Below are 57,246 nucleotides of genomic sequence, written 5' to 3'. Positions count from 1 at the left end.
CGATTTTCGACTACCATTGCCACTTACCGCCGCAACAGGTTGCCGAAAATTACCGTTTTAAGAATCTGTATGACATCTGGCTGAAAGGCGATCATTACAAATGGCGCGCAATGCGTACCAACGGCGTGCCGGAGCGGTTGTGTACCGGCGATGCGTCCGATCGTGAGAAATTCAACGCCTGGGCCGCTACCGTTCCGCATACCATTGGCAACCCGTTATACCACTGGACGCATCTGGAGCTACGCCGTCCGTTTGGCATCACTGGTACATTGCTGTCTCCGGCTACTGCGGATGAGATCTGGGAGCAGTGTAACGCGCTGTTGGCGCAGGAGGCTTTCTCCGCGCGCGGTATCATGCGGCAGATGAATGTGAAAATGGCAGGTACGACCGACGATCCTGTCGATTCGCTGGAACACCACGCCGCGATCGCGAAAGATGACACTTTTGACATTAAAGTGTTGCCGAGCTGGCGTCCGGATAAGGCGTTCAACATTGAACTGGCAACCTTTAGTGATTACATGACCAAACTGGGCGAGGCGGCGGATACCGACATTTGTCGCTTTAGCGATCTGCAAACCGCGCTGACTAAACGTCTGGATTACTTTGCTGCGCATGGCTGTAAAGTCTCTGATCATGCGCTGGACGTGGTGCTGTTCGCTGAAGCCAGCGAGGCTGAACTGGACGGTATTCTGGCGCGTCGTCTGGCGGGAGAAACCCTTAGCGAGCACGACGTGGCGCAGTTTAAAACGGCAGTGCTGGTGTTCCTTGGCGCTGAATATGCGCGTCGCGGCTGGGTTCAGCAGTACCACATTGGCGCGCTGCGTAATAACAACCTGCGTCAGTTCACATTGCTGGGGCCGGACGTGGGCTTTGACTCCATTAATGACCGTCCGATAGCGGAAGCGTTATCTAAATTGCTCAGCAAGCAGAACGAACAGAATCTGCTGCCGAAAACTATTCTCTACTGCCTGAACCCGCGCGACAACGAAGTGATCGGCACCATGATCGGCAATTTCCAGGGCGAAGGGATGCCCGGCAAAATGCAGTTTGGTTCCGGCTGGTGGTTCAACGATCAGAAAGATGGCATGGAGCGTCAGATGACACAACTGGCGCAACTGGGCTTGCTGAGCCGCTTCGTCGGTATGCTGACCGATAGCCGCAGCTTCCTGTCTTACACCCGTCATGAGTATTTCCGCCGCATCCTCTGCCAGATGATTGGTCGCTGGGTCGCCGCGGGCGAAGCGCCGGCTGATATCCAGTTACTGGGTGAGATGGTGAAAAATATTTGCTTTAACAATGCGCGTGATTATTTCGCCATTGAACTGAACTAAGGTCTGGGGTTGATATGCAATACATCAGGATCCACTCGCTGGATAACGTCGCGGTAGCGCTGGTCGATTTAGCGCAAGGTACGCCAGTAAGCGTCGATAGCCAAACTGTGACATTACGCCAGGATGTTGCGCGTGGACATAAATTTTCTTTACGTGACATAGCGATGGGTGAAAATGTCATTAAATATGGTCTGCCGATCGGCCATACGCTGGCGGATGTCGCAGTGGGAGAACATATTCATGCGCACAATACCCGCACCAATCTAAGCGATGTGGATGCGTACCGCTATCAACCTGATTTCCAGACGTCTCCGTCACAGCCTGCGGATCGGGAGGTTCAGATCTATCGTCGCGCCAGCGGTGACGTTGGCGTGCGTAATGAGCTGTGGATTTTGCCAACCGTAGGCTGCGTAAACGGTATTGCGCGCCAGATCCAGAAGCGCTTTTTACAAGAGAGTGACAACGCAGAAGGCACTGACGGCGTATTTCTTTTTAGCCACACTTACGGCTGCTCTCAGTTGGGCGATGACCACATTAATACCCGCACCATGCTGCAAAATATGGTTCGCCATCCGAATGCGGGCGCGGTGTTAGTGATTGGCCTGGGCTGTGAGAATAATCAGGTTGATGTGTTCCGCGACACGTTAGGCGAGTTTGACTCTGAGCGCGTGCATTTTATGGTTTGCCAGCATCAGGATGATGAAGTCGAGGCGGGCGTTGAACATCTTCATCAGCTTTATAGCGTAATGCGCCACGATAGACGCGTACCTGGCAAACTGAGCGAGCTGAAATTTGGCCTCGAGTGTGGCGGATCGGATGGGCTGTCAGGGATCACCGCCAACCCAATGCTGGGACGATTTTCCGATTATGTGATTGCCAACGGCGGCACCACAGTACTGACGGAAGTGCCGGAGATGTTCGGCGCAGAACGGTTGCTGATGAGCCACTGCCGTGATGAAGAGACATTTAGCAAATTGGTGACGATGGTGAATGACTTTAAGCGATACTTCATCGCCCATAACCAACCAATCTATGAAAACCCGTCGCCGGGCAACAAAGCAGGCGGTATTACCACGCTGGAAGATAAGTCGTTGGGCTGCACTCAAAAAGCGGGCTCCAGCCCGGTGGTGGATGTGCTGCGTTACGGAGAACGTCTGAAAAAAGCGGGTCTGAATCTGTTAAGCGCGCCGGGTAACGACGCCGTGGCAACCAGCGCGCTGGCAGGAGCGGGATGCCATATGGTGCTATTCAGTACCGGGCGAGGAACACCCTACGGCGGATTTGTCCCCACGGTAAAAATCGCCACCAACAGCGAACTGGCGAGCAGAAAAAAACACTGGATTGATTTTAACGCCGGACAACTCATCCAGGGCAAAGCGATGCCGCAGCTCTTAAATGAGTTTGTCGATACCATCGTTAAGATTGCTAACGGCAAGCAGACCTGCAACGAGCGTAATGACTTCCGTGAGCTGGCGATCTTTAAGAGTGGTGTCACCTTATAAAAAGCGCCGGATGGCGACGCTAACGCGTCTTATCTGCGAACGTAGGCCGGGCAAGCGGATCTGCCGGATAGCACGCGCTATCCGGCATCAATAATAACTTAGCTGCGCAAGGCGTTATTCGCCAGACGTTCGTCCTCTGCCTGGCAGGCTGCCGCAGTGAACAGAACATCGGTAGACGAGTTCAGCGCCGTTTCACACGAATCCTGCAATACGCCGATAATAAAGCCGACCGCAACCACCTGCATCGCGATATCGTTCGGGATACCAAACATGTTGCACGCCAGCGGAATCAGTAACAATGAACCGCCTGCCACGCCGGAGGCGCCGCAAGCACACAGCGAGGCCACTACGCTCAACAGCAGCGCTGTGGGCAGATCCACCGGTACGCCTAACGTATGGACTGCCGCCAACGTCAGAACCGTAATGGTAATTGCCGCGCCGGCCATATTGATGGTGGCGCCCAGCGGAATGGAAACGGAGTAAGTATCCCTGTCCAGATTCAGTTTTTCGCACAACGCCATGTTCACCGGAATATTGGCGGCAGAGCTGCGGGTAAAGAAGGCATAAACGCCGCTTTCACGCAGGCATGCGAACACCAGCGGATAAGGGTTACGACGAATTTTCCAGAATACTAACAGCGGGTTGACCACCAACGCGACCAGAATCATACAGCCAATCAAGACGACCAGCAGGTGCGCATAGCCCCACAGCGTGGAGAAACCGGTGGTTGCAAGCGTTGATGAAACCAGGCCAAAGATACCGACTGGCGCGAAACGGATCACCAGTTTCACCATAAAGGTCACGGCGTTGGACATATCGTTCACGAGGTTTTTGGTGGTCTCATTACCATGACGCAGGGCAAATCCCAGACCGACGGCCCACACCAGAATCCCAATATAGTTGGCGTTCAGCAGCGCGTCGATGGGGTTCGACACCATACTCAGCAGCAGGCCACGCAGGACTTCTACAATGCCGGATGGCGGCACGATATCCTGAGCGCTGCTGGACAGATGCAGCGTTGAAGGGAAGGCGAAGCTGAACACGACGGCCGCCAGCGCGGCTGAAAAGGTGCCTAGCAGATAAAGAAAGAGAATAGGGCGAATATTGGTTTTTTGACCGTGCTGGTGGTTGGCGATCGAGGCCATTACCAGCATCAGCACCAGAATGGGGGCGACCGCTTTTAAGGCGCCGACGAACAGGGTGCCAAGCAAGCCAACCGCTTCCGCCGCAGGCTTAGAAACCCATGCCAGTAAAATTCCCAGTACCAGACCCACTAAAATTTGTTTAACCAGACTGCCTTGCGCTAAACGCTGTAGTAGCCCTGATGCACGTTGCGTAGCCATTTCATGTTCCTTGTATTGTGTTGCTGTTCATCCCCTGCACGCTCTTACGGCGCATCTTTCAGGATGTAACAAAGTGTTTGCCTGGTTGAGTATAAGGAAAGTTGAAGGTTCGGGAAGCGAAATATCCTGGATTTTTTGCTGTGATCATGTTTTATAACTTTATATTAACAGTATTGTGACATGTTAAACAAAAACGCCCGGCAAGTGTGCGCCGCCGGGCGTTTTTGATGGGGCAGGTTACCCCGATAATAGCTTATTGCGCTCGCAGTTTCTTATCGCGCTGATGGTTAACCCAGGCGTTAATCACCAGCGTAACGGTCAGAATGCCAAACACTACGCCCAGCGAAATTGCGATAGGAATATGATAGAAGTCGACGATCAGCATCTTAATGCCGATAAATACCAGAATGACCGCCAGACCATATTTCAGCATCGAGAAACGTTCCGCCACGCCGGATAGCAGGAAGTACATCGCGCGCAGGCCCAGGATAGCAAACAGGTTAGAGGTCAACACGATGAACGGGTCGGTGGTGACCGCAAAGATCGCCGGAATACTGTCAACGGCGAAGATTACATCGCTGAACTCAACCATAATCAGCACCAGCAGCAGCGGCGTAGCATACAGCAGGCCGTTTTTGCGTACGAAAAAGTGCTCGTTCTCGATCGTATCAGTCATGCGCAGATGCCCACGCAGCCAACGCACCATCGGTTTTTCGCCAATGCCGGATTCGTCTTCTTTCGCCAGCGCCATTTTTACGCCGGTAAACAGCAGGAAGGCGCCAAACACATACAGCAGCCATTCGAACTGGGTGATAAGCCAGGTACCGGCAAAAATCATGATAGTACGCAACACAATCGCGCCAAGAACCCCATACACCAGCACCCGGCGTTGCAGGGCCGGAGGGACGGAGAAATAGCTAAACAGCATCAGCCAGACAAAGACGTTATCCACGGCCAGCGACTTCTCAATCAGATAGCCGGTAAGGAACGCCAATGCCTGCGGGTCAGCAACTTCGCGCCCTTGCGTTTCAGCCAGATACCACCAGAAAGCGGCGTTAAACAGTAACGAGAGCGTTACCCACAGGATTGACCATCCCGCCGCTTGTTTCATCGACATAGCATGTGCGCCGCGGCGCCCCTGCAATAACAGGTCGATGGATAGCATTATCACCACAACAACCGCGAATCCACCCCATAATAATGGCGTACCGACAGTATTCATTATTTCTCCCCATGCAAAAAAAACGGCTAACGCCGAATAGCATTAGCCGCTGCTTTTATGCATAGACCTTGCCATTCGGCAAGGTCTCACTTACAACAATAAAGGAATACGCTGACGCATTCCTTTATGGCTGCCCGGTGACCGGATGTGGTGTTGCACACATCGTAATGACGATCGACCGACAATGAAGTTACTCCCCTTTGCGCGTAACAAAGTATGACAGGCCATGCGTAGAGTCAATGGCCTGTAACATAGGATTTACTTAATTTTACGCGGAAAGGGGATGGGTCAGACCGTCCGCCGGGAAGATAACCCCGGTTTGACGGCGTATTTCTGTCAGCCATTTTGCCGTGGCGCGACTTAGCGACAACCCCGAATGTTCCACGGCGTGGTTCTCAATAAGATGGGCAAACGCCTCGGCCTCATACAGCATAGTATTAATATGCTGAGGCTGGGTCAGATCCTGCATCAGCGCGCCGCGCGGCGCAAAACACACTTTCTGGCATTCCGACAGCTTTTCAATCACCAGCGATCCCGCCTCGCCCTGAATTTCACTGGCCAGTACCGAGTCGCTGACTTTGGAATGCTGTAGCGTGACGCTAAAATCGCCGTAATCCATGACCACGACACCGTGCGCATCTACCCCGCTTTCCAATAAACTCGCCGACGCCTGAACGCTGCGCGGCTCGCCCCATAGCGCGATCGCCGACGCCAGACAGTAATACCCGATATCCATAATCGAACCATTGGCGAAGGCCGGATTAAACGTATTCGGATTTTCACCGTTCAGATAGCGCTGATAACGTGAAGAGTACTGGCAGTAATTTAGGAATGCTTTATGCATTCTGCCGATTTTCGGCAACGATTCCCGCAGCAGCAGGAAATTGGGCAGGCAGGCGGTTTTAAAGGCTTCAAACAGTACCCGCTGGTTATCGCGCGCGCAGGCGATAGCGGCATCAACCTCCGCCAGGTTAGAGGCCAGCGGCTTTTCGCACATGACATGTTTTTTATGCTGCAAAAAGCGCTGCGTCTGGGAGAAATGCAGGGAATTCGGGCTGGCGATATAAACTGCCTCTATCGCGTCGCTTTGCGCCATCGCTTCCAGCGAGGTAAACAGATGCTCGACGGGATAATCATTTGCGAAAGACTGCGCCTGTTCAAGACTACGGGAGTAAACGGCGGCGAGCCTGAATTTGCCGGTTTCATGGGCGGCGTCGACAAACTGACGCGTGATCCAGTTAGTACCAATTACAGCGAAACGTATCATAAACGTCAGCGGACTCCAGAAAGGGATTTTCGTCAATGTAGCACGCCTTTCCGCCCTTGCCAGTGCGCTGCGACGCACTCTGGCATTTTACTGGCGAGAAGGGCACCCGTGTGCGCTATCGGCCCCAATAGTTACGCCAGCGCCTGATGCGTCAGCCACAGGCGAGTATCAAACTCCAGTTGATGGTACTGCGGTTCCATATGGCAGCAGAGCTGATAAAACGCTTTGCTATGCTCTTTCTCTTTCAGGTGCGCCAGTTCGTGAATCACAATCATCCGTAAGAATGGCTCCGGGGCGTTGCGAAACACGGTGGCGATGCGGATCTCCGCCTTTGCCTTGAGCTTGCCGCCCTGAACGCGCGAGACGGCGGTATGCAGCCCCAGCGCATTTTTCAGCACATGGATCTTGCTGTCATACATCACTTTATTGATGGGCGGCGCGTTGCGCAGAAACTGACTTTTCAGCTCCTGAGTATAGTGATATAGCGCTTTGTCAGTGGCGTAATCATGTGCGCCGGGATAACGTTTTTCCAGCACCGCTCCCAGGCGCTGCTCGGCGATTAAGGTGCGCACCTGGGCAAGGAGATGTTCCGGATACCCCTGAAGGTAAGTTAGTGAGGTCATCAAAGCTCCATGTTGCTGATAAAAAGTGTATACTCACGCACCCTTTTCAGGGATAACGCCGCAATTTTACCATTCAGGAGGCCCAATGAGCCACGTAGACGACGGTTTCCGTTCACTGACGCTGAAACGTTTTCCGCAAACGGATGATGTTAACCCGCTTCTGGCGTGGGAGGCGGCCGATGAATATCTGCTGCAACAACTGGATGAGACGGAAATTCGCGGCCCGGTGCTGATCCTGAATGATACGTTTGGCGCGCTAAGCTGCGCGCTGGCGGAGCATTCGCCATACAGTATTGGCGATTCGTATTTAAGCGAACTGGGTACGCGAGAGAATTTACGCCATAACGGCATCGCGGAGTCCAGCGTAACGTTTCTCGATAGTACCGCTGACTACCCGCAGGCGCCAGGCGTTGTATTGATTAAGGTACCGAAAACACTGGCGTTGCTGGAACAGCAGTTACGCGCTTTGCGTAAGGTGGTTACGGCGCACACGCGTATTATCGCTGGCGCGAAAGCGCGTGATATTCATACCTCTACGCTGGAACTGTTTGAAAAAGTGCTGGGTCCAACCACAACGACGCTGGCGTGGAAGAAAGCGCGTCTGATTAACTGTACCTTCAGCAATCCGCAACTGGCCGCTGCGCCGCAAACGCTAAGCTGGAAACTGGAAGATACTGGCTGGACGATTCACAACCACGCGAATGTATTTTCTCGTACCGGATTGGATATCGGCGCACGCTTCTTTATGCAGCATCTGCCGGAAAACCTCGACGGGGAGATTGTCGATCTCGGCTGCGGCAACGGGGTGATTGGCCTGAGCTTACTGGCGAAAAATCCGCAGGCGAACGTGGTATTTGTCGATGAATCGCCGATGGCGGTAGATTCCAGCCGTTTGAATGTAGAAACGAACCTGCCGGAAGCGTTCGAACGCTGCGAATTTATGATCAACAACGCGCTCTCCGGCGTGGAGCCGTTCCGTTTTAACGCCGTTTTCTGTAACCCGCCGTTCCACCAGAAACATGCGCTGACCGATAATATCGCCTGGGAGATGTTCCATCATGCCCGCCGCTGCCTGAAAATCAACGGCGAACTGTATATTGTGGCGAACCGCCATCTGGACTATTTCCACAAGTTGAAGAAGATTTTCGGTAATTGCGCGACGATAGCAACCAACAATAAATTTGTCATTCTGAAAGCGGTGAAGCAGGGACGCCGTCGATAAGGCGCTCAAGCGTCTTATCCGGTCTACAACCGGTATGACGGCGTAGGCCCGGTAAGCGTATGCGCCATCGGGCAAAAGTCGTTAAATCTCCAGCGCCAGTCGGGTGCCCTGGGCAATCGCCCGCCGGGCATCCAGCTCCATCGCTACATCGCATCCGCCAATAAGATGTACCGTTTTACCTGCGGCGCGTAACGGTTCCGCCAGCTCGCGGCGGGGTTCCTGTCCGGCGCAGATCACCACATGATCCACTTCCAGCAACTGCGGTTCGCCGCCGATCAAGAGATGTAATCCGTCGTCGTCGATCTTCTGGTAACTGACCGCCGGGATCATTTTCACGCCGCGCGCCAGTAACGTCGCGCGATGGAGCCAGCCGGTCGTTTTGCCTAATCCTTCTCCGGGCTTACCGGCTTTGCGTTGCAGCATGACGATTTGCCGTGGACTACGTGTCAGGCGCGGGCCTTCCGGGCGCAGACCGCCGGCCTGTAGCAGGCTGGTATCAATTCCCCATTCAGTACAAAATTCAGCAATATTTTGGCTGGTGGATTCGCCGTGCTGGCTCAGATACATGGCCGTGTCAAAACCGATCCCGCCGCAGCCGATGATCGCCACTCGCTTACCAACCGGCGCTTTATCGCGCAATACCTCCAGGTAGGTCAATGTCTTCGGATGATCGATACCGTCTATCGGCGGGCGACGCGGTACTATTCCGCAGGCGAGGATCGCTTCGTCAAACGGCTGAAGATCTTCTGCGTTCACCCGTTGGTTCAGTTTCAGCGTAACGCCAGTAACATCGATCATTCGACGGTAGTAGCGCAGCGTTTCGTAAAACTCCTCTTTACCGGGGATCTGCCTGGCGATAGTAAACTGACCGCCAATTTCACTATGGGCGTCAAATAGCGTGACATGATGACCGCGCGACGCGGCGTTAATCGCGAAAGCCAGCCCCGCCGGGCCTGCGCCGACAACGGCCAGGTTCTTTTTGCGTATGACCGGCGTTATCGGCATTTGGGTTTCGTGACAGGCGCGCGGGTTAACCAGACAGGAGGTCACTTTGCCGATGAAGATCCGATCCAGACAGGCCTGATTACAGCCGATACAGGTGTTTATCTCATCTGCGCGTCCGGATTGCGCTTTAGCCAGGAATTCGGCATCGGCAAGGAAGGGACGCGCCATCGACACCATATCGGCGTCACCGCGCGCCAGAATCGCCTCGGCGACCTGCGGATCGTTAATGCGATTGGTCGCGATCAGCGGAACCGACACATGACCTTTGAGTTTACGCGTCACCCAGCTAAAAGCGCCGCGCGGTACTGGCGTGGCGATGGTCGGAATTCGCGCCTCATGCCAGCCGATGCCGGTATTAATAAGGGTTGCGCCTGCGGCTTCAATGGCTTGCGCCAGTTGTACCGTTTCGTCGAACGTGCCGCCATTTTCCACCAGATCGAGCATCGACAGGCGATAGATAATAATAAAGTCGTTCCCTACTCGCTGGCGTACCGCGCGTACTACCTCAACCGCGAAGCGCATACGGTTGGCATACTCACCGCCCCATTCGTCATCGCGATGGTTAGTCCGCCGCGTGAGAAATTCATTAATCAGATAGCCCTCTGATCCCATCACCTCTACGCCGTCGTAGCCCGCTTCCCGCGCCAGTTGCGCGCAATGCGTGAAGTCGTCGATTAACTGCAATATTTCATCATGCGTCAGTTCATGCGGCGTAAAGCGGTTGATTGGCGCCTGAATTGCCGACGGCGCGACCAGGTGTGGCTGATAGCTGTAACGCCCGGTATGTAAAATTTGTAGTGCGATTTTACCACCTTGCGCATGTACGGCATCGGTCACTACGCGATGATGCGCTAATTGACTGCCATCGTTCAGCATCGCGCCGCCGGTCATGACTACCCCGGAGGGGACGGGCGCAATACCGCCGGTGACGATTAACGCTACGCCGTGTCGCGTGCGCTCGGCATAAAATGCCGCCAGGCGCTCTGCGCCATCAGGATGTTCTTCCAGACCCGTGTGCATCGATCCCATCAGCACGCGGTTTCTGAGAGTAGTAAAGCCCAGATCGAGCGGGGCGAACAGCGATGGGTAGCTCATAAGCATATCCAGTATGTAAAATTATTGTTATGTGGTCGGATGAGTTACTACTGTAGCCGTCACGAGGTAAAAGGGAAAAGGGGAATGTGGTGATTGTGATGGGATTCAAAAAAGAGGCCGCGACCCGGGGAAAACAGGCCGGATAAGCACAGTGTTATCCGGCATCGGTTTTAAACCTCTTCAACGCTCACCTGCATCGCCGCCAGCGCATTACGCGCTGATTTCAATACCTGTTCGCACAGTTCAATAGTTAGCGTGAGCGGTGGTTCGATACGAATTGTTTTCGCATTATTCAGCGTACCGGCGACCAGCACGCGTTGACGGAACATCTCACTGGCAAAACGGTAGCCCGTTTCGTTATCGACAAATTCAATGGCCATCAACATGCCTTTGCCGCGCGCATCATGCACCAGATTGGGATACTCACGCGCAAGTTGTCGAAAACCATCCAGGAGCGTATCGCCTTTTTGTTCCGCCTGGGCCGGGAGGCTTTGCTCCAGCAGGACGTTAATGGTCGCCAGCGCGGCAGCACAAGCCAGCGGATTACCACCAAAGGTGGTGGTATGCAGGAAAGGGTTGTCAAACAGAACCGAAAACACTTCTTCAGTAGCGATGGTAGCACCAATCGGCATCACGCCGCCGCCCAGGGCTTTAGCCAGACACAGAATATCAGGCTGCACATTTTCGTGCTCGCAGGCAAACATCTTGCCGGTACGCCCCATGCCGGTTTGTACTTCATCCAGAATCATCAGCGCGCCGAATTCATCGCAGAGTTTACGTACTTCTGTCAGGTATCCCTGCGGCGGCAGGATCACGCCGCCTTCACCCTGAATAGGCTCCAGAATCACGGCTGCTATCTCGTCACCTGTTTTTTTGCCTTCGCTAAATGCCATGCGCATAGCGTCGATATTGCCAAACGGCACATGGCGGAAGCCCGGCAATAAAGGCATAAAGGGTCTGCGGAAGGCGGATTTGGCCGTGGCGGAGAGCGCGCCCAGGGATTTGCCGTGGAATGCGCCGCTGGTGGCGATGAAGGTAAATCTGCCGCGCGGCGACTGATACGCTTTTGCCAGTTTTAACGCCGCTTCGACGGATTCGGTGCCGCTGTTGCAGAAAAAGCTGTACTTGAGTTTCCCCGGGGTCAGCGCCGCCAGCGTTTTTGCCAACATCGCCCGCAAGGGGTCAAGTAACTCCTGGCTGTGGAGGGGTTGTTTTGCGAGTTGATTCTGGACGGCGGATACCACAACAGGATTACGGTGCCCCACGTTAAAGATACCAAACCCTCCAAGACAGTCGATAAACTCCTGCCCCTGGGTGTTGACAAGCGTATTTAAACTGCCCGCTTGCCACTCTACGGCTCCGTAATCCCCGCCGGCGGTAACAGATTTCCGGTATTCCAGAAATCCAGGATTTACATGCTCTTTAAAGTAGTCAATGACCTCTCGATTTAGTGCTTTCATTTCCTCATGGTTTAGCGTTCGCTTCTCAATGAGATTCAGTGCGTGCGCGCTACAGGCCAAAGCCGATGCGCTGGAAGGTAACCTGTTCAAAATGAGCTCCAGAGGGCCGTGTATCACATGATACTGAATTAAGTATTGCAGGGATTAGCGCGTGCCAAAGTCCATAGTGAAAATCAGGATAAACACCAGGAATAATCACTTTTCAACAACATTTAATATCATTAATTAACAATTGGATGCATTTTGTGCAGATCTTGTTTTACGGTTTACGCTTTGTTGCGTTAGCGGCGGCGTTAAAAAAAGGTGAGCCAGGACAGATTTTAAAGAAAAAGATTGCCCACGCTAAACAATTTCATAATGAAAATAATGCGCAGGATGACGTAAAAATCGTACAAATATTAAGGATTAATTGCAAATTGCGATCCAGGTCAATTTTAACAACTAAAGATAAATAGATTAGCGCCGAAATAACATTTGAGAGAAAAATTAACATACAGATAACCTGCACAGGACGCTATCATGTCTTCTCATCCCTACGTCAGCCAGCGAAATACTCCGCTGGATGATGATACCACTTTGATGTCTACGACCGACCTGGAAAGCTATATCACTCACGCCAATGACACCTTTGTCCAGGTGAGCGGCTATCAGTTAAACGAGTTGCTGGCGCAGCCACATAATCTGGTGCGCCATCCGGATATGCCAAAAGCTGCCTTCGCAGATATGTGGTACACCCTAAAACAGGGAGAACCGTGGAGCGGCATTGTGAAAAACCGACGTAAAAACGGCGACCATTATTGGGTACGGGCCAACGCAGTACCGATGATACGTGAAGGGCGTATGACGGGATATATGTCGATTCGTACCCGCGCCACGGATGAGGAGATTGCCGCCGTCGAGCCTTTATATCAGGCGCTGAATGAAGGGCGGTGTAATAAACGTATTCATAAAGGACTGGTGGTTCGTCAGGGCTTGCTGGGCAAACTGCCCGCTATGCCTGTTCGCTGGCGAGTACGTAGCATTATGGGGCTAATGGCAGTGATGCTGGCGTTGGCGATGTTCTATACGGATGCGTCATGGCAGGCGTTGCTGATAGGCGAGTTGGCAATGCTGGCAGGTACGGCGCTGTTTGAATGGCAAATTGTGCGTCCCATTGAAAATGTGGCGACGCAGGCGCTGAAAGTGGCGACCGGTGAACGCAACAGCGTACAACATCTTAATCGTAGCGATGAGCTGGGGCTGACGCTGAGGGCAGTGGGGCAGCTTGGCTTGATGTGCCGCTGGCTGATTAATGATGTGTCAAGTCAGGTCTCCAGCGTCAGAAACGGCAGTGAAAGGCTGGCGAAGGGTAACGATGATCTGAATAAGCACACCCGTCAGACCGTGGAGAATGTTCAGGAAACGGTAACGACCATGAACCAGATGGCGGAGTCTGTGAAGCTCAATTCCGAGACGGCTTCCGCTGCGGATAAGCTTTCCATGGCGGCCAGTAGCGCGGCGACTCAGGGAGGCGAGGCGATGGCTACAGTCATTAAAACGATGGATGATATCGCTAACAGTACGCAACGTATCGGGACGATCACCACGCTAATTAACGATATCGCTTTTCAGACGAACATCCTGGCGCTGAATGCCGCGGTAGAAGCGGCGAGAGCGGGCGAGCAGGGGAAAGGGTTTGCAGTGGTTGCTGGCGAGGTGCGCCATCTTGCCAGCCGCAGCGCTAACGCGGCGAACGATATTCGTAAATTAATTGATGCCAGCGCAACAAAGGTGCAGTCAGGCTCCGGGCAGGTTCACGCCGCAGGTCGTACTATGGATGACATTGTAGCCCAGGTGCAAAATGTCACCCAGCTTATTGCCCGCATCAGTCAGTCGACGCTGGAACAGACAGATGGACTCTCCAGCCTGACCCGCGCAGTGGATGAGTTGAACCGCATAACCCAGAAAAATGCGGAGCTGGTGGAAGAGAGCGCACAAGTGTCGGCAATGGTAAAACACCGTGCCAGCCGGCTGGAGGATGCGGTCACGGTGCTGCATTAAGTTTATTTGCAGGTGACAGCCGTACTGACGTCCGCCCGGCAGCAACAGGCCTACCGGGCGGATGCGCTCTGATAGAGGAAGGTTTCTGCCGTCATAGAGAGTACCAGTCACATATACCGTTAAAAATCATGTAAATAAATTTTAATATAACTGTTATTTTTTCTCTTCTGTCTACCTATTTAGAGGTGCCAGCTTGGTTAATTAATTAGAAATGGTTAACCTTTTAGCATATTTCTTTCATTATGAGTGTCAATTCATATCACTATTGGCTCATTTTTCTGTAATCGATAAAATTTATTTACTAATAATGTTCCGAAATAAAAAACGATCAATATCATAAAGTTAGTAACATTTTTGCCGATAAACCTTCCTGTATGAGGATATGCAATCCCAGGGAGAAAATATGTTTTTGCATAACATTAAAATACGTTCGAAATTATTTATTGCCTTTGGTTTATTCATTGTACTCATGGTAGTGAGTTCCGCTCTGTCTTTGTTTAGCCTTGATCGGGCTAATACAGGTATGCAGAACATTATTACCAATGATTATCCCACCACGGTGAAAGCCAATCTGTTAATCGATAATTTTAATGATTTCATCATCGCGCAGCAGCTCATGCTACTGGATGAGGAGGGGCGCTGGAGCCAGAGTTCGCAGAAAGAGCTGGATGAGATAAGCCAGCGTATTACGGCGCTACTGGATGAGCTTTCCAGCAATCGTCACGATGCGGCTTCGCAGAAAATCATTACCGAGATCCGTGAAGCGCGCCAGCAATACCTGGAGTCCCGATTCCGTATTTTGCAAGATATTCAAAGCCATAATCGTCAGGCGGCCATTCAGGAGATGATGACCAGAACGGTGCAGGTGCAAAAGGTCTATAAGGATAAAGTTCAGGAGCTTATCGCCGTTCAGGATGCGCAGATGCACAACGCGGGCGTGCAGGTCGAAGGAGATTTTAAAACTAACCGGACGCTGTTAATTACCCTGGCGCTGATAAGCATCGCCGCCGGATGCGTAATGGGATGGTATATCGTACGTTCCATTACCCGACCGCTTGATGAAGCGGTACGCTTTGCCGAGGCGATTGCCGATGGCGATCTGACTCGCCATATCACCACCGACTATAAAGATGAAACGGGCGTGCTACTGCAAGCGTTGATGGCGATGAAAACGCGTCTGTTGGATATCGTACAGGAAGTGCAAAACGGTTCGGAAAGTATCTCCACGGCGGCGGCGCAAATTGTCGCCGGTAACCAGGATTTGGCGGCGCGTACGGAAGAGCAGGCCAGCTCAGTTGAAGAAACGGCGGCGTCGATGGAACAGATTACCGCCACGGTTAAAAATACGGCTGATCATACCAGTGAAGCGACCAAACTCTCTGCCGGCGCCGCCAGCGTGGTGAAAAACAACGGTGAGATGATGAATCAAGTGACGCAGAAAATGCGCGTCATTAACGATACGGCAAATCGTATGTCGGATATCATCAATATCATTGATTCCATTGCCTTTCAGACCAATATTCTGGCACTGAACGCGGCGGTTGAAGCGGCGCGCGCGGGCGAACATGGGCGCGGTTTTGCCGTTGTCGCGGGGGAGGTTCGCCAGTTGGCGCAAAAGAGCGCCTCGTCGGCCAGTGAAATCCGTAATTTGATTGAAGATTCAACCAGTCAGACCCAGGAAGGTATGCAACTGGTGGAGAAAGCCAGCGCCCTGATTAATGGCATGGTGGACAACGTCGAAGAGATGGATGTGATATTACGTGAGATTGGGCAGGCCAGCCGCGAGCAAACTGACGGTATTTCGCAGATTAACAGCGCGATTGGCCTGATTGACGCCGCCACGCAACAAAACTCCTGCCTTGTGGAGGAGTCTGTTGCCGCCGCGGCGTCGCTGAACGAACAGGCGTTACATTTAAAAGAGCTGGTTAACGTGTTCCGCGTCCGGGAAGAGGACGCGCAGCCTGCTTAATCCAGTTCGGCGATCTCCAGCGCCGCGCGATCAATCACGCCGATAATGCGTTTGATTTGCGCGTCGTTGATATCGCTGTGGTTTATCCGCAGATCCAGCACGGCCTTGAAGTTATCCAGCGCCCGCTTCATCTGCGGATTTTTACGTAACTCCATGCCGACGCAACGGGCTTTTAGCCGCGTCTGAATATGCGTCAGATGTTCGCGATTTTCATCAAGCCATTGCTCGCCCTTCGCGGTAATCGCGATTTTCTTCCGCCCGCCTTCTTCGTCGCTAATAGTGATAAATTGCTGGTCCTGTAAAAAATCCAGCGTAGGGTAGATCACGCCGGCGCTTGGCGTATAGCCGCCCCCCGTCAGGTTTTCTATCGCTTTAATCAGTTCATAGCCGTGGCTGGCGTCCCGGGTCAGGATATCAAGGATGACCAGCCGAAGTTCGCCGTGGCCAAAAAATCTCTGACGCCGGCCGCCGCCCCGTTCATGACGGCCGCAGCCGTGTCCGTGACGGTGTTCGCCGCCGCAACTGGCGTTCTCATGCTGATGCGCGCTATGGCAGCCTTCATGCTGATGTTCCCGATCTTTACAGCAGCCATCGTGCTTATGCTCCCGGTTTTTGCAGCACCCTTCATGTTGATTTTGCATCATTGCCTCCTGCTTATTTAGATATATCTAATTTATATCTAAGTGTTGGCTTTTAGCAAGGCTAAGATTGTTTTTTATTATAATTTATTAATTTATAACGATTTATTTTTTAAGTGGTGAGTAACGAAGCGCAGCAAGAACACTATCAAAAAACAGTTGCATTTTTCATGATTAACAATCATTATCATTTAAAACTTTAATTTAGATATATCGTATTATTTTACGAAGGCAAAAAATGACGACATCATCTGTACGCTATCCACAGCGTGTTCGTAATGAATTGCGTTTTCGCGAGCTGACCGTTCTGCGGGTAGAACGTATTAGCGCAGGATTTCAGCGGATCGTACTTGGCGGCGAGGCGCTGGAGGGTTTCACATCCCAGGGCTTTGACGATCACACGAAAGTCTTTTTTCCTGAGCCAGGCAGCCACTTTACGCCCCCGACAGTCACTGAGGAAGGCATTATCTGGGGGGAGGGTGTTCGTCCGACCTCCAGGGATTACACGCCGCTGTATGATGAGGCACGTCGCGAGCTGGCGCTGGATTTCTTTATCCACGATGGCGGCGTAGCCAGCCGTTGGGCAATGGAAGCGCGTGAAGGCGATATACTGACGATTGGCGGGCCGCGCGGGTCGCTGGTGGTGCCGGAAGACTATGGCTGTCAGGTTTATGTCTGCGATGAGTCCGGTATGCCCGCGCTGCGTCGTCGTCTGGAATCGCTTAGCCGTCTGCCTGCACGTCCCGCAGTAACCGCGCTGGTGAGCATTCAGGATGCGGCATATCGCGATTATCTCGCCCATTTGGCGGACATGACTGTGGAGTATGTTGTTGGCGGCGATGAACAGGCAATACAAACGCGCCTGTCGCAGCTGATAATACCAGAATCAGACTATTTCATCTGGATTACTGGCGAAGGCAAGACGGTGAAACGTTTAAGTCAGCGCTTTGAAATTGGGTTTGATCCACACCTGGTACGTGCGGCAGCCTATTGGCATCGTAAGTAACTGTAGAGGCGTTAACCCCCGGTCTCTCATCCCGCAGATGGACGTAGCATGAACCAGGCAAGTTGGCATTCGCGCGCGAAAATTTGCTTTAACGCTCGAATCTCATGTTTCCTGGCCTTAGCTTTTCGACATCCGTCTAGCAACTCTCTGAGAATGAAAAGACAAATAGCAACAAAAGCGGATGCGGGGATGAGAGAACTATTTGTCAGAAGGCTAAGCCAATCATATGGCAATAGAGTATTTACCGCCATTTTATCGTCACTTTGAGATTGAGAAATAAAAAAGCCACTCTTTCGAGTGGCTTAATTATATGATTTTAAAGCTAAAATTTGGTGGCCCCTGCTGGACTTGAACCAGCGACCAAGCGATTATGAGTCGCCTGCTCTAACCACTGAGCTAAGGGGCCGTGGCGGTGGATTATAATGTAACTTTACGCAGCAATCCAGCCATAACCGTGCGGGTGCTGTTTTTATAAACAATGTATTTTCAAACCGTTATACTTAAAGAACATTGTATTGCTCAGGAGTGATAATGGTTAAGGACATACTGGTGCCAGGGCTACGGGTGGTTTTTTGCGGCATCAATCCGGGGCTCTCCTCGGCGAATACCGGCTTCCCGTTTGCTCATCCTGCGAATCGTTTCTGGAAGGTTATTCATTTGGCTGGTTTTACCGATCGACAGTTGAAACCGGAGGAGGCGGAAAAATTACTGGATTTTCGCTGCGGGGTAACGAAATTAGTCGACCGACCGACTGTTCAGGCGACAGAAGTGAAGTTGCATGAGTTACGTAGCGGCGGGCGAAGCCTGATTGAAAAGATAGAGGATTACCAGCCTGCGGCGCTGGCGGTGCTTGGTAAACAGGCTTTTGAACAGGGATTCAGCCAGCGCGGTATCGCCTGGGGTAAACAAAATATCGCCATTGGCGCGACGATGGTGTGGGTATTGCCGAATCCCAGCGGTTTAAACCGTATTAAAACGGAAAAACTGGTCGAAGCTTATCGTGAGCTGGATCAGGCGCTCATTATGCGTGGGCTATAACAATGTTGAATGAGGACGCGAATACTCGCACTTTGTAAAAATTTTGTAGGCCAAATAGGGCGCTTGCGCGTGACCTGATAAAAAACGCCAGCTCGCGGTGTAATGCCAGCCAGTTAAGCAACTGACTGGTCCTTTTTCGGGGCTGTGGGGTATTTCCAGGGCCTCTCTTTTACCACCCTCGGGAAGGCTCTTTCCCTTCTTGTCGGTAACTTCAGCTTTCCAGGTCAGGCATCAGTTCCGGGATGCGGCCCGACGATGGCTGTCCAGACGATTTACTATCTGATGAAGGGGGGAAGCGCCATACCGACAATGCACCAGACCATCATTTCCAGCGACAGGCGACGTTTGCGCAGGGAGTCGTAACGTGATACCAGATCAAAAGCCTGTCCAATGTGCATAAAAAAATCCGGAAACGGGTGAGCATCTCCGGATTCTTACATAGCCACTGGATCGGTAAACCGATCCTTAACTGATCGGCATTACACCTCGCGGTGGTGTTTATACGTGTACGGCGAATTAATCGTCGAGGAAGCTGCGCAGCACTTCAGAACGGCTCGGATGGCGCAGCTTACGCAGCGCTTTTGCTTCGATCTGACGGATACGCTCGCGAGTAACATCAAACTGTTTACCCACTTCTTCCAGCGTATGGTCGGTGTTCATATCAATACCGAAACGCATACGCAGCACTTTCGCTTCACGGGCGGTCAGGCCAGCCAGCACATCGTGGGTGGCGGCACGCAGGCTCTCGGTGGTGGCAGAGTCCAGCGGCAGCTCAAGGGTGGTATCCTCGATGAAGTCCCCCAGATGCGAATCTTCATCGTCGCCGATCGGCGTTTCCATGGAGATCGGCTCTTTGGCGATTTTCAGCACCTTACGAATTTTATCTTCCGGCATCAGCATCCGTTCAGCCAGCTCTTCCGGCGTTGGCTCGCGGCCCATCTCTTGCAGCATCTGCCGGGAAATACGGTTGAGTTTGTTGATGGTCTCAATCATATGCACCGGAATGCGGATAGTGCGCGCCTGATCTGCGATAGAGCGGGTGATCGCCTGACGAATCCACCAGGTAGCGTAGGTGGAGAACTTGTAGCCGCGGCGGTATTCAAATTTATCGACTGCTTTCATCAGACCGATGTTGCCTTCCTGAATCAGATCGAGGAATTGCAGACCGCGGTTGGTGTATTTCTTGGCGATAGAGATAACCAGACGCAAGTTCGCTTCAACCATCTCTTTCTTCGCACGACGGGCTTTCGCTTCCCCGATGGACATGCGACGGTTGATGTCCTTCACCTGTTCGATGGTCAGGCCGGTCTCTTCTTCAATCTGCCGCAGTTTTTGCAGACAGCGTTGCACTTCTTCCGCGACATCGTGCAGTTTTTCCGACCACGGTTTGTTCATCGCGATGGCGGCGTTGAACCAGGTTTCGCTGGTTTCGTTGCCGGTGAACAACGTGATAAAGTTTTTCTTCGGCATTTTGCACTGCTCGACGCAGAGCTTCATGATCAGACGTTCCTGCGTACGAACGCGATCCATCATCACGCGCATACTGTTGACCAGGTAGTCGAATTGCTTCGGTACCAGACGGAACTGTTTGAACACTTCAGACAGCTTCAGAATCTCTTCCTGCGCGGCGGCATGACTGCGGCCTTTCGCTTTGATGGTATCGCGCGTGACGACGTATTGCGCGCGTAGCTCTGCGAATTTTTCGCGTGCCAGTTCAGGGTCAATGCTGTTGTCGTCATCGGCGGCATCATCGTCGCCGTCTTCTTCATCTTCGTCTTCGTCATCATCCAGGTCTTCCTGGGAGAGCTCAGAGCCGACGTGAGTTGCGGTCGGCGCCATATCTTCTTCCGCGTTCGGATCGACAAAGCCGGTGATAAGATCGGACAGACGGGCCTCTTCAGCCTCAACGCGATCGTACTGTTCCAGCAGATAGGTAATGGCTTCCGGGTATTCGGCAACGGAGCATTGAACCTGGTTGATCCCGTCTTCGATACGCTTAGCGATGTCGATTTCGCCTTCCCGGGTCAACAGTTCAACAGTGCCCATTTCACGCATATACATGCGTACCGGGTCAGTCGTACGACCGATTTCAGACTCAACACTGGACAGAACTTGTGCAGCAGCTTCTTCCGCATCTTCATCGGTGCTGGTGGTATTTTCAGCCAGCAGCAGATCATCGGCATCAGGCGCTTCTTCCATCACCTGAATACCCATGTCGTTGATCATTTGGATGATATCTTCAATTTGATCTGAATCGACGATATCTTCCGGCAGATGGTCATTGACCTCGGCATAGGTCAGATAGCCTTGCTCCTTACCACGGGTGACAAGAAGTTTCAGCTGTGACTGCGGGTTTTGCTCCATAAGACGGTATCCACACTTATTCGTTTGATTGGTGTCGACGGTATAACTGTCGACATTTAAAGCGAGGGCATACTTATATTTTGGCCGCTGCCTCTCACTGCGGCTGTCGGGGGCTTCCCGATTGATATGCGGCATTTAAGCCGTTAAATTCATTTTCTGGCCAGCTCCTGGTTTAACGTCCAGAGCTCTCGGCGTTCTTCGCTGCTTAAACCGTGAGTGCGATCGCGAGCGATCAGCTCTTCTTGTCGCAGTTGCAGCAGCGAATCAAACATATGGTTGAGTGAGTCGGTAAAGGTCTTTTCGGCAATCGCCTTATCTGCTATATCGTCCCACATCGATAATTTTTCAAGGGTCGCAGCATCATTTGTGCCACGGTAGAGTTCCAGAAGTTGTCCGGTAGTAAGACCTGGCTGAGCCAAACAAGTTTTGACCAATTCTTTAAATAAGCCAAGTCCCGGCAGCTTATTCTGATCCAGCGCGTCTAAGGGCGGCACTAACGGCGCGAGATCCGGATTCTGCACCAGTAATCCTATCAGTATACGCATGGTCGTGCGTTTTAGCTGCGGAGCCGGGCGGGAAACGCCGCTTTCCGCCTGTTTTGGCACTAAACGATCAAGCTGACTATCATCGAAAATGCCTAACTTCAGCCCCAGCGTCTGGCGCAACTGAATACGGTGCGCGTCGCCAGGCACCTGATTAATGAGCGGCAGCGCCAGCGCGGCTAACTGCGTGCTGCCATCCGGCGAGCTTAAATCCACCTGCGGCAGGAGGCTATTAAACAGAAACGTAGAGAGCGGCTGCGCCTGCTCCATCCGCGCTTCGAAAGCCGCCTTGCCTTCTTTACGCACCAGCGTATCCGGGTCTTCGCCGTCAGGTAAAAACATAAAGCGTACCTGCCGACCGTCGGTCATATAGGGCATTGCTGTTTCCAGGGCTCTCCACGCGGCATCACGGCCTGCCCGGTCGCCGTCGTAACAGCAAATCACGTTGTTTGTCGCCCGGAATAACATATGCATATGGTCTGCCGTGGTTGAGGTACCCAGCGAGGCGACCGCATAGTTAATGTCATATTGCGCTAGTGCGACGACATCCATATAACCTTCGACCACAAGCAAGCGTTGCGGTTCAGCACTATATTGCTGAGCCTCATAAAGGCCATATAGCTGGCGGCCTTTATGGAAAATGTCGGTTTCCGGAGAGTTAAGGTATTTCGGCGTGTCGTTCCCCAGAACTCGACCGCCAAAACCAATCACCCTGCCGCGTTTATCCCGAATAGGGAACATGACCCGATTACGGAAACGATCGTAAGTGCTGCCCTGCTCGTTATTGACCAGCATTCCGGCATCCAGCAACAATGCTTTGTTATCGCTGTTATTACCGAAGCGCTTTAATGCGTTATCCCAACCTGGCGGCGCGAAACCAATGGCGAAACGCTGAATAATTTCAGCGCTCAGACCGCGCTTTTGCAGATAGTCACGCGCAGGTTTTGCCGCAGGATGGGTAAGCGACTGCTGATAAAAGTCATTCAGCCCATTCATCAACTGATAGAGGTTTTGCCGTTGATGGCGCTCTATCTGGCTAAGCCCGGTACCTGCTTCATAGGGGATTTCCAGGTTATGCATGGCCGCTAATTCTTCGACGGTTTCGACAAATTCGAGCTTGTCGTAATTCATCAGAAAGTCGATCGCATTGCCATGCGCGCCGCATCCAAAGCAGTGATAAAACTGTTTTTCACCGTTTACGGTGAAAGAAGGGGTTTTCTCATTATGGAATGGACAACACGCGTGATAGTTCTTGCCCTGTTTCTTGAGTTTTACGCGCACGTCGATCAGATCGACGATGTCGGTTCTCGCCAGCAGGTCATTAATAAATACGCGTGGGATTCGTCCAGCCATATGCCCCTTTTATACACGTCATCCTTCAGGCTGCCGCAGTGTTGGCTGCGTTCGCTCACCCCTGTCGCTGACTTGCGTAAGCGCCGGGGATTTACTCTCTTGCCGCCTGGACGCAGCATGAATGATTTTGTGTATATGCTAATGCATAAACGAAAACAAGCCGCGCATTCCTTTCGGAAGCACGGCCTTACAACTACAACTCGATCTGAATTGAGAGCAGCCCGCTCTCAAAAGATTAGTACAGACGAGTACGGCGTGCGTTTTCGCGAGCCAGTTTCTTCGCGTGACGTTTCACTGCAGAAGCTTTAGCGCGCTTACGTTCAGTCGTCGGTTTTTCATAGAACTCACGACGACGAACTTCCGCCAGAACACCTGCTTTTTCACAGGAACGCTTGAAGCGACGCAGAGCTACGTCGAACGGCTCGTTTTCACGTACTTTAATTACCGGCATGTGCCTCTCACCTTTGATTAATTCGGTTTGCCGCTGGCATCAACGCCAGCTTATTTCAAAATGGTGCGGAATTTTACTGCAATTGCTGCTGCTTTGTAAAGCACCGCTGCCTTTTTTGAAAGGGACTTTTATAAGGGGAGGGAGTATACACGAAGTCGGGACTGAGGGTATACATCCACCCGCATTCGACCTACACTGCGCGGTATTAGAGCGAGGTAAAACAAGTCATGCGTGTACTGGGTATTGAGACATCCTGCGATGAAACCGGCATCGCCATTTACGACGACGAAAAAGGTCTGTTAGCCAACCAATTGTATAGTCAGGTGAAATTACATGCTGACTACGGCGGTGTAGTGCCTGAGCTGGCTTCCCGCGATCATGTGCGTAAAACCGTGCCGCTGATTCAGGCGGCATTAAAAGAAGCCGGTCTGACGGCGAGCGACATTGACGCGGTGGCCTATACCGCAGGCCCGGGCCTGGTCGGCGCGCTGCTGGTGGGTGCCACGGTTGGACGTTCGCTGGCATTTGCCTGGAATGTGCCAGCCATTCCTGTACACCATATGGAAGGTCATCTGCTGGCGCCGATGCTGGAAGATAATCCCCCGGAATTCCCGTTTGTGGCGCTGCTGGTCTCCGGCGGGCATACGCAGCTCATTAGCGTGACCGGAATCGGTCAGTACGAACTGCTGGGGGAGTCGATTGATGATGCCGCCGGTGAAGCGTTTGATAAAACCGCCAAATTGTTGGGGCTGGATTATCCTGGCGGCCCGCTGCTGTCGAAAATGGCGTCGCAGGGGACGGCGGGGCGTTTTGTCTTTCCGCGCCCAATGACCGATCGCCCGGGGCTGGATTTTAGTTTTTCCGGTCTGAAAACCTTTGCCGCTAACACCATTCGTAGTAATGGCGATGACGAACAAACTCGCGCTGATATTGCGCGCGCTTTTGAAGATGCGGTCGTGGATACGCTGATGATCAAGTGCAAGCGCGCGCTGGAAAGCACCGGCTTTAAGCGTCTGGTCATGGCGGGCGGCGTCAGCGCTAACCGTACCTTGCGCGCGAAGTTGGCGGAGTTGATGCAAAAACGCCGCGGCGACGTGTTCTATGCGCGTCCGGAGTTTTGTACCGACAACGGGGCGATGATCGCCTATGCCGGGATGGTGCGGTTTAAGGCGGGCGTTACGGCGGATCTTGGCGTAACGGTACGTCCGCGCTGGCCGCTGGCGGATCTACCAGCGGCGTAAAAGCGGAAAAAGGGGGCGACATCACGCCGCCCCAATGGGTTTACAGCAAAACGACGGGCATCCACAGCAGCCCGGTGACGATCAGTAGCACCAGGAAGATCAGGCCGAAAATCGCGCCTAATCGCCAGTAATCCACCGTAGGTAAGTAGCCGCTGCCGTAGTAAATCGGGCTGGGGCCGGTCGCATAGGGGGTAAGAATACTGCCCAGACCAATGGCTGCGCCGACCATCAGGCAGAATACCGGTAACAGGATTTCCGGCATCGCCAGCGCGGCGGCAATCATCATTGGCGCCAGCGCCGAGGTATAGGCGGTGGCGCTGGCAAAAAAGTAGCGCAGTAGATAAAAGGCTACGATCAGCGCGACCATCACCATCGTCGGCGAGTAGCCGCTGAGGTCGTTCGCCAGCGGCTTGCCAAACCAGGCGATAAAGCCAGTGTTGTTAAGTCCGGTGGCGAGGGCAATCAGCGACGCCAGCCAAAAGAAGACGTTCCACGCCGCTTTATTGCTGACAATATCGTCCCAGGAGATAATGCGTAATACCAGCATCAGCGCTACCACGCTGTAACCCACCATCGCGGCATCAATATAGTCGCCGCCAAAAATCCACAGCGCCAGCGCGCCCACCATCAGCGCCAGCATTCTTTTTTCGCGTGAGCAAAGCGGGCCCATCGTTTTCAGTTCCGTCTCGGCCCAGCGTGGCACCTGATCGCCCGATTTCAGCACCGGCGGGTAGAACACGTAGGCCAGCCACGGCACCAGAAGTACCAGCAGGATACTGAGCGGCAGCATCCCTAAGAACCAGTCGCCCCAGCCTAATGCCGCATGCGATGCGCTTTTCATCAGTCCCATCAGCAGTAGGTTAGGCGCCATGGCGGTCAGGAAAACGGCGCTGGTGACGCAGTCGGCGGTGATCCCCATCCACATAATATAGGAACCGATGGAACGGGAGCTGGCGTCGTTAGGCTGGGAATGATAGAGCGGCGGCAGATTGCGAATAATCGGGTAGACAATGCCTGCGCCGCGCGCGGAGTTGGATGGCGTCACCGGGGCGAGAATAAGTTCGGACAGCATTACCGCGTAGCCGAGAAACAGTGTGCGGTGCCCCATTTTTTTTACCAGGATTAGCGCAATACGCCGACCGAGACCGGTTTTCTCATAGCCCGTGCCAAACATAAAAGCCGCGAAAATCAGCCAGATAACCGAGTTTGAAAAGCCTGATACCGCCCATGATAGCGCTTTAGCGGTAAATTTAAACCCGTCCTGCGCGAGTTGCTCCGGGCTGAACAGCAGCCACGGCGAAAGGATGGCGATGATCGAAATCCCTATCATCGCCACCACCGCGCCGGGTACTGGTTCCAGAATTAATCCCACAATCACGCCGGCAAAGACCGCGAAATAGCGCCAGGTATGGCTTTCAAGACCGGTGGGAACGGGCAGAACCGCAATAATCGCGATGACCAGCAGCGGCGCCAGATATCGCCACCAGACAGTTAAAGGTGCCATTATTGTATCCCTGCGAAAGAGGAGAGGCGAAACGCCTCCCCGGAAAGGTTATTTGATGTAGTGGACGTGCTCGCAAATCTCATCGACGATCGGGCCGCGACGTTCGGCGAACTGTTTTTTGTTTTCGGCGATCAGGTTATTGCCGTGGGTATCGATAGAGACAATCAGCGGCCCGAACTCTTTCACACGACAGACCCACAGGGATTCCGGCATCCCCAGTTCTGTCCAGTGCACCTCTTCAATCTCCTCAACCTGGGTGGCCGCCAGTACCGCGCAGCCTGCCGGGAAGATCACGTGTAACGCTTTGAATTTTTGGCAACCTTCTTCAGTGAGCGGTCCCATGCCGCCTTTTCCCACCACCAGCTTCACGCCGGTCTGTTCAATAAACTCTTTTTCAAAGGTTTCCATACGCATACTGGTGGTTGGGCCGACGGAGATCATTTCCCATTTTTCACCGTTCTTACGCACGATCGGCCCGGCGTGGAAAATCGCTTTGCCGTTGAGGTCGTAAGGAATAGGGCGCTTAAGTTCGATCAGACGGCGGTGGCAGACGTCACGGCAGGTGACCAGCGTGCCGGTCAGGTAGATCACATCGCCAACATGAATATCTTCCAGATCTTCAGCTTTGATCGGGGTTGTCAGGATCTTTTTCATAACGCGCTCCGGGTGTGGGACAGGTTTTCGAAGGAGAGGTCAGAGTGGACCAGCAGCGTACCGCGACGGTGCGCCCAGCAGCCGGTGGAGACCGCCACGCCAATGGTGGAAGGGTGACGCGCAGCGGATTCGATATGTACGCCCATCACCGAGCTATTGCCGGTCAACCCTTGTGGGCCGATCCCCAGACGGTTGAGTCCCTCTTCCAGACGCAGCTCCAGCTCAGCCGCCTTCGGATTAGGATGGCGAGTGCCGATCGGGCGTAATATCGCTTTACGTGACAGCACGGCGGCAGTTTCAACGGAAGTCGCGATCCCGACGCCGACCAGCACCGGCGGGCAGGCGTTAACCGCCAGCGTAGAGATATTTTCAAAAACGAATTTCACCACGCCTTCGTAGCCTTCAGAGGGCATCAGCACTTTGGAGCGCCCCGGCAATGTGCAGCCGCCGCCCGCCATGTAGACTTCGATTTCCGCGTCGTCGCCGTCCGGAATAATGTCCCAGGTGACCCACGGTACGCCGCTACCGGTATTTTTGCCGGTGTTTACTTCGTCGAAAATTTCTACCGCGTTATGGCGCAACGGTGCTTTGACGGTGGCATCTTCCACCGCCTGCTTCAGAATATCTTGCAGCTCGCCCAGCAACGGGAAACGGGAACCGACCTTCACGAAGAACATGATTTCACCGGTGTCCTGACACGCCGGTCGATTCAGATCGATCGCTTTTTGCATGTTGTCGAACATCGTGTGGTAGATGATTTTCCCCATCGATGACGTTTCAGCGTCGCGTAGCTGCTTTAATTTATCTACCACGTCATCGGGCATCCGGGTGGATATCATGGCGGTAAACTGAGCGACAATTTCTGTCAGCGTATTTATCGCTTTTTGCTTATTTTCATTACTCATTATGTCAACTCCAGGACTTTTATTTATCTGGAAATAAATGTTTCGGCATAAACTACCACTAAAAGCAGGGTTTTATATTTATTGGCGGTGTGTATATGTAATTAACAGTTCGTGAATCACAGCTAAAAAAGAGACGAAAATTGCGCCAGGGCAGGAATTAAAAAGCCGGCTGGAAGTACACTATAATGCTCAACACCACGGATAATCCGACAATGCTTAATACATTTCCCTTAGCCAAAGATTTACAGGTACTGGTTGAAATTGTTCATGCCGGAAGTTTTAGCGCCGCCGCCGCCGCGTTAGGGCAGACGCCGGCATTTGTGACTAAACGTATCCATATTCTGGAGACGACTCTCGCCAGTACGCTACTGAACCGCTCGGCAAGAGGCGTAGCGCTGACGGAAAGCGGGCAGCGTTGTTATGAGCATGCGATGGCGATCCTCACGCAATATCAGCGGCTGGTGGACGAGGTGACGCAAATAAAAACGCGCCCTGCCGGGATGATCCGTATTGGCTGTAGCTTCGGCTTTGGCCGCAGCCATATTGCGCCGGTGATTACCGAATTAATGCGCAGCTATCCGGAATTACAGGTACATTTCGAACTTTTCGATCGGCAAATTGATCTGGTGCAGGATAATATCGATTTGGATATTCGTATTAATGATGATATCCCTGACTATTATATTGCCCATTTGTTAACGAAAAATAAAAGAATACTCTGTGCTGCGCCGGCTTATTTACAAAAATATGCCGCGCCGGAAACGTTGCAGGAATTAAGCCGTCACGACTGCCTGGTGACGAAAGAACGGGATATGACCCACGGTATATGGGAATTGGGTAACGGTCAGGAAAAAAGGTCGGTAAAGGTCACAGGGCATCTTTCTTCCAACAGCGGTGAAATTGTGTTGCAGTGGGCGCTGGAAGGCAAAGGCATCATGCTGCGTTCTGAGTGGGATGTGCAGCCGTTTTTACAGAGTGGGGAGTTAGTCCGCGTATTACCTGACTATGCGCAAAGCGCTAATATCTGGGCGGTCTACCGGGAACCGCTTTATCGCAGCGTGAAACTCCGGGTCTGCGTCGAGTTTTTAGCCGCATGGTGCCAGCAGCGGCTCGGCAAGCCCGATGAGGGATATCAGGTCTTTCAGGCCGGATAAGACACTTTACATCGCCATCCGGCGATGCGTAGGCACGGCATAGCGCAAAAAACTACTCCGAATCTTTCTGGCGTTTCTTTTTCAGCTTCGTCCAGATTTTCGTCTCCTGGCGACGCCACAGACGCTGGATGTTGTCATGATGGCGCAGCAAAATGAGGCATGACAGCATCGACACCGGGAAGGTAAACTGCGGTTTAAACCACCAGACGTAAAACGGCGCAATCAAGGCGCTGACAATCGCCCCTAACGATGAATAACCGCTTAACAGGACCGTCAGCAGCCAGGTGCCTGCCATGACGCCGGTTAAATCCCAGCCGATGGGCGCAATGGCACCAAATGCGGTTGCTACGCCTTTTCCGCCTTTAAAGCCAAAAAAGACCGGCCAGATATGTCCCAGACAGGCGGCGATGGCGATAAGCCCAAGCCAGAAAGGGGTAACGCCTAACGCATACGCGCCCCAGACGGGCAACATGCCTTTAAGGATGTCAAAAATAAGTACCGCGACAGCCGCTCCCTTGCCACCGATTCGTAATACGTTTGTCGCGCCCGGGTTGCCAGAGCCGCTTTCACGCGGATCGGGCAGCCCAGCGATGCGGCAAACCAGAATGGCACTGGAAATTGAGCCGCAGAGGTACGCGAAGAGGATCATTCCAGGCGCGATTGCACTCATAAGCTGTTCCGTTTTGAAAGTGTCGTTTTATTTACTATTTCTGTGGATAATACGCACATTTCGCCGGAAGTGGTATCCGGCTTAGCTAAAAAGCAGGCAGGTCGTGATGGATATTGTATTTATAGAGCAACTTTCGGTAATCACCACTATCGGTGTTTACGACTGGGAACAGACTATCGAACAGAAACTGGTGTTCGATATCGAAATGGCATGGGATAACCGCAAGTCGGCGAAAAGCGATGATGTCGCAGATTGTCTCAGTTACGCGGATATTGCCGATACGGTGATTAGCCATGTTGAAGGCGGGCGTTTTGCGCTGGTCGAGCGCGTAGCGGAAGAGGTGGCGGATCTACTGCTTAGCCGATTCAACTCCCCGTGGGTGCGCATTAAGCTGAGCAAGCCAGGCGCCGTCGCGCGTGCAGCGAACGTGGGGGTAATTATTGAGCGTGGCAATAATCTGAAATAAAAATAAATAATTTTATATTTTTTAAACCAAACGGTTATATATGGGTCTTAACGCGAGATCCATTTTGCAGTGTTTTTCATTTTAGGGGTTTATTGATGAGCGATATGCACTCGCTGCTGATTGCGGCAATTTTGGGTGTGGTCGAAGGATTGACGGAGTTTTTGCCGGTATCCAGCACGGGCCATATGATTATTGTGGGTCATCTGCTGGGGTTTGAAGGCGATACGGCCAAGACGTTCGAAGTGGTGATTCAACTTGGATCTATTCTGGCGGTCGTGGTGATGTTCTGGCGGCGGTTGTTTGGCCTAATCGGTATTCACTTTGGTCGCCCGCTACAGCGTGAAGGTGAAAGTAAAGGCCGATTAACGTTGATTCACATCCTGCTGGGCATGATTCCGGCGGTGGTGCTCGGGTTAGTCTTTCATGACACGATCAAGTCGCTATTTAACCCGATTAATGTGATGTACGCGCTGGTGGTGGGCGGCCTGTTGCTGATTGCTGCCGAGTGCCTGAAGCCGAAAGAGCCGCGCGCGCCGGGGCTGGATGATATGACGTATCGTCAGGCGTTTATGATTGGCTGTTTCCAGTGTCTGGCGCTGTGGCCGGGTTTCTCGCGTTCCGGAGCGACCATTTCCGGTGGGATGCTGATGGGCGTCAGCCGTTACGCCGCCTCTGAGTTCTCGTTCTTACTGGCTGTGCCGATGATGATGGGCGCAACGGTTCTGGATCTCTACAAAAGTTGGTCATTCCTGACCGCAGCGGATATTCCGATGTTTGCGGTGGGCTTTGTGACGGCGTTTGTGGTGGCGCTGATCGCCATCAAAACCTTCCTGCAACTGATTAAGCGTATCTCGTTTATTCCGTTTGCGATTTACCGCTTTGTGGTGGCGGCTGCCGTTTACGTCGTCTTCTTCTGATGATTGACCGTGCCGGATGGCGGCGTACCGCCTTGTCCGGCCTAACTGTTTTGTCGGCCTGATAAGCGCAGCGCCATCAGGCAATTTAGCGTGCCGGATGGCGTTTAGCTGGCGGGTTTCGGGCAGCGCTTCTCTTTCCAACTGGTAACCGCTGCAATTCGTCGCTTAGTCAGCTCCTCGCGAATCTCGATGCCCTTAAATCCGGCCTCCACCACCCCTTTAGTCGGTACCGCCTGCGCTACCTGCCAGGCTTCGCGCAGCCAGCGCCCCTGCGGGTAATCCGACGCTTCAAAGCCGGTACGCCCACGGACGTCGGCCTCGCTGGTCAGCGCAATCTGCTCGACGCGCTGCGGTTTACGCCATGCATCAATGGCGTCAAACAGCTTAACGATTGTTTTCGGCTGGAGTATTGGAAAGGTGTGGATCAGATCGTGGTACTCGGCGACCAGTTTAGCTAAATCACGCAGGTCATTGGGGACGCGCAAACGCTGGCATAACTGTTCGACCAGCTTCACGCCCGCCGGGCCGTGGCCGTGATGGCGTGGCCAGAGATTTTTCGGCGTTAAGCCTTTGCCCAGATCATGACAAAGCGTGGCGAAACGGACATCAAGCTGCGGACTGAGCATGGCGGCCATCGACAGCGTCATCAACGTATGAACTCCGGTATCAATTTCCGGATGCCACTTTGCCGGCGCGGGCACGCCAAACAGGGCGTCGATTTCCGGAAACAGGACGCGCAGGGCGCCGCAGTCGCGTAATACCTGGAAGTAAATTTGCGGATTGCGGGTGGTAAGCGCATTTTCCGTCTCTTTCCATACCCGTTCCGGCGTCAGATGTTCCAGCTCGCCTGCCGCGGTCATTTCGCGCATTAACGCCAGTGTTTCATCGGCGATACGGAAACTAAGATGGGCGTAACGGGCGGCAAAACGCGCCACGCGCAATACGCGCAAGGGATCTTCGCCAAACGCGGGAGAGACATGGCGCAGTAGACGCGTCTCCAGATCCCGGCGCCCGTGGTAAGGGTCGATAATCTGGCCGTCATCGTCGCGCGCCAGAGCGTTAATGGTCAGATCGCGGCGCTGGAGATCGGCTTCCAGGGTAACGTCCGGCGCGGCATAGCAGGTGAAGCCCGTGTAGCCGGAGCCGGATTTACGCTCGGTACGCGCCAGCGCGTATTCTTCGTGAGTTTGCGGATGGAGAAACACGGGAAAATCACGGCCTACCTGCTGGTAGCCCGCATCGAGCATCTCCTGCGGCGTGGCGCCGACAACGACCCAATCTTTATCTTTAACCGGTAGCCCTAACAACGCATCCCGAACCGCACCACCGACCAGATAAATCTTCACGCCATTTTCCTTTTAAAAACGATCATTTCCTAATGATAAGACAGTGCGGCGGAGAAGGCGATTTAGTTCATCCAGCGGTCTTTGCGTTTACGACTTGGGATCATATGCGGCAGCACCAGCCCTAACAGCAAGCCAATGCCCAACACGCCGCCGCCATACATAAACCACTGCATAATAATGGTGCGCTGTTTGTCATCCAGTTGCAGATTCGCGGCGCTAACTTTTTTCTGCGCCACAATCAGCTCGTTTTTCAGCTTCTGGTTCTCTTCTTTTAGCCCGTTGATGACGCTGTCGCTTTGCGCCACTTTCTGCTGCATGTCGGCGGTGCGCTGATTCCACGTGGTATCAATATTGTTGAGTTTATCGGTCAACGTTTTGACCTGATTCTCCAGATCCGGCACGCGGGTACGCAGGCTTGGCGTGGTATTCAGTTCTTTTAACGGTATCCAGGCAGTACGACCAGAACTGTCTTTGATTTGACCATAGTTGGCATCGCTCTGTAAGAGCGTGACTTCCTCGCCGGCGTTGACGGTACCCACGAGGCGATAATTATCTCCCGGACCGCTGCGGACCCAGGTATTCAGTTCATCAGAAACGTAACGCGTCTCTTCAGCATGAGAAACGGCGGTGGCGCTAAGCGCAAGTAAAGTTAGTCCAATCAGGCGTAATTTTGGCATCAGGCTGTCGTTATTGTCAGAGAAAGTGGAACGATAGTAACGGCATCAGTGTCGCTACGCAAAGCAGTCGACATCAATCGGAATCATCTGTGTCGCCTTTGCCGCTACGTCAAACTTTTACGCCCGTCAAATTGCTCGTTGCATGGCAATTTGGCGCAAAATACTATCTACTGACAAAAATAATGCGGGTAAGTTCGCCAACAATCTTCCCATATGTGACATAACCAATAAGTACAAGGCCATGGCTCAGGAAATCGAATTAAAGTTTATCGTCAATCACGACGCCGTAGATGCGCTGCGAAATCATCTTCATACGCTCGGCGGCGAGCATCATGCGCCCAGCCAGTTGCTGAATATCTACTACGAAACGCCTGATAACTGGCTACGCCGCCACGATATGGGGCTGCGTATTCGTGGTGAAAATGGGCGCTATGAAATGACCATGAAAATTGCCGGCCGGGTAACCGGCGGGCTGCACCAGCGACCCGAATACAATGTCGCGCTAAGCGAACCCGTTCTGGATCTGACGCAACTCCCGGCGGAGGTCTGGCCGGACGGCAAACTGCCCGTCGGCCTGGCATCAAGCGTACAACCGCTGTTCAGCACCGATTTTTACCGGGAAAAATGGTGCCTGGACGTTGACGGCAGCAAGATTGAAATTGCGCTCGATCTCGGCGACGTAAAAGCGGGCGAGTTTGCCGAAACGATTTGTGAACTGGAGCTTGAGTTGCTTCGCGGCGATACGCGCGCCGTATTAAAGCTGGCGAAGCAACTGCTGTCGCAAACCGGTTTGCGTCAGGGCAGTCTGAGTAAGGCGGCGCGAGGTTATCACCTGGCGCAGGGGAATGCGCCGCGAGAGAATACACCAACGGCAATTCTGCGGACTGCCGCAAAAGCCACTGTAGAACAAGGACTGGAGGCCTCGCTGGATCTGGCGTTGTCACAGTGGCAGTACCATGAAGAGCTCTGGCTGCGCGGCGACGAGTCAGCGAAAGAGCACGTGCTGGACGCAATGGGGTTGGTGCGCCATGCCTTAATGCTCTTTGGTGGCATTGTTCCGCGTAAAGCGAGCGCTCACTTACGTGATCTGCTTACCCAGGCGGAAGCGACGATGACATCAGCGGTGTCCGCCGTCACAGCCGTTTATAGTACGCAAACGGCGATGGCGAAACTGGCGTTGACGGAATGGCTGGTGACGAAAGCCTGGCAGCCATTTCTGGACGCGAAGGCGCAGGCCAGAATAGCCGACTCTTTTAAGCGTTTCGCCGACATTCATCTTTCTCGTCATGCTGCTGAATTAAAAAACGTTTTTGGACAACCGCTGGGTGATAAGTATCGCGACCAGTTGCCGCGTTTGACTCGCGATATCGACAGCGTTTTACTGCTGGCGGGATATTATGATGCGATGGTTGCGCAGGCATGGCTGGAGAACTGGCAGGGATTGCGTCACGCCATTATTACCGGGCAACGTATTGAAATTGAACATTTCCGTAATGAGGCCATTAACCAGCAACCGTTCTGGTTGCACAGCGGAAAACGATAATCAGAACCGTAGAAAGTGCCTGATGGCGCTGCGCTTATCAGGCTTACGGTATGCGGACTTGTAGGCCGGATAAGGCGAAACGCCGCCATCCGGCATTATTTAAAGGATATCCCTAAATGACGCCGCTCTCTTCACCCTTATCGCAGTACTGGCAGACCGTTGTTGAGCGCCTACCAGAAGGATTTACTGAGACATCGCTTAGCGCGCAGGCGAAGTCAGTACTTACATTTAGCGATTTTGCGCTGGACAGCGTGATAGCGCATCCAGAGTGGCTTGCCGAACTGGAATCCGCATCGCCGCAGGCTGATGAATGGCAACATTATGCTGGCTGGTTACAGGAGGCATTGGCAGGTGTCTGTGACGACGCCTCGCTGATGCGTGAACTGAGGCTTTTTCGTCGTCGCATTATGGTACGCATCGCCTGGGCGCAGGCGCTGTCGCTGGTGGAAGATGAGACTATTTTACAGCAGTTGAGCCATCTGGCGGAGACGCTCATTATTGGCGCGCGCGACTGGCTGTATGCCGCCTGTTGCCGCGAATGGGGGACCCCCTGTAACCCGCAGGGCGTTCCGCAACCGCTGCTGATTTTAGGCATGGGCAAGCTGGGCGGCGGCGAACTGAATTTTTCTTCTGATATCGATCTGATTTTCGTCTGGCCGGAACATGGCGCGACCCGGGGTGGGCGTCGTGAACTCGATAACGCCCAGTTCTTTACGCGTCTCGGGCAGCGGCTGATCAAAGCGCTGGATCAGCCCACAATGGATGGTTTTGTCTATCGGGTTGACATGCGCCTGCGACCGTTTGGCGACAGCGGCCCGCTGGTGCTGAGTTTTGCCGCGCTGGAGGATTACTATCAGGAACAAGGACGTGACTGGGAACGTTACGCCATGGTGAAAGCGCGGCTCATGGGCGATAACGACGACGCCTGGTCTCGTGAATTACGCGCCATGCTGCGGCCTTTCGTTTTCCGCCGCTATATCGATTTCAGCGTCATCCAGTCGCTACGCAATATGAAAGGGATGATCGCCCGCGAAGTGCGCCGCCGCGGTTTGAAAGACAACATTAAACTTGGCGCGGGCGGTATTCGTGAAATTGAGTTTATCGTGCAGGTATTCCAGTTGATCCGCGGCGGACGCGAGCCGTCGCTACAGTCGCGTTCGTTACTGCCGACGTTAAATGCTATCACGGCGTTGCATTTGCTGCCTGAGAATGACGTGGCGCAATTGCGTGCGGCCTATCTTTTTTTACGTCGCCTGGAGAATCTGCTGCAAAGCATCAATGACGAACAGACGCAAACGTTGCCTGCCGACGATCTGAATCGGGCGCGGCTGGCCTGGGGGATGAATACGAATAACTGGCCGCAGCTTGTTGGTAAACTGACGGATCATATGGCTAACGTACGCCGCGTATTCAACGAATTAATTGGCGATGATGAGGCCGATACCCCGCAGGAGGAAGAGCGTTCAGAGCCGTGGCGTGAAGTATGGCAGGATGCGCTACAGGAGGATGATTCGACGCCAGTGCTGGCGCATTTAGCCGATGAGGATCGGCGACAGGTTCTGACCCTCATCGCTGACTTCCGTAAGGAACTGGATAAACGCCCTATCGGCCCGCGCGGGCGGCAGGTGCTGGACCAACTGATGCCGCACTTGCTTGCCGACGTCTGTTCCCGCAAAGACGCCGCCGTTACGCTATCGCGTATCACGCCGTTGTTGGCGGGGATTGTCACCCGCACCACCTATCTGGAGCTGCTGAGTGAATTTCCCGGCGCGCTGAAACACCTGATTATGCTCTGCGCCGCTTCGCCAATGATAGCGAGCCAACTGGCGCGCTATCCGTTGTTGCTTGATGAACTGCTCGACCCCGGTACGCTTTATCAGCCGACGGCTACCGACGCTTACCGCGACGAATTACGCCAATATTTGCTGCGCGTGCCGGAAGAGGACGAAGAACAGCAACTGGAAGCATTACGCCAGTTTAAACAGGCGCAGCTTTTGCGGATTGCGGCGGCGGATATTGCCGGTACGCTGCCAGTGATGAAAGTGAGCGATCACCTCACCTGGCTGGCGGAGGCGATGATTGATGCTGTAGTACAGCAGGCGTGGACGCAGATGGTCGCGCGTTATGGTCAACCAACGCATCTGGATGATCGTCAGGGGCGGGGATTCGCGGTCGTCGGCTATGGCAAGTTGGGCGGATGGGAGCTGGGCTACAGTTCCGATCTGGATCTTATCTTCCTGCATGACTGTCCGATGGACGTTATGACTAACGGCGAACGCGAAATCGATGGGCGACAGTTTTATCTGCGCCTGGCGCAGCGCATTATGCATCTGTTCAGTACGCGCACCTCCTCCGGCATTTTGTATGAGGTGGATGCGCGTCTACGCCCCTCTGGCGCGGCGGGAATGCTGGTGACTTCAGCGGACGCGTTTGCCGATTATCAGCAGCATGAAGCCTGGACCTGGGAACATCAGGCGTTGGTGCGCGCTCGCGTGGTATATGGCGACCCGCAGCTTACCTCACAGTTTGATGCGGTACGCCGCACTATCATGACGACGGCGCGCGACGGCAAGACATTGCAGACTGAAGTGCGTGAAATGCGTGAGAAAATGCGGGCACATCTCGGCAATAAGTATCGCGATCGTTTTGATATTAAAGCTGATGAAGGCGGTATTACGGATATTGAGTTTATCGCGCAATATCTGGTACTGCGCTACGCTCATGAAAAACCTAAATTAACGCGCTGGTCTGATAACGTGCGCATCCTGGATCTTCTGGCGCAAAACGGCATTATGGATGAACAGGAAGCGCAGGCGCTGACGGTAGCCTACACCACACTGCGTGATGAACTGCATCATCTGGCGTTGCAGGAGCTTCCCGGCCATGTGGCGCAGACGTGTTTTAGTAAAGAGCGCGCGCTGGTGCAGGCAAGCTGGCGGAAGTGGCTGGTAGCCGTCTGAATTATGCTATTATCGCGCGCAAATTTTGAATCTCTCAGGAGACAGGAATGAAAGTAAATCTGCCAGCGTTTGAACGTGCAGGCGTCATGGTTGTGGGTGATGTAATGCTGGATCGCTACTGGTATGGCCCTACTTGCCGTATTTCACCGGAAGCGCCGGTGCCGGTTGTTAAGGTGAATACCGTTGAGGAACGTCCGGGCGGCGCGGCGAACGTGGCGATGAACATTGCGTCTCTGGGAGCGAACGCCCGTCTGGTCGGCCTGACGGGTATTGATGACGCCGCGCGCGCGCTGAGCAAAACGTTGGCGGAGGTCAATGTGAAGTGCGACTTCGTTTCTGTGCCGACGCATCCGACGATTACCAAACTGCGCGTGCTGTCACGTAATCAGCAGCTCATTCGTCTTGATTTTGAAGAAGGCTTTGAGGGGGTGGACCCGCAGCCGTTACATGAGCGTATCAACCAGGCGCTGGGATCGATCGGCGCGCTGGTATTGTCCGATTATGCCAAAGGCGCTCTGACCAGCGTGCAGACTATGATTGCCTTGGCTCGCCAGGCGGACGTGCCGGTGCTCATCGATCCGAAAGGAACGGATTTTGAACGTTACCGCGGCGCTACGCTACTGACGCCAAACCTTTCTGAATTTGAGGCGGTCGCGGGGAAATGTAAAAGTGAAGACGAACTGGTTGAACGCGGCATGAAGCTCATTGCCGATTACGACCTTTCCGCGTTGTTGGTCACGCGTTCCGAGCAGGGAATGACGCTGCTGCAACCGAATAAAGCGCCGCTACATATGCCGACGCAGGCGCAGGAAGTTTATGATGTTACCGGTGCGGGCGATACGGTGATCGGCGTGCTGGCGGCGACGCTGGCGGCGGGAAATACTCTGGAAGAGGCGTGCTATTTCGCCAATGCGGCGGCGGGCGTAGTGGTGGGTAAACTCGGGACGTCAACGGTTTCCCCTATTGAGCTGGAAAACGCAGTGCGCGGACGCGCGGATACCGGCTTCGGCGTCATGACCGAAGAGGAGCTGAAACAGGCCGTCGCCAGCGCGCGTAAGCGTGGCGAGAAAGTGGTCATGACCAACGGCGTTTTCGATATTCTGCACGCGGGCCACGTCTCTTATCTGGCGAACGCGCGCAAACTGGGCGACCGCCTGATTGTTGCGGTCAATAGTGACGCCTCGACCAAACGTCTGAAAGGCGAAAGCCGTCCGGTTAATCCGCTCGAACAGCGTATGATCGTGCTGGGTGCGCTGGAGTCGGTTGACTGGGTTGTCTCATTTGAAGAGGATACGCCGCAACGACTGATTGCCGGTATTCTGCCAGATCTGCTGGTAAAAGGCGGTGACTATAAGCCGGAAGAGATTGCGGGCAGCGAAGAGGTCTGGGCCAACGGCGGCGACGTCATGGTGCTGAACTTCGAAGATGGTTGTTCAACGACCAATATCATCAAAAAGATCCAGACTGAGAGCGAGAAGTAAAATCGCGCCATCAGGCGTTACAGACGCTGTGGGCGCTGAATTTGAAGGCGCGTCGGACATTTCGTTTCGACGCGTATCTCGCGGTTAACGCTGCTTTTTTTCGACCTAAAATAAAGGAATAAGGGTGAGAGGGGATCTCTCCCCCTCTGATTGGTTGTTAGTAAGCTGCGAAACTTATCGGTAACAGACCAATCAGTATGATGACCTGTTGCATCATAACCCTTTCCTTATTAAAGCCACTTCTTTGGTAGGGGGTTCCCGTTTCAGCCCCTTGCTGATATCGCGATTGTTGGTGAGCGTCCAGCTCTTAAGCCCGCAAGATATTTATACGCCGTCATATTTGGTGGAAATTGTGATTTTACGCATTAAATTTGCGCACGTTATGTATAAAACCGTCGTACATATAGAGAAATACTGAAATTAGAAAAAGCATATAGCCTTAACAGAATTCAATCACTGGAGGGTATGCTGATGAACAATAATAACGTCTATTCATTAAATAATTTCGATTTTCTGGCGCGCAGCTTTGCCAGAATGCAGGCGGAGGGGCGTCCTGTTGATATCCAGGCTGTAACCGGCAATATGGACGAGGAGCACCGCGACTGGTTTTGCAAGCGTTACGCGCTTTACTGTCAGCAGGCGACTCAGGCGAAAAAGTTAGAATTAGAACACTAACCCTGGCTCCCTTTACCGGCGCAGGGCATGATTAAGATCTTATATGAGCGGGCCGTCAGGCCCGTTCACGTTTTTACTCTTGTGGATCGACTGGCGGAATGGCGGGCGCAGGTTTTACTTCCTGTGGTTTGTCGCGAGCTTCCAGTTCGCTGAGGCGTTGCTCCAGCAGCGCCAGTTTTTCCCGGGTGCGCAGCAAAACCTGAGTCTGGACATCAAACTCTTCGCGGCTCACCAGATCGAGACGCGTCAGTTGAGATTGCAGCGTTTGACGGATTTTCTTCTCGATATCTTCCCCGAACTCGCGAATACCTTTCGGCATTGATTCATGAACCTGGCGTGCGATTTGCTCAATTTTTTTCGGGTCAATCATTGTGGTTTCCCTGAACTGGTAAGTGTTAGCTCTTATTGTAGTGCGATATGTGGACGCCATAAACCAGAATTGTGTGACGCTATACGGAGTAAAGGCGTTGATGAAGGTAGTCAATAGCGTTATAGTTAACCCGCTTATTCTCAGGGCGGGGCGAAATTCCCCACCGGCGGTAAATCAACGATGTTTAACGCGTTTCTCATTACGGTGCGCCGTGACGAAATGCGAAGAACGGGTTGAAAGCCCGCGAGCGCTTTTTGCAATAGCGAAAAGGTCAGCAGATCCGGTGTAATTCCGGGGCCGACGGTTAAAGTCCGGATGGGAGAGGGTAACGATCCAGTCGGGCATGGACCCGCTCACGTTATTTTTTTGCCGCTTGTCGGCACTCCTAAGACTGCCCTGATTCTGGTAACCATAATGTTAATGAGGTTTTTTTACCATGAATCAGACGCTACTTTCCTCTTTTGGTACGCCTTTTGACCGTGTTGAACTTGCACTGGATGCGCTGCGTGAAGGACGCGGTGTCATGGTGCTTGATGATGAAGACCGTGAAAACGAAGGCGATATGATTTTCCCCGCAGAGACGATGACCGTAGAACAGATGGCGTTAACCATTCGTCACGGTAGCGGTATTGTTTGCCTGTGCATTACTGAAGAGCGCCGTAAGCAGCTTGACTTGCCAATGATGGTGGAAAACAACACCAGCGCCTACGGCACTGGTTTTACCGTGACCATTGAAGCCGCAGAAGGCGTGACTACCGGCGTATCCGCCGCTGACCGTGTGACGACGGTGCGTGCCGCCATCGCAGATGGCGCAAAACCGTCCGATCTTAACCGTCCGGGTCACGTTTTCCCACTGCGCGCTCAGGCGGGCGGCGTGCTGACGCGCGGCGGCCATACGGAGGCGACCATCGATCTGATGACGCTGGCCGGTTTTAAACCTGCAGGCGTACTGTGCGAGCTGACTAACGACGATGGGACGATGGCGCGTGCGCCGGAGTGTATCGCGTTTGCAGCCCAGCATAATATGGCTGTTGTCACGATTGAAGATCTGGTGGCTTATCGTCTGGCGCATGAGCGTAAGGTGAGTTAATCGGATGGCGACGTCTGTCGTCATGATGAAAAAAACCGAAGCTAAAACGCTTCGGTTTTTTGTTATTACGCGCGGGTTTTACCTCTGGAGAGTTTTATCACCCAGGTGTCGCTTTTGACCAGCAGAATCAGGCACAGCCCAGAGGCCAACAGGCATGCCTGCGCCATATTCATAAAGTGCCAGGGCGGGAGCAGGTACCAGCCATCGTAATAACTTTCGTTTGCTGGCTATCTGAAATAAAACGGTTATCCATATAATGGTTGACGATGGTGGACGTCTGCACCACATAGTTATCCTTCATAGCTTTGCCGTTTCCTTTATATTCTACCGTGACGTTGTTGGCAAATTTCTGGTAAAGGCCAAAAATAGGAATACCATCATATGTTTCTAAAGACTCTTTCTCAACGGTATAGTAACAGGAACACGTCTTCCTCTCTGCCATGTGCAGTAACTTTGACGTCTGAAATAATATGGCTATCTAATTCCATCAGTGCGGTGAGCGGGGCATTTCTGTAAGGGTCGACAACGACTGCGCCTAATATTCCTGCGGTCTGCGCCGATAAGTATTTTTTTCGGTATTGGTCAAGGATAGATATATATCCTTATGTACAAATTCTAAATATAATACTTATAAATATGCTATTTTTTATGGATGATAAATGATTGGCATTTAAAAATAAGGCATGATGCTATTGCTTATTTTAAAATATACTCTGCATCCATATTCTTTAATTTCATTTATGAGTTGACAGTAGGGGAAGGGTATTTTAAGAACACTATAAATTAGTGTAAAGTGTGACATTATCGACATTGTTTTCTGCTTAATACTTTTTTCATTATTGGATTTCACTACTGATTTATATGATCAAAATCATTTATTTGTTCCACAAATATGCCAGTATATGAATACGTCAAAATAAAGGTATGTAAAATTTTAACGTTAAATGTTTAGTGTTGTTAAATTTTAAGGGTAAAAAGGATGTTTATTGCCTGGTACTGGATAATATTAATTGCTCTTGTGGTGATAGGGTATGTTTGCCATATGAAGCGTTATTGCAGAGCGTTTCGGCAGGACAGAGATGCATTACTTGAAGCGCGAACGAAACGTTTTCACCAGACGAACGAAGGCGGTAGCGTGATGAATGAGCAGAAATAGCGCATATCCTCGCCGGGCAGCCGGATGTTGCCTGACTAAAGGGTTACATCCGGCGCGACGTTTCTCTTAACCGATGCCTATCGTCTGCAAAATGACGAGACTAAGCCCCATGACGGACATGCCGCAAAGCACGCCATAGCTGGGGTTATTGTTAGGATCGATCTCTTTTGCCAGCGGCATCAGTTCATCGACGGAGAGCGCCACCATAATGCCAGCGACCGCCGCCATGATAGCCGCCATGACGATCGGCGAAACCAGACTGCCCAAAATTAGCCACGCCAGCACGCCGCCAAGAATCTCCGCCATGCCGGAGATTCCGGCCCAAAAAATCGCGGTACGTTTTGAGCCCGTCGCGGCATAAACCGGGCCGGCGACCGCCAGACCTTCAGGAATATTGTGCAACGCCACCGCCAGTGCGATGCCGAAACCCAGTTCCAGATTGCTGCTGGCGGTGACAAAGGTGGCGATCCCTTCCGGAAAGTTGTGCAGGCTAATGCCGAGCGTCAATAAAATCGCGGTGCGTTTTATTGAGCCGGGAATAGGCTGCTGCCTTTTTTGCACCAGATCCTGCGGGTGAGCGTGAGGAAGCAGGCGATCCAGCCCGAAGTAGCCTAACAGGCCGATAATAAACATCCCGTAGCCCAGTACGGGCGACATTCCATCGGTGTCAAGCGCGGCGGGCAGCATCTCCATCAGCGAGATGAGCAACATGATGCCTGCGGCGAAGCCCAGCGAAAAAGCCAGCACGCGATTAGACGGTTTTTGGCCGAGAACGCCAAGAAACGCGCCAATAAAGGTGGCGGCGCCCGCCAGTAAGGTCAGAATAAGTGGTACTGACATTCATTACTCCTTATCAATTTGCCGTCCGAACCTGACCTTCAAAATAACTGATGATCTTCATCATGGTTATCTGAGTTCTTCCTCTGTGAAGAAAGCGTATGGTGATGTTAACAAAATGTCTTTCCTGTAAGGATAACATCATGTCTTTAACGCGTATGCCAGCATTGTTTTTGGGGCATGGCAGCCCGATGAACGTGCTGGACGATAACGATTATACCCGCGCCTGGCGGCGATTGGGGGAAGCCTTACCGCGACCACAGGCGATAGTGGTGGTGTCGGCGCACTGGTACACCCGCGGGACGGGCGTTACAGCGATGGAAAGGCCGCAAACTCTCCATGATTTTGGCGGTTTTCCGCAGGCGCTGTATGACACGCATTATCCGGCTCATGGATCGCCTGCGCTGGCGCAGCGTCTGGTTGAATTGTTGGCGCCCGTTCCCGTCGCGCTCGATAAAGAGGCGTGGGGATTTGATCACGGCTCCTGGGGCGTATTGATCAAGATGTACCCGAATGCGGATATTCCGGTGGTGCAGCTTAGCGTTGATAGTACCAAGCCGGCGGCATGGCATTTTGAGGCGGGTCGTAAACTGGCGACGCTGCGTGACGAAGGCGTGATGCTGGTAGCTAGCGGGAATGTGGTTCATAACCTGCGGACTGTGCGTTGGCACGGTGAGAATGCGCCTTATCCATGGGCCGTCTCGTTTAATGAGTATGTAAAGGCGAACCTGGCATGGCAGGGGCCGGTAGAACAGCACCCGCTGGTGAATTATCTGCAACATGAAGGGGGCGCCTTATCGAACCCGACGCCGGAACACTTTTTACCTTTGCTGTATGTACTTGGCGCCTGGGATGGCAAGGAACGTATCTCGGTTCCGGCAGACGGTATTGAGATGGGCAGTATAAGTATGTTGTCGGTGCAGGTGGGGTAGGCCGGATAAGGCGCTGAATGATTGCCCGATGGCGTTACGCTCATCGGGCCGACAGGAGAATCTATCCTTCGACAAAAATATGCGGATAGAAGCGGGAGAGATCCTGGGTGATCAGCGCCCGATCTTCACGGATACCAATTCCGGCGGGTTGATCGTTAATCAGCCAGCTACCAATCAGGGTATAACTGTCGCCGAATTTTGGCAGCGGATAGAACTGTTGCACGATCATACCCTCTTCGCCATACGGGCCTTCCACGAATTCGATCGTTTTACCGTTCTCAATAATCGATACGTTCGCCCCTTCGCGGGAGAAGATCGGTTTCACGACATATTTATCCATTTGCGGATGTTCGTCTTCGGCGAAATACGCAGGCAACAGATTTGGATGGTCCGGGAACATTTCCCACAACAGCGGCAACAACGCTTTATTGGAGATAATGCTTTTCCAGGCCGGCTCCAGCCAGCGCACGCCGGCATCTTCCAGCTTGGTGGAAAACATCTCGCGCAGCATAAATTCCCACGGATAGAGCTTGAACAGGTTCGCAATGACCTGATCCTGCAGATCCGTAAATTGGCCTTTTTCCCCCAGACCAATATCTTCGATATAGAGAAATTCGGTGGCGATTTCCGCTTCGGCAGCGCAATCCTGTAAATACTGAATGGTGCCGCGATCCTCAACCGTATCGCGACAGCAGGTGAGATGCAGCAACTGAAAACCGTACTGTTCGCGAAGTTCAGCAAAGCGTTCAATCAGCTTTTCCTGCAGGCTATTAAACTGATCGCTGCCTTCCGGCAGATTGCCCGCGTTGATCTGATCTTCCAGCCAAATCCACTGAAAAAACGCCGCTTCATACAGTGACGTTGGCGTGTCGGCATTATTTTCGAGCAGCTTAGGCTCGCCGATGCCGTCCCAGGCCAGATCGAGGCGGGAATAGAGCGACGGTTGTTGCGTTTGCCAGGACTGGCGAACAAAACCCCAGGTATGTTTTGGAATACGAAACTTCGTCATCAGCTCATCGCTGGCGATGACGCGTTCTACCACCTTGAGGCACATCTGGTGCAACTCGGCGGTAACGTCTTCCAGTTTTTCCACCTGGGCGAGCGTTAACTTGTAATAAGCGTCTTCACACCAGTACGGTTCACCATACATCGTGTGAAAATTAAACCCGTATTCAGTCGCTTTATCGCGCCAGTCCGGGCGCTCGGTAATACTGACTCTTTCCATGCGTATCAGCCGCCCATCGAACGTGTTGAAGTACCGGCAGCGCTACGCTGCATGGTGCTCTGTTTGGCGACGGATTCGCCAAAACCGCCGCGGGTAACGGTTGTTGTGGTCGCAGGCTTCGGCGCCATAGCGGTTTTCGGTACGGTCATTGTCCGGCCCGGTTGTGCCGCGCCGTAGTTTTTACCTGCCGCGTCGGTATATTTGCCGTATGCCGGGCTGGCCGGGTTTTTCGAGCTAAACAGCGGCTGTTGCGCAAAGCCTGCGCCGCCGCCCATCAGACGCCCCATCATGTAACCTGCCATCAGCGGCATCCAGAAACTGCCGCTGGATTGTTGGGCCTGCGCCTGATTTTCCGGCGCCATGCCAGCCTGTGCGGGCGCTTGCTGGCACTGACCTTCACCAAACTCGGCAACGCAATCTTCGCGTGTAGCGTACTTAGGCGCAGTACGTTCGGCCTCTTTCAGCGCATTGTTATACGCGGTTGTACACTCCGCGCTTTTGCCCGGATTTGCTGCTGAACAGTCATCAGCGTTTTGATACAACGATACGGTTTCATCGCTTTTTTCACAGCCAGCCAGCATAAAAACAGCCGTAACCGCCAGGGCGACCGGCGTTAAATGCCGCGCGCTCCAGCTTTTGCGAAACGATGCGTGATGGATGGATTTTGTCCGTTTCATATTTGTCTTCCAGGACCCAGTGGTAAATACAACATGCGTTCAGAATAGAGGATGACTGGTCGAAATTGAAGCGAGAAAAGGCGAGAATGCGGCGGAATAGCAGGATCTTTACGTTGTCTTACGTTCAGGCGCGGCTTCATGACAGGTAACGCCGCGCTTACCAGACCTACAAGGGCATAGGCCTGATAAGCGTAGCGCCAGCGAATAACTTATCAATGCCGGAATGGATTGCCGTTATTGCTGTTGGCGCGGGCGGCGGTCGGCTGTACTGCCGGCGCGGCGCTATGGGCATTATAACCGTCTGCGGCAGCATCCTGCTCTGGTGTTTCCGGCGCTACGCTTTCCGGCGACGTCGGGATAGGTTTCCCCAACGTACTGTTAAGCGCGAGCAGATCCTGCTCGTTCAGCGTACCGAGCGCATATTTGATATTTAACTGATTAATCAAATAGGTATAACGCGCGTTGGCCAGTTGCTGCTTGGCTTCATACAGCGTGGTGGTGGCATCCAGTACGTCAACAATGGTACGCGTACCGACTGAGTAGCCAGCTTCCATCGCGTCCAGAGAACTTTGCGCGGAAACGACCGCCTGTTTGTAGGCGTTGATGCTGCTGATAGACGCGTTAATATTGTTGAAGGAGGAGCGCACGGTCTGCACCACGCTACGGTGCGCGCTTTCCAACTGTTCGCTCGCGCCGACAAAGTTATACTGCGCCTGTTTTACCTGCGAGTTAACCATCCCCCCCTGATACAGCGGCAGGGAGAAGTTCAGGCCGATTTTATTCTGCCCCATGTTGCTATCGTCGTACTGGCTACCTGGACCGTGGGTGTTAGAACCGTTATACGAAGTATCAGAAACGCCGGTCGAGGCCGTTAAATTCAGCGTCGGCAGATGACCGTCCTGCGCCTGGCGGATTTGCTCGCGCGCCAGATCCTGACTCAAGCGCGCCTGCAACAGCGACAGGTTGCGGTTTTCCGCTTCCTTCAGCAGGGCGTTAACTGCTTTAGGTTTGTCGGTTTTAAAATGCTCGACGTTAAGCGAGGCCAGCTCTGGATAATAATTGCCGGTCACCTGGCGCAGCTCTTCTACCGCGTTATCCAGGTTGTTGCGGGCGGTAACTTCATTCGCCAGTACGGTATCATACTGCGCGCGGGCGTTTTGCACGTCGGTAATGGCGACCAGACCCACGTTAAAACGTTGCGTCGTTTGATCTAACTGGCGATAGATAGCCTCTTTTTGCGCCTGGGTATAGGAAAGCATATCAATAGCGTTCAATACTTTAAAATACGCGTTCGCGGTATTGAGAATCAGCGTCTGCTGATCGGTCTGATAGGCCACATCCTGAATGCCTGCTGCTTTTTCTTGCAGGGTGAGCCCACGCCATTTCGACATATCAAACAGCGTCTGCGTTAATTGCAGAGAAGCGCTGGTTTGATTGGAGTTGATGCCGTTCGCATCGCGATAACCGTTGCTGTAGGTGTAGTCGGCACCTAAACCCAGTTGCGGCAGTAAAGGACTACGCGCTTCGTTAATTTTTTCGAATGCAGCATCGCGATCGGCAGCGGATTTACGCAATTCCGGGTTGCTCAGGCGTGCTTGCTGATAAACTTGCATCAGGTTCTCTGCCTGGCTTAGTGTGCTGAACCCCGACAGGCTCAGGCCGATAAGGATGGGGAGCAATTTCTTCATTTGCATTCCTTGTTGTGAAGCAGTATTTAGCGCTGATCAATTTGTAAAAATAATTGCTGATTCTAGCAGAATCCGCCACTGCAAAAAGTTGGCGTTACGTGCCATACGAGCCTTAATTGGCACCAATTTACCACAAGGGTGATAAAACAGCAGTCAACCACCCTTGAAATTCATCATTTAATCATTATTGCTAGCAGGGCAGCACAATGCGTAAATCAGACAACTTGCCAGTTACTTTCACCAAAAGCGATGTAGAAATTATTGCACGGGAAACGCGCTACCGCGGTTTTTTTTCATTAGATATGTATCGATTCCGCCATCGTTTATTCAACGGAGAAATGAGTGGCGAAGTAAAGCGCGAAATTTTTGAGCGCGGGCACGCTGCCGTCTTGCTACCCTTTGACCCTGAACGCGACGAGGTGGTGCTGGTCGAACAGATTCGTATTGCCGCGTATGACACAAGCGTTACGCCGTGGCTGCTGGAGATGGTCGCTGGCATGATAGAAGAAGGCGAAACCATTGAGGCGGTCGCCCGGCGTGAGGCGATGGAAGAAGCGGGGCTGACCGTGGGCCGCACCCGACCGGTTATCAGTTACCTGGCGAGTCCTGGAGGAACCAGCGAGCGCTCATCTATTCTGGTGGGTGAAGTGGACGCCACGACCGCGGTAGGTATTCACGGTCTGGCGGATGAAAACGAAGATATTCGGGTTCATGTGGTAAGCCGGGAGCAGGCATACCAGTGGGTAGAAGAGGGGAAAATCGACAACGCAGCTGCGGTCATCGCTTTGCAATGGCTTCAGTTACATCATCAAGAGTTAAAAAACGAGTGGAAAAAATGAAGCGTTATACACCTGACTTCCCTGAAATGATGCGTCTGTGCGAAACCAATTTTTCGCAATTGCGCCGCTTGTTGCCGCGCAATGACGCACCCGGTGAAACGGTGAGCTATCAGGTGGGCAACGTACAATATCGGTTAACGATTGTGGAATCGACCCGATACACTACGCTTGTAACGATCGAGCAAACGGCGCCAGCCATCACCTACTGGAGCCTGCCGTCGCTGACGGTGCGCCTCTACCATGATGCGATGGTGGCTGAAGTGTGTTCAAGCCAGCAGATCTTTCGCTTCAAAGCGCGGTATGATTATCCAAATAAAAAGTTGCATCAACGCGACGAAAAGCATCAAATTAATCAGTTTCTGGCCGGCTGGCTACGATTCTGTTTAGCACATGGAGCGATGGCGATTCCGGTTTATTAGCGTCGTGAAACCTAAGGACACCATTTGGAAAGCCTGTTAACCCTACCTCTGGCTGGTGAGGCCCGAGTCAGGATTTTACAAATTACAGATACTCACCTGTTTGCCGAAAAGCATGAAACGCTGTTAGGCGTCAATACCTGGGAAAGTTACCAGGCCGTGCTGGAGGCTATTCGGGCGCAACAGTATGAATATGATCTGATCGTGGCGACCGGCGATCTGGCGCAGGATCAATCCGCTGCGGCTTATCAGCATTTTGCTGAGGGTATCGCAAGTTTTCGCGCGCCTTGCGTTTGGCTGCCGGGCAATCATGATTTTCAGCCGGCAATGTACAGCGCGCTGCAAGAGGCGGGGATTTCCCCGGCTAAACGCGTGTTAATCGGCGAACAATGGCAGATTTTGTTGCTGGATAGTCAGGTGTTTGGCGTTCCGCATGGCGAACTGAGCGAGTTCCAACTGGAATGGCTTGAGCGTAAGCTCGCCGATGCGCCAGAGAGACAGACATTGCTCCTTTTGCACCACCATCCGTTGCCGGCAGGGTGCAGTTGGTTGGATCAGCACAGCTTGCGTAATGCCGGTGAGCTGGATAGCGTGCTGGCGAATTTCCCGCGTGTGAAGTATCTGTTATGCGGACATATTCACCAGGAGCTGGATCTCGACTGGAACGGACGCCGTCTGTTGGCGTCGCCGTCAACCTGTGTACAGTTTAAACCGCACTGCGCGAACTTTACGCTGGATACTATCGCGCCGGGCTGGCGTACGCTGGTGCTTCAGGCGAACGGCGTCCTGGAGACGGAAGTGCATCGCCTGCAGGATACCCGGTTCCGACCCGATACCGCTTCGGAAGGATACTGATGTCTACGCTTCTCTATTTGCACGGATTCAACAGTTCCCCTCGCTCGGCAAAAGCGTGCCAGCTAAAAAACTGGCTGGCGGAGCGTCATCCACACGTCGAGATGATCGTCCCTCAACTACCGCCGTATCCTGCCGATGCGGCGGAGCTACTGGAGTCTCTCGTGCTTGAGCATGGCGGCGCGCCATTAGGGCTGGTAGGATCGTCACTGGGTGGTTATTACGCCACCTGGCTGTCGCAATGTTTTATGCTACCGGCTGTGGTCGTCAACCCGGCGGTGCGGCCCTTTGAATTACTGACCGACTATCTCGGTCAGAACGAGAACCCCTACACCGGACAGCAATATGTGCTAGAGTCTCGCCATATTTACGATCTTAAAGTCATGCAGATTGACCCTCTGGAAGCGCCGGACCTGATCTGGCTACTGCAACAGACGGGCGATGAAGTGCTGGATTACCGCCAGGCGGTGGCATATTACGCCTCCTGCCGTCAGACAGTGACTGAGGGCGGTAATCACGCATTCACGGGCTTCGAAGATTATTTCAACCAGATTGTCGATTTTCTTGGACTGCACAGTTGCTGACAATCAATTCGAATTGCTAATTAAACCATGACGCAAACTTATAACGCTGATGCCATTGAGGTACTCACCGGGCTTGAGCCGGTACGCCGCCGCCCGGGGATGTACACCGATACGACCCGTCCCAACCATCTGGGTCAGGAAGTGATTGATAACAGTGTGGATGAAGCACTGGCAGGTCACGCCAAACGCGTGGATGTCATTTTACATGCCGATCAATCGCTGGAAGTGATTGACGACGGACGCGGGATGCCGGTGGATATCCATCCGGAAGAGGGGGTTCCGGCGGTAGAACTGATCCTCTGTCGGCTTCATGCCGGCGGTAAATTCTCCAACAAGAACTATCAGTTCTCTGGTGGTCTGCATGGGGTGGGGATTTCGGTAGTGAATGCCCTGTCGAAGCGCGTGGAAGTGACCGTGCGCCGCGACGGTCAGGTCTATAATATCGCGTTTGAAAACGGCGAAAAAGTGCAGGATTTGCAGGTGACGGGAACGTGCGGCAAGCGTAATACCGGCACCAGCGTGCATTTCTGGCCGGACGAAAGTTTCTTCGACAGCCCGCGTTTTTCTGTCTCTCGCTTAATGCACGTTCTGAAAGCAAAAGCGGTGCTGTGTCCCGGCGTGGAAATCACTTTTAAAGATGAAGTGAATAACAGCGAGCAGCGCTGGTGCTACCAGGATGGTCTGAACGACTATCTGGGCGAAGCGGTAAACGGCCTGCCGACGCTGCCGGAAAAACCGTTTATCGGTAATTTTAACGGTGAAACGGAAGCGGTTGACTGGGCGCTATTGTGGCTGCCGGAAGGCGGCGAATTACTGACGGAAAGCTACGTGAACCTGATCCCAACCATGCAGGGCGGTACTCACGTGAATGGCCTGCGTCAGGGGTTGCTGGATGCGATGCGCGAATTTTGCGAATACCGCAATATTCTGCCGCGCGGCGTAAAACTGTCGGCGGAAGATATCTGGGATCGCTGCGCTTATGTGCTCTCCGTGAAAATGCAGGACCCGCAATTTGCCGGGCAGACCAAAGAGCGTCTGTCGTCGCGTCAATGTGCGGCATTTGTTTCCGGCGTGGTGAAAGATGCCTTCAGCCTGTGGCTGAACCAGAACGTGCAGGCGGCGGAACAACTGGCAGAGATGGCGATCGCCAGCGCGCAGCGGCGACTGCGCGCCGCAAAAAAAGTGGTGCGCAAAAAGCTCACCAGCGGTCCGGCGTTGCCGGGGAAACTGGCGGACTGTACCGCGCAGGATCTTAATCGGACCGAGCTGTTCCTTGTGGAAGGGGATTCGGCGGGCGGTTCCGCCAAGCAGGCGCGCGATCGCGAATATCAGGCGATCATGCCGCTCAAAGGTAAGATCCTTAACACCTGGGAAGTCTCTTCCGATGAAGTGCTGGCCTCGCAAGAGGTGCATGATATTTCCGTGGCAATCGGTATCGATCCGGACAGCGACGATCTGAGCCAGTTGCGCTACGGCAAGATCTGTATCCTGGCGGATGCGGACTCCGATGGTTTGCACATCGCTACGCTGCTTTGCGCGCTGTTTGTCCGACATTTCCGCGCGCTGGTGAAGAATGGACATGTCTACGTCGCGCTGCCGCCGCTATACCGTATTGATTTGGGTAAAGAGGTCTATTACGCGCTGACGGAAGAAGAGAAGGCGGGCGTACTGGAACAACTGAAGCGTAAGAAAGGCAAGCCGAACGTACAGCGGTTTAAAGGCCTGGGTGAAATGAACCCGATGCAGTTACGCGAAACCACGCTTGATCCGAATACTCGCCGCCTGGTGCAGCTCACCATTAGCGATGAAGACGATCAGCGTACTAACGCGATGATGGATATGCTGCTGGCGAAGAAACGTTCTGAAGATCGACGCAACTGGCTACAGGAAAAAGGCGATCTCGCGGATCTGGATGTGTAACGGTTGTTGCACGCTTTATCCGGTCTGCACACCGCAGGCCGGATAAGCGAATCTGGCATGACGCCGTAGCCTGATGGCGACACTTGCGCATCTCATCAGGGCTACGTCAGACGATGGTAATAACTTAAACGCCGGATTCCAGAATACGAATATTCATTTCCAGCACATCGTCTTTTACCGCGTCGCTATAGGCTTTCATATGTGGGGTTTGCAGATGCGCCTCAAGGTGCGCAACGCTTTCCCACTGTTCAATCATCACGATCGAGTCAGGCGCTACAGTCTGAAAACTCACGCCCGCGGCATGATCCACCATCGGCGCGTAACCGTGGCAACCCTCTTCTTTAAGAACGGTTGGAATGATTTTCGCAAACTGATCGAGGACGGCCTGACGGTGATGTTGGCCCGGACGTGTGCGAATTTCGGCAATGACGGTAAGCATGGTTAACTCCTTCTAATTCCAGGATGACCAGTTAAGCAAAAATTTCGCTTAGATGCTTGCGATATTCTGCGGTATAGCGCGGAACATCCGGCATTTTAATCACGTCGTTGGCAATAAACGTTGGCAGCGCGTCCATGCCCAGGAACTGGTTGGCTTTATGGAATGGCAGATAGACGCCATCTACGCCTACGCCGTGGAAAAACTGATCTTTTTCGGTAAATGCTTCCATTGGCGCATTCCACGTCAGTGACAGCATATATTTTTTCCCCTGCACCAGACCGCCGGAACCGTACTTTTTAGCGGTATCGGAACGCGTGCGGCCATCGCTGGCATAAAGCGTGCTGTGACCTTCGGTAAAGACATCATCCATATATTTTTTTACTGTCCACGGCGCGCCCATCCACCAGCCTGGCATCTGCCAAATCACCACGTCAGCCCAGACGAAATTCTGCACCTCTTCTTTAATGTCATAATCGCTGTCGGCACGGACGATCTTAACCTGATGACCCAGATCGCGCAGAAGCCCATCGGCAACTTCGGTCAGGGTGTCATTCAACTGGCCGTTGGAGTGCGCGAATTTTTTCGCCCCGTTGATAATCAGTATGTTGCTCATTATTTTCCCTCTAAGGAATGCGTTTGCTGCTGATTCTACGCTGACGGGCGGTACGGTGAAATTAGCAAAATGTGCAAAGTCTTTTGCGTTTTTGGCAAAAGTCTCTGCTACCAGCGTACTACGGCCTCAAATCCACCTTCCGCGGCGTTGCCAAACGACACCGTCATGCCGTGCAGCGTAGCGATGCGGCGGACTATTGATAATCCCAGACCGCTGCCGGTCACACTTTGGCCAGGCGGGCGATAAAAACGCTCGCCGATATGCGTCAGAATCTCTGGCGCTACGCCGGGGCCGTTATCTCTGACGGTGAAGCTGCGGGCATGTAAGGTAACGTCGACGACGCTGCCTTGCGGACTGTAGCGAATCGCATTATCCAGCAGGTTACGCACTAACAGGCTTAAGAGTAGCGGCTGACCGGTACGTATGACGTCATGGGCGTTAAGCTGTAAACGCACGTCGATATTCGCCTGCTGCGCCGGATGATAAATGTCCATCACCGCGGACTGCAGCAGCTCTTCCAGCGAAATCTCCGCCACATCCTGCAAATTATCGAGCGAATCGAGGCGCGATAACGTCAGTAGCTGATCGACCAGCCGCGTGGCGCGATCGATCCCCGCATGGAGCTGGGTCAGCGCTTTATCTCGCGTCAGCGGATCGTCGCCCGAGAGTTGCGCCACCTCGGTTTGTACTTTCAGCGCGGCCAGCGGGCTGCGCAATTCATGGGCGGCGTCGGAGGTAAATCGCCGTTCGCGCACCATCATGGAGTGGATGCGGCTAAAAAGCTGATTAAGTGCTTCGACCAGTGGGCGAACCTCGCTCGGTACGCCTTTGGCGTCGAGCGGTGTCTCCGATTCCGGCGATCGGAAACGTAGCGCCTGCGCCAGCTTCTTCAACGGTCTGAGCTCGCGGTGAAGCAGGAGTAATAAAATCAGTAGCATGAAGGGAAGGGCGATCAGCCACGGCGTTAATTGCGCCGCCACGATCGCCAGCGCCATATCTTCGCGGTAATCCCACTCCTGACCGACGACGATACGATAATTACCGTCCGCCGAGTTCAACCACAAAAAACGCCAGAGGTCGTTGTCATCTTTCAGATAGCCATTGTCGAAACCTTCCCGGCGATAGCGATACGGAATATCCTGACCGTTGTCGCCATCATGCAGCAACATTTTGCCGTCAGCGGAAAAGATGGCGAACGCCAGCGCATCGTCATCGATATGCCCATGTTTTAATTTCTTTGGCGTATGCGCCATGCGCTGCGGGGCGTTGATCTCGTTAAGATCGAGGGTGCTAAGCCGTCTGGCGAACAGCATCAACTGTGTGTCAAACAACTCGTCGACATTATCCGTCGTCTTTCTCCAGGCCACAAAACTGGAAATTGCCCAGGTGATGGAGACCAGAATCAGGAAAATAAGCGTCAGCCTGATGCGCAGGCTAAGACGTTGCGTCAATTTCATGCGTCACCCAGGGTGTAGCCGATGCCGTGTACGGTGCGAATAAATTCGCTGCCGAGCTTGCGGCGTAAATGATGAACATGGACTTCCACTGCATTGCTGGACACGTCGTCATCCCAGTTATACAGCTTCTCTTCAATAAGCTTGCGCGGCAGCACGCGACCTTTGTTGCGCATTAACAGTTCCAGCAGCGCGAACTCTTTCGGTTTTAGGGCTAGAGGTTCGCCGGCAAGTGTCGCGACGAGATTACCTGGATTGAGTGTCACCTGGCCGTGGCGCAATTCGCTACTGGCCTGACCGCTGGCGCGGCGTACCAGCGCCTCCAGACGGGCTGCGACCTCAATGAGCGCAAAAGGTTTACATAAATAGTCATCGGCGCCCAGACGTAGCCCCTCGACGCGCTCTGCTAACGCATCGCGCGCCGTCAGGATCAGTACCGGTTCCTGTTTACCCTTTTCGCGCCATTCGCGCAAAATATCCCGTCCGTCCATCCCTGGCAGCGTCAAATCTAAAATGACCGCATCATAAGGCGCGCTGTAAAGCGCCTCTTTGCCCGGACGTCCCTCGCTAAACCAGTCGACGCTGAAACCCATTTTACTCAGGCCCGCTTTTATGCCATCGCCAATAAGTGTGTCATCTTCTACCAGTAAAATTCGCATCTGTTCTTCCCTGCGGTAACTCGCGTTACCGTCAGTTAACCTTGTCGCCGCAGGCGATGTACAGAAAAAAAGAATCTTTTTTTGCCTTAAGAAGTTGTTAAGGATTAACTTATTAAATGGATCTGAAACGACATGAAAGGGAAAAGTAATCATGAAAAAATTAGCTGCAATCGTTGCCGTTATGGCATTGTGTTCTACCCCGGTTCTGGCGGCTCAGCAGGGCGGCTTCTCCGGCCCGTCGGCGACGCAAACGCAAGGCGGCGGATTTGTCGGCCCGAACGGCAGCAGCACGACGGTAGAGAGCGCTAAATCGCTGCGTGACGATGCGTGGGTAACGCTGCGCGGGAATATCGTCGAGCGCATTTCCGACGATCTGTATCTGTTTAAAGATGCTACCGGTACTATCAATGTGGATATTGACCACAAGCGTTGGAACGGCCTGACCGTAACCCCGCAGGATACCGTTGAAATTCAGGGCGAAGTGGATAAGGACTGGAATTCCGTTGAAATTGACGTAAAACAGATCTCTAAAGTTGCCAAATAAACCCCATCAGGGCCGCGCTCGCGGCCCTTTTCTTTGTGACTCAACGCGCCAGATAGGGTAGTATCTGCGGCAATATTGCCTGAGAGATACCGGGTATTGTTCGGGCTAACAGTTGAGGAATCACAATCAATGAGCGAGATGGCAGAGCGCCTTGCGCTGCATGAATTCACGGAAAACGCCTATCTGAATTATTCCATGTACGTCATCATGGACAGGGCGTTGCCGTTTATTGGTGATGGTCTGAAACCCGTTCAGCGTCGCATCGTCTACGCGATGTCTGAACTGGGCCTTAACGCCAGCGCCAAGTTTAAAAAGTCCGCCCGTACCGTCGGCGACGTGCTGGGTAAGTATCATCCGCATGGCGACAGCGCCTGTTATGAAGCGATGGTGCTGATGGCGCAGCCGTTTTCTTACCGTTATCCGCTGGTCGACGGGCAGGGAAACTGGGGCGCGCCTGACGATCCGAAATCGTTCGCCGCGATGCGTTATACCGAATCTCGCCTGTCTAAATATGCGGAACTCCTGCTGGGGGAACTCGGTCAGGGGACGGCGGACTGGGTGCCTAACTTCGATGGCACCATGCAGGAACCGAAAATGTTACCGGCGCGTCTGCCGAATATTCTGCTGAACGGCACCACCGGTATTGCGGTGGGGATGGCAACAGATATTCCGCCGCATAACCTGCGCGAAGTAGCGAAAGCGGCGATTACGCTGATTGAGCAGCCGAAAACGACGCTGGATCAGTTGCTGGATATCGTCCAGGGGCCGGATTACCCGACCGAAGCGGAGATCATTACCCCACGTGCGGAAATTCGTAAAATTTACGAAAACGGGCGTGGCTCCGTGCGCATGCGCGCGGTATGGACCAAAGAAGACGGCGCCGTGGTGATCACCGCGCTACCGCATCAGGTGTCCGGCGCGAAAGTGCTGGAGCAGATTGCTGCGCAGATGCGTAATAAAAAACTGCCGATGGTGGACGATCTGCGCGATGAATCGGATCACGAAAACCCGACGCGTTTAGTGATTGTGCCACGATCCAACCGTGTGGATATGGAGCAGGTGATGAACCATCTGTTCGCCACCACCGATCTGGAAAAAAGCTACCGTATTAACCTGAACATGATCGGTCTGGATGGTCGCCCGGCGGTGAAAAACCTGCTGGAGATCCTGACCGAATGGCTGGCGTTTCGCCGCGATACGGTACGTCGTCGCCTCAACTATCGTCTGGAGAAGGTCCTCAAGCGCCTGCATATCCTCGAAGGTCTGCTGGTGGCGTTTCTCAACATC

At 53.1% G+C, this 57,246-nt stretch carries 51 protein-coding genes, 1 tRNA gene, 3 pseudogenes and 1 riboswitch (2 of these 56 only partly in view); of the genes and pseudogenes, 25 read left to right on the top strand and 30 right to left on the bottom strand.

Annotated elements, in window-relative coordinates; genetic code table 11:
* Both uxaC and F4V72_RS03055 read left to right on the top strand, forming a co-directional pair.
* A protein-coding gene (gene uxaC, locus F4V72_RS03060) for a glucuronate isomerase (RefSeq protein WP_053508243.1) crosses the window boundary here: on the top strand, positions 1–1,331 show its 3' portion. It extends 82 nt beyond the left edge of the window; 1,331 of the gene's 1,413 nt are visible here — the last part of the coding sequence; the start codon falls outside the window, past its left edge; it ends in the stop codon at positions 1,329–1,331.
* Between the two features lie 14 nt (positions 1,332–1,345).
* Entirely contained in the window at positions 1,346–2,833 is a 1,488-nt protein-coding gene (locus tag F4V72_RS03055) for a UxaA family hydrolase (protein ID WP_063390840.1), read from the top strand.
* 98 nt (positions 2,834–2,931) lie between these two features.
* Here F4V72_RS03055 and sstT read toward each other — a convergent pair whose 3' ends face one another.
* The 4 genes from sstT to F4V72_RS03035 all read right to left on the bottom strand — a co-directional run bounded on the left by sstT (position 2,932) and on the right by F4V72_RS03035 (position 7,288).
* A complete protein-coding gene (gene sstT / locus F4V72_RS03050; RefSeq protein WP_136057989.1) occupies positions 2,932–4,176 on the bottom strand; it encodes a serine/threonine transporter SstT in 1,245 nt (414 codons plus the stop codon).
* Positions 4,177–4,429: 253 nt separating this feature from the next.
* On the bottom strand, positions 4,430–5,398 hold the full coding sequence (locus tag F4V72_RS03045) for a TerC family protein (protein ID WP_001098835.1): 969 nt from the start codon (positions 5,396–5,398) through the stop codon (positions 4,430–4,432).
* Positions 5,399–5,666: 268 nt separating this feature from the next.
* Positions 5,667–6,665 (bottom strand): Gfo/Idh/MocA family protein, encoded by a 999-nt coding sequence (locus F4V72_RS03040; protein WP_023246591.1) that lies wholly within the window; start codon positions 6,663–6,665, stop codon positions 5,667–5,669.
* A gap of 131 nt (positions 6,666–6,796) precedes the next feature.
* A complete protein-coding gene (locus F4V72_RS03035) occupies positions 6,797–7,288 on the bottom strand; it encodes a M48 metallopeptidase family protein (RefSeq protein ID WP_023246590.1) in 492 nt (163 codons plus the stop codon).
* A gap of 85 nt (positions 7,289–7,373) precedes the next feature.
* Between F4V72_RS03035 and rlmG the strand changes: the two genes are divergently transcribed.
* Positions 7,374–8,510 (top strand): 23S rRNA (guanine(1835)-N(2))-methyltransferase RlmG, encoded by a 1,137-nt coding sequence (gene rlmG, locus F4V72_RS03030; protein WP_023246589.1) that lies wholly within the window; start codon positions 7,374–7,376, stop codon positions 8,508–8,510.
* A gap of 81 nt (positions 8,511–8,591) precedes the next feature.
* On the opposite strand, the gene F4V72_RS03025 is transcribed toward rlmG, so the two are convergent.
* On the bottom strand, positions 8,592–10,610 hold the full coding sequence (locus tag F4V72_RS03025) for an FAD-dependent oxidoreductase (protein WP_136057990.1): 2,019 nt from the start codon (positions 10,608–10,610) through the stop codon (positions 8,592–8,594).
* A gap of 170 nt (positions 10,611–10,780) precedes the next feature.
* Entirely contained in the window at positions 10,781–12,160 is a 1,380-nt protein-coding gene (gene ygjG / locus F4V72_RS03020; protein ID WP_077918405.1) for a putrescine aminotransferase, read from the bottom strand.
* Between the two features lie 429 nt (positions 12,161–12,589).
* Here ygjG and F4V72_RS03015 point away from each other — a divergent pair, with 429 nt between their 5' ends.
* A complete protein-coding gene (locus F4V72_RS03015; protein ID WP_053528760.1) occupies positions 12,590–14,110 on the top strand; it encodes a methyl-accepting chemotaxis protein in 1,521 nt (506 codons plus the stop codon).
* Between the two features lie 403 nt (positions 14,111–14,513).
* Positions 14,514–16,079: a methyl-accepting chemotaxis protein gene (locus tag F4V72_RS03010; protein WP_023246584.1), complete on the top strand. Its 1,566-nt coding sequence runs from the start codon at positions 14,514–14,516 to the stop codon at positions 16,077–16,079.
* On the opposite strand, the gene F4V72_RS03005 is transcribed toward F4V72_RS03010, so the two are convergent.
* Positions 16,076–16,723 (bottom strand): PadR family transcriptional regulator, encoded by a 648-nt coding sequence (locus tag F4V72_RS03005; protein WP_088733696.1) that lies wholly within the window; start codon positions 16,721–16,723, stop codon positions 16,076–16,078. The two genes, F4V72_RS03010 and F4V72_RS03005, sit on opposite strands and share 4 nt — an antisense overlap.
* A gap of 232 nt (positions 16,724–16,955) precedes the next feature.
* Here F4V72_RS03005 and F4V72_RS03000 point away from each other — a divergent pair, with 232 nt between their 5' ends.
* Positions 16,956–17,723 (top strand): siderophore-interacting protein, encoded by a 768-nt coding sequence (locus F4V72_RS03000; RefSeq protein ID WP_023246582.1) that lies wholly within the window; start codon positions 16,956–16,958, stop codon positions 17,721–17,723.
* A gap of 330 nt (positions 17,724–18,053) precedes the next feature.
* On the opposite strand, the gene F4V72_RS02995 is transcribed toward F4V72_RS03000, so the two are convergent.
* Positions 18,054–18,129 (bottom strand) — tRNA-Ile (locus F4V72_RS02995).
* Positions 18,130–18,254: 125 nt separating this feature from the next.
* Here F4V72_RS02995 and mug point away from each other — a divergent pair.
* On the top strand, positions 18,255–18,761 hold the full coding sequence (gene mug, locus F4V72_RS02990) for a G/U mismatch-specific DNA glycosylase (protein WP_136057991.1): 507 nt from the start codon (positions 18,255–18,257) through the stop codon (positions 18,759–18,761).
* Positions 18,762–18,874: 113 nt separating this feature from the next.
* Here mug and F4V72_RS02985 read toward each other — a convergent pair.
* The 5 genes and pseudogenes from F4V72_RS02985 to rpsU all read right to left on the bottom strand — a co-directional run.
* A pseudogene (locus F4V72_RS02985) lies at positions 18,875–19,017 on the bottom strand (IS4 family transposase); the annotation flags it as partial.
* 19 nt (positions 19,018–19,036) lie between these two features.
* Positions 19,037–19,159, bottom strand: coding sequence for a transposase domain-containing protein (locus F4V72_RS02980; protein ID WP_023248593.1), 123 nt, complete (start codon positions 19,157–19,159; stop codon positions 19,037–19,039).
* Positions 19,160–19,277: 118 nt separating this feature from the next.
* On the bottom strand, positions 19,278–21,260 hold the full coding sequence (gene rpoD / locus F4V72_RS02975) for an RNA polymerase sigma factor RpoD (protein ID WP_072158662.1): 1,983 nt from the start codon (positions 21,258–21,260) through the stop codon (positions 19,278–19,280).
* A gap of 14 nt (positions 21,261–21,274) precedes the next feature.
* Positions 21,275–23,020: a DNA primase gene (gene dnaG, locus F4V72_RS02970; protein ID WP_000918865.1), complete on the bottom strand. Its 1,746-nt coding sequence runs from the start codon at positions 23,018–23,020 to the stop codon at positions 21,275–21,277.
* 235 nt (positions 23,021–23,255) lie between these two features.
* Positions 23,256–23,471: a 30S ribosomal protein S21 gene (gene rpsU, locus F4V72_RS02965; protein ID WP_001144069.1), complete on the bottom strand. Its 216-nt coding sequence runs from the start codon at positions 23,469–23,471 to the stop codon at positions 23,256–23,258.
* Between the two features lie 227 nt (positions 23,472–23,698).
* On the opposite strand from rpsU, the gene tsaD reads away from it, so the two are divergent.
* Positions 23,699–24,712, top strand: coding sequence for a tRNA (adenosine(37)-N6)-threonylcarbamoyltransferase complex transferase subunit TsaD (gene tsaD, locus F4V72_RS02960; RefSeq protein ID WP_053508232.1), 1,014 nt, complete (start codon positions 23,699–23,701; stop codon positions 24,710–24,712).
* 40 nt (positions 24,713–24,752) lie between these two features.
* Here tsaD and F4V72_RS02955 read toward each other — a convergent pair whose 3' ends face one another.
* The 3 genes from F4V72_RS02955 to ttdA are packed head-to-tail and all read right to left on the bottom strand — an operon-like array spanning position 24,753 to position 27,778.
* On the bottom strand, positions 24,753–26,216 hold the full coding sequence (locus F4V72_RS02955; protein WP_136057992.1) for an anion permease: 1,464 nt from the start codon (positions 26,214–26,216) through the stop codon (positions 24,753–24,755).
* Between the two features lie 48 nt (positions 26,217–26,264).
* Positions 26,265–26,870, bottom strand: coding sequence for a L(+)-tartrate dehydratase subunit beta (gene ttdB, locus F4V72_RS02950; RefSeq protein ID WP_023248588.1), 606 nt, complete (start codon positions 26,868–26,870; stop codon positions 26,265–26,267).
* Positions 26,867–27,778 (bottom strand): L(+)-tartrate dehydratase subunit alpha, encoded by a 912-nt coding sequence (ttdA, locus tag F4V72_RS02945; RefSeq protein ID WP_024149712.1) that lies wholly within the window; start codon positions 27,776–27,778, stop codon positions 26,867–26,869. Before ttdA ends, ttdB begins: the two co-directional genes overlap by 4 nt.
* Before the next feature lie 209 nt (positions 27,779–27,987).
* On the opposite strand from ttdA, the gene ttdR reads away from it, so the two are divergent.
* Positions 27,988–28,929 (top strand): L-tartrate utilization transcriptional activator TtdR, encoded by a 942-nt coding sequence (gene ttdR, locus F4V72_RS02940; RefSeq protein WP_136058598.1) that lies wholly within the window; start codon positions 27,988–27,990, stop codon positions 28,927–28,929.
* A gap of 52 nt (positions 28,930–28,981) precedes the next feature.
* On the opposite strand, the gene plsY is transcribed toward ttdR, so the two are convergent.
* Positions 28,982–29,599 (bottom strand): glycerol-3-phosphate 1-O-acyltransferase PlsY, encoded by a 618-nt coding sequence (gene plsY / locus F4V72_RS02935; RefSeq protein ID WP_001272785.1) that lies wholly within the window; start codon positions 29,597–29,599, stop codon positions 28,982–28,984.
* Between the two features lie 106 nt (positions 29,600–29,705).
* Between plsY and folB the strand changes: the two genes are divergently transcribed.
* Positions 29,706–30,065 carry a bifunctional dihydroneopterin aldolase/7,8-dihydroneopterin epimerase gene (gene folB, locus F4V72_RS02930; RefSeq protein WP_023248585.1) on the top strand — a complete coding sequence of 120 codons (360 nt, stop codon included), beginning with the start codon at positions 29,706–29,708 and terminating at the stop codon, positions 30,063–30,065.
* A gap of 95 nt (positions 30,066–30,160) precedes the next feature.
* A complete protein-coding gene (gene bacA / locus F4V72_RS02925) occupies positions 30,161–30,982 on the top strand; it encodes an undecaprenyl-diphosphate phosphatase (RefSeq protein ID WP_001281933.1) in 822 nt (273 codons plus the stop codon).
* 104 nt (positions 30,983–31,086) lie between these two features.
* On the opposite strand, the gene F4V72_RS02920 is transcribed toward bacA, so the two are convergent.
* Positions 31,087–32,328, bottom strand: a complete 1,242-nt coding sequence (locus F4V72_RS02920; protein ID WP_063390835.1) for a multifunctional CCA addition/repair protein — start codon at positions 32,326–32,328, stop codon at positions 31,087–31,089.
* Between the two features lie 62 nt (positions 32,329–32,390).
* Positions 32,391–33,005 carry a TIGR04211 family SH3 domain-containing protein gene (locus tag F4V72_RS02915; RefSeq protein ID WP_001125344.1) on the bottom strand — a complete coding sequence of 205 codons (615 nt, stop codon included), beginning with the start codon at positions 33,003–33,005 and terminating at the stop codon, positions 32,391–32,393.
* 241 nt (positions 33,006–33,246) lie between these two features.
* On the opposite strand from F4V72_RS02915, the gene F4V72_RS02910 reads away from it, so the two are divergent.
* The 4 genes from F4V72_RS02910 (at position 33,247) to glgS (ending at position 39,664) form a co-directional block, all read left to right on the top strand.
* Positions 33,247–34,548, top strand: a complete 1,302-nt coding sequence (locus F4V72_RS02910) for an inorganic triphosphatase (protein WP_150342424.1) — start codon at positions 33,247–33,249, stop codon at positions 34,546–34,548.
* Positions 34,549–34,664: 116 nt separating this feature from the next.
* Positions 34,665–37,508 carry a bifunctional [glutamate--ammonia ligase]-adenylyl-L-tyrosine phosphorylase/[glutamate--ammonia-ligase] adenylyltransferase gene (gene glnE / locus F4V72_RS02905; RefSeq protein WP_063390834.1) on the top strand — a complete coding sequence of 948 codons (2,844 nt, stop codon included), beginning with the start codon at positions 34,665–34,667 and terminating at the stop codon, positions 37,506–37,508.
* Positions 37,509–37,555: 47 nt separating this feature from the next.
* Entirely contained in the window at positions 37,556–38,989 is a 1,434-nt protein-coding gene (gene hldE, locus F4V72_RS02900) for a bifunctional D-glycero-beta-D-manno-heptose-7-phosphate kinase/D-glycero-beta-D-manno-heptose 1-phosphate adenylyltransferase HldE (protein ID WP_053528755.1), read from the top strand.
* Between the two features lie 465 nt (positions 38,990–39,454).
* Positions 39,455–39,664 (top strand): cell surface composition regulator GlgS, encoded by a 210-nt coding sequence (glgS, locus tag F4V72_RS02895; RefSeq protein WP_000928925.1) that lies wholly within the window; start codon positions 39,455–39,457, stop codon positions 39,662–39,664.
* Positions 39,665–39,737: 73 nt separating this feature from the next.
* Here the strand turns inward: glgS and ubiK are convergent, their stop codons facing one another.
* Positions 39,738–40,034 carry a ubiquinone biosynthesis accessory factor UbiK gene (ubiK, locus tag F4V72_RS02890; RefSeq protein ID WP_023248579.1) on the bottom strand — a complete coding sequence of 99 codons (297 nt, stop codon included), beginning with the start codon at positions 40,032–40,034 and terminating at the stop codon, positions 39,738–39,740.
* 132 nt (positions 40,035–40,166) lie between these two features.
* Positions 40,167–40,365, top strand: a riboswitch (FMN riboswitch).
* Positions 40,366–40,470: 105 nt separating this feature from the next.
* Between ubiK and ribB the strand changes: the two genes are divergently transcribed.
* A complete protein-coding gene (gene ribB / locus F4V72_RS02885; RefSeq protein WP_023248578.1) occupies positions 40,471–41,124 on the top strand; it encodes a 3,4-dihydroxy-2-butanone-4-phosphate synthase in 654 nt (217 codons plus the stop codon).
* A 65-nt stretch (positions 41,125–41,189) separates the two neighbouring features.
* Here ribB and F4V72_RS02880 read toward each other — a convergent pair.
* A pseudogene (locus F4V72_RS02880) lies at positions 41,190–41,330 on the bottom strand (protein-disulfide oxidoreductase DsbI); the annotation flags it as partial.
* Positions 41,324–41,681: pseudogene (locus tag F4V72_RS02875) on the bottom strand (aryl-sulfate sulfotransferase N-terminal domain-containing protein); the annotation flags it as partial. The pseudogenes F4V72_RS02880 and F4V72_RS02875, both read right to left, overlap by 7 nt.
* Before the next feature lie 422 nt (positions 41,682–42,103).
* Here F4V72_RS02875 and F4V72_RS24590 point away from each other — a divergent pair.
* Positions 42,104–42,280 carry a hypothetical protein gene (locus F4V72_RS24590; RefSeq protein WP_023248575.1) on the top strand — a complete coding sequence of 59 codons (177 nt, stop codon included), beginning with the start codon at positions 42,104–42,106 and terminating at the stop codon, positions 42,278–42,280.
* 66 nt (positions 42,281–42,346) lie between these two features.
* On the opposite strand, the gene zupT is transcribed toward F4V72_RS24590, so the two are convergent.
* Entirely contained in the window at positions 42,347–43,120 is a 774-nt protein-coding gene (gene zupT, locus F4V72_RS02870; RefSeq protein ID WP_023248574.1) for a zinc transporter ZupT, read from the bottom strand.
* A gap of 140 nt (positions 43,121–43,260) precedes the next feature.
* Here zupT and ygiD point away from each other — a divergent pair, with 140 nt between their 5' ends.
* A complete protein-coding gene (gene ygiD / locus F4V72_RS02865) occupies positions 43,261–44,049 on the top strand; it encodes a 4,5-DOPA dioxygenase extradiol (RefSeq protein WP_170245738.1) in 789 nt (262 codons plus the stop codon).
* 61 nt (positions 44,050–44,110) lie between these two features.
* On the opposite strand, the gene F4V72_RS02860 is transcribed toward ygiD, so the two are convergent.
* The 3 genes from F4V72_RS02860 to tolC form a co-directional block, all read right to left on the bottom strand.
* A complete protein-coding gene (locus F4V72_RS02860; RefSeq protein ID WP_063390833.1) occupies positions 44,111–45,274 on the bottom strand; it encodes a glutathionylspermidine synthase family protein in 1,164 nt (387 codons plus the stop codon).
* Positions 45,275–45,279: 5 nt separating this feature from the next.
* A complete protein-coding gene (locus F4V72_RS02855) occupies positions 45,280–45,951 on the bottom strand; it encodes a DUF1190 family protein (protein ID WP_000831528.1) in 672 nt (223 codons plus the stop codon).
* A gap of 212 nt (positions 45,952–46,163) precedes the next feature.
* Complete coding sequence (tolC, locus tag F4V72_RS02850; protein WP_072158659.1) at positions 46,164–47,645, bottom strand: outer membrane channel protein TolC; 1,482 nt, start codon at positions 47,643–47,645, stop codon at positions 46,164–46,166.
* 200 nt (positions 47,646–47,845) lie between these two features.
* Between tolC and nudF the strand changes: the two genes are divergently transcribed.
* Genes nudF through parE form a run of 5 tightly spaced genes read left to right on the top strand, consistent with a single transcriptional unit; the run spans position 47,846 to position 52,250 of the window.
* A complete protein-coding gene (nudF, locus tag F4V72_RS02845) occupies positions 47,846–48,478 on the top strand; it encodes an ADP-ribose diphosphatase (RefSeq protein WP_023248570.1) in 633 nt (210 codons plus the stop codon).
* Positions 48,475–48,897: a DUF1249 family protein gene (locus tag F4V72_RS02840; RefSeq protein WP_136057994.1), complete on the top strand. Its 423-nt coding sequence runs from the start codon at positions 48,475–48,477 to the stop codon at positions 48,895–48,897. Before nudF ends, F4V72_RS02840 begins: the two co-directional genes overlap by 4 nt.
* Positions 48,898–48,921: 24 nt before the next feature.
* The gene (gene cpdA / locus F4V72_RS02835) at positions 48,922–49,749 is read left to right on the top strand and encodes a 3',5'-cyclic-AMP phosphodiesterase (RefSeq protein ID WP_023248569.1); all 828 of its coding nucleotides are present in this window, start codon (positions 48,922–48,924) and stop codon (positions 49,747–49,749) included.
* Positions 49,749–50,330 carry an esterase YqiA gene (gene yqiA / locus F4V72_RS02830; protein WP_000105725.1) on the top strand — a complete coding sequence of 194 codons (582 nt, stop codon included), beginning with the start codon at positions 49,749–49,751 and terminating at the stop codon, positions 50,328–50,330. Before cpdA ends, yqiA begins: the two co-directional genes overlap by 1 nt.
* 27 nt (positions 50,331–50,357) lie before the next feature.
* The gene (gene parE, locus F4V72_RS02825) at positions 50,358–52,250 is read left to right on the top strand and encodes a DNA topoisomerase IV subunit B (protein WP_000195312.1); all 1,893 of its coding nucleotides are present in this window, start codon (positions 50,358–50,360) and stop codon (positions 52,248–52,250) included.
* Positions 52,251–52,374: 124 nt separating this feature from the next.
* Here the strand turns inward: parE and F4V72_RS02820 are convergent, their stop codons facing one another.
* The 4 genes from F4V72_RS02820 to qseB form a co-directional block, all read right to left on the bottom strand.
* Positions 52,375–52,689, bottom strand: coding sequence for a putative quinol monooxygenase (locus F4V72_RS02820; RefSeq protein ID WP_000958589.1), 315 nt, complete (start codon positions 52,687–52,689; stop codon positions 52,375–52,377).
* A 31-nt stretch (positions 52,690–52,720) separates the two neighbouring features.
* Positions 52,721–53,302, bottom strand: coding sequence for an NAD(P)H-dependent oxidoreductase (locus F4V72_RS02815; RefSeq protein WP_085347801.1), 582 nt, complete (start codon positions 53,300–53,302; stop codon positions 52,721–52,723).
* A 107-nt stretch (positions 53,303–53,409) separates the two neighbouring features.
* Positions 53,410–54,759, bottom strand: a complete 1,350-nt coding sequence (qseC, locus tag F4V72_RS02810) for a quorum sensing histidine kinase QseC (RefSeq protein WP_114048498.1) — start codon at positions 54,757–54,759, stop codon at positions 53,410–53,412.
* Positions 54,756–55,415: a quorum sensing response regulator transcription factor QseB gene (gene qseB / locus F4V72_RS02805; RefSeq protein ID WP_114048499.1), complete on the bottom strand. Its 660-nt coding sequence runs from the start codon at positions 55,413–55,415 to the stop codon at positions 54,756–54,758. The genes qseC and qseB overlap by 4 nt, the downstream gene beginning before the upstream one ends.
* A 151-nt stretch (positions 55,416–55,566) precedes the next feature.
* On the opposite strand from qseB, the gene F4V72_RS02800 reads away from it, so the two are divergent.
* Positions 55,567–55,959: a YgiW/YdeI family stress tolerance OB fold protein gene (locus F4V72_RS02800; RefSeq protein ID WP_023248566.1), complete on the top strand. Its 393-nt coding sequence runs from the start codon at positions 55,567–55,569 to the stop codon at positions 55,957–55,959.
* A 129-nt stretch (positions 55,960–56,088) separates the two neighbouring features.
* Positions 56,089–57,246 carry the 5' portion of a DNA topoisomerase IV subunit A gene (gene parC, locus F4V72_RS02795; RefSeq protein ID WP_150342423.1) on the top strand. It continues 1,101 nt past the right edge of the window, so only the first 1,158 of its 2,259 coding nucleotides appear in the window; it begins with the start codon at positions 56,089–56,091; the stop codon falls past the right edge of the window.

Source organism: Salmonella enterica subsp. diarizonae, assembly GCF_008692785.1.
In the GTDB taxonomy this organism is placed as follows: domain Bacteria; phylum Pseudomonadota; class Gammaproteobacteria; order Enterobacterales; family Enterobacteriaceae; genus Salmonella; species Salmonella diarizonae.
This window is presented reverse-complemented; position numbering and strand designations above follow the sequence as displayed.

What these genes read in the sequence shown, in the direction of transcription:
- F4V72_RS03055 (WP_063390840.1), top strand. Translation starts at nt 1,346, where the DNA reads ATGCAATACATCAGGATCCACTCGCTGGATAACGTCGCGGTAGCGCTG.
- sstT (WP_136057989.1), bottom strand. Translation starts at nt 4,176, where the DNA reads ATGGCTACGCAACGTGCATCAGGGCTACTACAGCGTTTAGCGCAAGGC.
- F4V72_RS03045 (WP_001098835.1), bottom strand. Translation starts at nt 5,398, where the DNA reads ATGAATACTGTCGGTACGCCATTATTATGGGGTGGATTCGCGGTTGTT.
- F4V72_RS03040 (WP_023246591.1), bottom strand. Translation starts at nt 6,665, where the DNA reads ATGATACGTTTCGCTGTAATTGGTACTAACTGGATCACGCGTCAGTTT.
- F4V72_RS03035 (WP_023246590.1), bottom strand. Translation starts at nt 7,288, where the DNA reads ATGACCTCACTAACTTACCTTCAGGGGTATCCGGAACATCTCCTTGCC.
- rlmG (WP_023246589.1), top strand. Translation starts at nt 7,374, where the DNA reads ATGAGCCACGTAGACGACGGTTTCCGTTCACTGACGCTGAAACGTTTT.
- F4V72_RS03025 (WP_136057990.1), bottom strand. Translation starts at nt 10,610, where the DNA reads ATGAGCTACCCATCGCTGTTCGCCCCGCTCGATCTGGGCTTTACTACT.
- F4V72_RS03015 (WP_053528760.1), top strand. Translation starts at nt 12,590, where the DNA reads ATGTCTTCTCATCCCTACGTCAGCCAGCGAAATACTCCGCTGGATGAT.
- F4V72_RS03010 (WP_023246584.1), top strand. Translation starts at nt 14,514, where the DNA reads ATGTTTTTGCATAACATTAAAATACGTTCGAAATTATTTATTGCCTTT.
- F4V72_RS03005 (WP_088733696.1), bottom strand. Translation starts at nt 16,723, where the DNA reads ATGATGCAAAATCAACATGAAGGGTGCTGCAAAAACCGGGAGCATAAG.
- F4V72_RS03000 (WP_023246582.1), top strand. Translation starts at nt 16,956, where the DNA reads ATGACGACATCATCTGTACGCTATCCACAGCGTGTTCGTAATGAATTG.
- mug (WP_136057991.1), top strand. Translation starts at nt 18,255, where the DNA reads ATGGTTAAGGACATACTGGTGCCAGGGCTACGGGTGGTTTTTTGCGGC.
- F4V72_RS02980 (WP_023248593.1), bottom strand. Translation starts at nt 19,159, where the DNA reads ATGCACATTGGACAGGCTTTTGATCTGGTATCACGTTACGACTCCCTG.
- rpoD (WP_072158662.1), bottom strand. Translation starts at nt 21,260, where the DNA reads ATGCCGCATATCAATCGGGAAGCCCCCGACAGCCGCAGTGAGAGGCAG.
- dnaG (WP_000918865.1), bottom strand. Translation starts at nt 23,020, where the DNA reads ATGGCTGGACGAATCCCACGCGTATTTATTAATGACCTGCTGGCGAGA.
- rpsU (WP_001144069.1), bottom strand. Translation starts at nt 23,471, where the DNA reads ATGCCGGTAATTAAAGTACGTGAAAACGAGCCGTTCGACGTAGCTCTG.
- tsaD (WP_053508232.1), top strand. Translation starts at nt 23,699, where the DNA reads ATGCGTGTACTGGGTATTGAGACATCCTGCGATGAAACCGGCATCGCC.
- F4V72_RS02955 (WP_136057992.1), bottom strand. Translation starts at nt 26,216, where the DNA reads ATGGCACCTTTAACTGTCTGGTGGCGATATCTGGCGCCGCTGCTGGTC.
- ttdB (WP_023248588.1), bottom strand. Translation starts at nt 26,870, where the DNA reads ATGAAAAAGATCCTGACAACCCCGATCAAAGCTGAAGATCTGGAAGAT.
- ttdR (WP_136058598.1), top strand. Translation starts at nt 27,988, where the DNA reads ATGCTTAATACATTTCCCTTAGCCAAAGATTTACAGGTACTGGTTGAA.
- plsY (WP_001272785.1), bottom strand. Translation starts at nt 29,599, where the DNA reads ATGAGTGCAATCGCGCCTGGAATGATCCTCTTCGCGTACCTCTGCGGC.
- folB (WP_023248585.1), top strand. Translation starts at nt 29,706, where the DNA reads ATGGATATTGTATTTATAGAGCAACTTTCGGTAATCACCACTATCGGT.
- bacA (WP_001281933.1), top strand. Translation starts at nt 30,161, where the DNA reads ATGAGCGATATGCACTCGCTGCTGATTGCGGCAATTTTGGGTGTGGTC.
- F4V72_RS02915 (WP_001125344.1), bottom strand. Translation starts at nt 33,005, where the DNA reads ATGCCAAAATTACGCCTGATTGGACTAACTTTACTTGCGCTTAGCGCC.
- F4V72_RS02910 (WP_150342424.1), top strand. Translation starts at nt 33,247, where the DNA reads ATGGCTCAGGAAATCGAATTAAAGTTTATCGTCAATCACGACGCCGTA.
- glnE (WP_063390834.1), top strand. Translation starts at nt 34,665, where the DNA reads ATGACGCCGCTCTCTTCACCCTTATCGCAGTACTGGCAGACCGTTGTT.
- hldE (WP_053528755.1), top strand. Translation starts at nt 37,556, where the DNA reads ATGAAAGTAAATCTGCCAGCGTTTGAACGTGCAGGCGTCATGGTTGTG.
- glgS (WP_000928925.1), top strand. Translation starts at nt 39,455, where the DNA reads ATGCTGATGAACAATAATAACGTCTATTCATTAAATAATTTCGATTTT.
- ubiK (WP_023248579.1), bottom strand. Translation starts at nt 40,034, where the DNA reads ATGATTGACCCGAAAAAAATTGAGCAAATCGCACGCCAGGTTCATGAA.
- ribB (WP_023248578.1), top strand. Translation starts at nt 40,471, where the DNA reads ATGAATCAGACGCTACTTTCCTCTTTTGGTACGCCTTTTGACCGTGTT.
- F4V72_RS24590 (WP_023248575.1), top strand. Translation starts at nt 42,104, where the DNA reads ATGTTTATTGCCTGGTACTGGATAATATTAATTGCTCTTGTGGTGATA.
- zupT (WP_023248574.1), bottom strand. Translation starts at nt 43,120, where the DNA reads ATGTCAGTACCACTTATTCTGACCTTACTGGCGGGCGCCGCCACCTTT.
- ygiD (WP_170245738.1), top strand. Translation starts at nt 43,261, where the DNA reads ATGTCTTTAACGCGTATGCCAGCATTGTTTTTGGGGCATGGCAGCCCG.
- F4V72_RS02860 (WP_063390833.1), bottom strand. Translation starts at nt 45,274, where the DNA reads ATGGAAAGAGTCAGTATTACCGAGCGCCCGGACTGGCGCGATAAAGCG.
- F4V72_RS02855 (WP_000831528.1), bottom strand. Translation starts at nt 45,951, where the DNA reads ATGAAACGGACAAAATCCATCCATCACGCATCGTTTCGCAAAAGCTGG.
- tolC (WP_072158659.1), bottom strand. Translation starts at nt 47,645, where the DNA reads ATGCAAATGAAGAAATTGCTCCCCATCCTTATCGGCCTGAGCCTGTCG.
- nudF (WP_023248570.1), top strand. Translation starts at nt 47,846, where the DNA reads ATGCGTAAATCAGACAACTTGCCAGTTACTTTCACCAAAAGCGATGTA.
- F4V72_RS02840 (WP_136057994.1), top strand. Translation starts at nt 48,475, where the DNA reads ATGAAGCGTTATACACCTGACTTCCCTGAAATGATGCGTCTGTGCGAA.
- yqiA (WP_000105725.1), top strand. Translation starts at nt 49,749, where the DNA reads ATGTCTACGCTTCTCTATTTGCACGGATTCAACAGTTCCCCTCGCTCG.
- parE (WP_000195312.1), top strand. Translation starts at nt 50,358, where the DNA reads ATGACGCAAACTTATAACGCTGATGCCATTGAGGTACTCACCGGGCTT.
- F4V72_RS02820 (WP_000958589.1), bottom strand. Translation starts at nt 52,689, where the DNA reads ATGCTTACCGTCATTGCCGAAATTCGCACACGTCCGGGCCAACATCAC.
- F4V72_RS02815 (WP_085347801.1), bottom strand. Translation starts at nt 53,302, where the DNA reads ATGAGCAACATACTGATTATCAACGGGGCGAAAAAATTCGCGCACTCC.
- qseC (WP_114048498.1), bottom strand. Translation starts at nt 54,759, where the DNA reads ATGAAATTGACGCAACGTCTTAGCCTGCGCATCAGGCTGACGCTTATT.
- qseB (WP_114048499.1), bottom strand. Translation starts at nt 55,415, where the DNA reads ATGCGAATTTTACTGGTAGAAGATGACACACTTATTGGCGATGGCATA.
- F4V72_RS02800 (WP_023248566.1), top strand. Translation starts at nt 55,567, where the DNA reads ATGAAAAAATTAGCTGCAATCGTTGCCGTTATGGCATTGTGTTCTACC.